This is a genomic window from Deltaproteobacteria bacterium (assembly GCA_017302835.1).
GTDB lineage: Bacteria > Bdellovibrionota > Bdellovibrionia > Bdellovibrionales > Bdellovibrionaceae > UBA2316.
On record JAFLCC010000011.1, the window covers coordinates 1 to 57,671 of the forward strand.

General features: G+C 37.2%; 58 protein-coding genes (1 of these 58 running past the window's edge). 15 read left to right on the plus strand and 43 right to left on the minus strand.

Translation table 11 applies throughout. The features are described from left to right. Positions 1-261 precede the first annotated feature (261 nt). Positions 262-1,713 (plus strand): hypothetical protein, encoded by a 1,452-nt coding sequence (locus J0M15_12310; protein ID MBN8537828.1) that lies wholly within the window; start codon positions 262-264, stop codon positions 1,711-1,713. Between the two features lie 141 nt (positions 1,714-1,854). Here the strand turns inward: J0M15_12310 and J0M15_12315 are convergent, their stop codons facing one another. Genes J0M15_12315 through trxA form a run of 3 tightly spaced genes read right to left on the minus strand, consistent with a single transcriptional unit; the run spans position 1,855 to position 3,134 of the window. Continuing rightward, complete coding sequence (locus tag J0M15_12315) at positions 1,855-2,361, minus strand: TlpA family protein disulfide reductase (GenBank protein MBN8537829.1); 507 nt, start codon at positions 2,359-2,361, stop codon at positions 1,855-1,857. Next, entirely contained in the window at positions 2,358-2,747 is a 390-nt protein-coding gene (locus tag J0M15_12320) for a DUF302 domain-containing protein (protein MBN8537830.1), read from the minus strand. The genes J0M15_12315 and J0M15_12320 overlap by 4 nt, the downstream gene beginning before the upstream one ends. 33 nt (positions 2,748-2,780) lie before the next feature. Next, complete coding sequence (gene trxA, locus J0M15_12325) at positions 2,781-3,134, minus strand: thioredoxin (GenBank protein MBN8537831.1); 354 nt, start codon at positions 3,132-3,134, stop codon at positions 2,781-2,783. Positions 3,135-3,218: 84 nt separating this feature from the next. Between trxA and J0M15_12330 the strand changes: the two genes are divergently transcribed. After that, positions 3,219-3,533, plus strand: coding sequence for a winged helix-turn-helix transcriptional regulator (locus J0M15_12330; protein ID MBN8537832.1), 315 nt, complete (start codon positions 3,219-3,221; stop codon positions 3,531-3,533). 133 nt (positions 3,534-3,666) lie between these two features. Next, a complete protein-coding gene (locus tag J0M15_12335; protein MBN8537833.1) occupies positions 3,667-4,104 on the plus strand; it encodes a hypothetical protein in 438 nt (145 codons plus the stop codon). Between the two features lie 347 nt (positions 4,105-4,451). Here the strand turns inward: J0M15_12335 and J0M15_12340 are convergent, their stop codons facing one another. From J0M15_12340 to J0M15_12355, 4 genes are all read right to left on the minus strand, one after another. Continuing rightward, on the minus strand, positions 4,452-5,399 hold the full coding sequence (locus J0M15_12340; protein ID MBN8537834.1) for a hypothetical protein: 948 nt from the start codon (positions 5,397-5,399) through the stop codon (positions 4,452-4,454). Further along, entirely contained in the window at positions 5,386-6,384 is a 999-nt protein-coding gene (locus J0M15_12345; protein MBN8537835.1) for a ribonucleotide-diphosphate reductase subunit beta, read from the minus strand. Before J0M15_12345 ends, J0M15_12340 begins: the two co-directional genes overlap by 14 nt. A 64-nt stretch (positions 6,385-6,448) precedes the next feature. Next, entirely contained in the window at positions 6,449-8,872 is a 2,424-nt protein-coding gene (locus tag J0M15_12350) for a ribonucleoside-diphosphate reductase subunit alpha (protein MBN8537836.1), read from the minus strand. A gap of 359 nt (positions 8,873-9,231) precedes the next feature. Further along, positions 9,232-10,233: a TIGR01212 family radical SAM protein gene (locus J0M15_12355; GenBank protein ID MBN8537837.1), complete on the minus strand. Its 1,002-nt coding sequence runs from the start codon at positions 10,231-10,233 to the stop codon at positions 9,232-9,234. 58 nt (positions 10,234-10,291) lie between these two features. Between J0M15_12355 and J0M15_12360 the strand changes: the two genes are divergently transcribed. After that, the gene (locus J0M15_12360) at positions 10,292-11,146 is read left to right on the plus strand and encodes a hypothetical protein (protein MBN8537838.1); all 855 of its coding nucleotides are present in this window, start codon (positions 10,292-10,294) and stop codon (positions 11,144-11,146) included. A 39-nt stretch (positions 11,147-11,185) separates the two neighbouring features. On the opposite strand, the gene J0M15_12365 is transcribed toward J0M15_12360, so the two are convergent. The 4 genes from J0M15_12365 to J0M15_12380 form a co-directional block, all read right to left on the minus strand. Next, positions 11,186-11,872, minus strand: coding sequence for a PilZ domain-containing protein (locus tag J0M15_12365; protein ID MBN8537839.1), 687 nt, complete (start codon positions 11,870-11,872; stop codon positions 11,186-11,188). A 24-nt stretch (positions 11,873-11,896) separates the two neighbouring features. After that, positions 11,897-12,586: a hypothetical protein gene (locus J0M15_12370; protein MBN8537840.1), complete on the minus strand. Its 690-nt coding sequence runs from the start codon at positions 12,584-12,586 to the stop codon at positions 11,897-11,899. Positions 12,587-12,600: 14 nt separating this feature from the next. Further along, positions 12,601-14,028 (minus strand): hypothetical protein, encoded by a 1,428-nt coding sequence (locus J0M15_12375; protein MBN8537841.1) that lies wholly within the window; start codon positions 14,026-14,028, stop codon positions 12,601-12,603. A 129-nt stretch (positions 14,029-14,157) separates the two neighbouring features. Continuing rightward, positions 14,158-15,288, minus strand: coding sequence for a patatin-like phospholipase family protein (locus tag J0M15_12380; GenBank protein MBN8537842.1), 1,131 nt, complete (start codon positions 15,286-15,288; stop codon positions 14,158-14,160). A gap of 117 nt (positions 15,289-15,405) precedes the next feature. Between J0M15_12380 and J0M15_12385 the strand changes: the two genes are divergently transcribed. Together J0M15_12385 and J0M15_12390 are read left to right on the plus strand one after the other, a co-directional pair. Further along, complete coding sequence (locus J0M15_12385) at positions 15,406-16,053, plus strand: VTT domain-containing protein (GenBank protein MBN8537843.1); 648 nt, start codon at positions 15,406-15,408, stop codon at positions 16,051-16,053. Positions 16,054-16,186: 133 nt separating this feature from the next. Continuing rightward, the gene (locus tag J0M15_12390) at positions 16,187-17,122 is read left to right on the plus strand and encodes a hypothetical protein (protein MBN8537844.1); all 936 of its coding nucleotides are present in this window, start codon (positions 16,187-16,189) and stop codon (positions 17,120-17,122) included. A 26-nt stretch (positions 17,123-17,148) separates the two neighbouring features. Here J0M15_12390 and J0M15_12395 read toward each other — a convergent pair whose 3' ends face one another. From J0M15_12395 to J0M15_12405, 3 genes are all read right to left on the minus strand, one after another. Then, complete coding sequence (locus J0M15_12395; GenBank protein MBN8537845.1) at positions 17,149-17,796, minus strand: M23 family metallopeptidase; 648 nt, start codon at positions 17,794-17,796, stop codon at positions 17,149-17,151. Between the two features lie 103 nt (positions 17,797-17,899). Continuing rightward, positions 17,900-19,147 (minus strand): serine hydroxymethyltransferase, encoded by a 1,248-nt coding sequence (locus J0M15_12400; GenBank protein MBN8537846.1) that lies wholly within the window; start codon positions 19,145-19,147, stop codon positions 17,900-17,902. A gap of 81 nt (positions 19,148-19,228) precedes the next feature. Continuing rightward, positions 19,229-19,750 (minus strand): RpiB/LacA/LacB family sugar-phosphate isomerase, encoded by a 522-nt coding sequence (locus J0M15_12405; protein ID MBN8537847.1) that lies wholly within the window; start codon positions 19,748-19,750, stop codon positions 19,229-19,231. Positions 19,751-19,861: 111 nt separating this feature from the next. Here J0M15_12405 and J0M15_12410 point away from each other — a divergent pair, with 111 nt between their 5' ends. Beyond that, a complete protein-coding gene (locus J0M15_12410) occupies positions 19,862-20,314 on the plus strand; it encodes a hypothetical protein (GenBank protein MBN8537848.1) in 453 nt (150 codons plus the stop codon). Here the strand turns inward: J0M15_12410 and fabF are convergent. From fabF to J0M15_12460, 10 genes are all read right to left on the minus strand, one after another. After that, on the minus strand, positions 20,311-21,576 hold the full coding sequence (gene fabF / locus J0M15_12415; protein MBN8537849.1) for a beta-ketoacyl-ACP synthase II: 1,266 nt from the start codon (positions 21,574-21,576) through the stop codon (positions 20,311-20,313). The two genes, J0M15_12410 and fabF, sit on opposite strands and share 4 nt — an antisense overlap. Before the next feature lie 5 nt (positions 21,577-21,581). After that, on the minus strand, positions 21,582-21,818 hold the full coding sequence (locus J0M15_12420; protein MBN8537850.1) for an acyl carrier protein: 237 nt from the start codon (positions 21,816-21,818) through the stop codon (positions 21,582-21,584). A 128-nt stretch (positions 21,819-21,946) separates the two neighbouring features. Beyond that, entirely contained in the window at positions 21,947-22,687 is a 741-nt protein-coding gene (fabG, locus tag J0M15_12425) for a 3-oxoacyl-[acyl-carrier-protein] reductase (GenBank protein MBN8537851.1), read from the minus strand. A 33-nt stretch (positions 22,688-22,720) separates the two neighbouring features. Further along, positions 22,721-23,680 (minus strand): ACP S-malonyltransferase, encoded by a 960-nt coding sequence (gene fabD / locus J0M15_12430; GenBank protein MBN8537852.1) that lies wholly within the window; start codon positions 23,678-23,680, stop codon positions 22,721-22,723. A gap of 13 nt (positions 23,681-23,693) precedes the next feature. Further along, complete coding sequence (locus tag J0M15_12435) at positions 23,694-24,695, minus strand: ketoacyl-ACP synthase III (protein MBN8537853.1); 1,002 nt, start codon at positions 24,693-24,695, stop codon at positions 23,694-23,696. Between the two features lie 12 nt (positions 24,696-24,707). Beyond that, entirely contained in the window at positions 24,708-24,932 is a 225-nt protein-coding gene (gene rpmF, locus J0M15_12440; GenBank protein MBN8537854.1) for a 50S ribosomal protein L32, read from the minus strand. A 139-nt stretch (positions 24,933-25,071) separates the two neighbouring features. After that, the gene (locus tag J0M15_12445; protein ID MBN8537855.1) at positions 25,072-25,635 is read right to left on the minus strand and encodes a DUF177 domain-containing protein; all 564 of its coding nucleotides are present in this window, start codon (positions 25,633-25,635) and stop codon (positions 25,072-25,074) included. Between the two features lie 131 nt (positions 25,636-25,766). Next, the gene (locus J0M15_12450) at positions 25,767-26,780 is read right to left on the minus strand and encodes an ABC transporter substrate-binding protein (protein ID MBN8537856.1); all 1,014 of its coding nucleotides are present in this window, start codon (positions 26,778-26,780) and stop codon (positions 25,767-25,769) included. A 73-nt stretch (positions 26,781-26,853) separates the two neighbouring features. Next, positions 26,854-27,612 carry an ABC transporter permease subunit gene (locus J0M15_12455; GenBank protein MBN8537857.1) on the minus strand — a complete coding sequence of 253 codons (759 nt, stop codon included), beginning with the start codon at positions 27,610-27,612 and terminating at the stop codon, positions 26,854-26,856. Beyond that, complete coding sequence (locus tag J0M15_12460; protein ID MBN8537858.1) at positions 27,605-28,315, minus strand: ABC transporter ATP-binding protein; 711 nt, start codon at positions 28,313-28,315, stop codon at positions 27,605-27,607. The genes J0M15_12455 and J0M15_12460 overlap by 8 nt, the downstream gene beginning before the upstream one ends. A 210-nt stretch (positions 28,316-28,525) precedes the next feature. On the opposite strand from J0M15_12460, the gene J0M15_12465 reads away from it, so the two are divergent. After that, the gene (locus J0M15_12465; protein ID MBN8537859.1) at positions 28,526-28,879 is read left to right on the plus strand and encodes a hypothetical protein; all 354 of its coding nucleotides are present in this window, start codon (positions 28,526-28,528) and stop codon (positions 28,877-28,879) included. Between the two features lie 6 nt (positions 28,880-28,885). Here the strand turns inward: J0M15_12465 and J0M15_12470 are convergent, their stop codons facing one another. Then, a complete protein-coding gene (locus tag J0M15_12470) occupies positions 28,886-29,407 on the minus strand; it encodes a site-specific integrase (GenBank protein MBN8537860.1) in 522 nt (173 codons plus the stop codon). A gap of 460 nt (positions 29,408-29,867) precedes the next feature. On the opposite strand from J0M15_12470, the gene J0M15_12475 reads away from it, so the two are divergent. The 5 genes from J0M15_12475 (at position 29,868) to J0M15_12495 (ending at position 34,335) form a co-directional block, all read left to right on the plus strand. After that, positions 29,868-30,485 (plus strand): hypothetical protein, encoded by a 618-nt coding sequence (locus J0M15_12475; GenBank protein MBN8537861.1) that lies wholly within the window; start codon positions 29,868-29,870, stop codon positions 30,483-30,485. 109 nt (positions 30,486-30,594) lie between these two features. Next, a complete protein-coding gene (locus J0M15_12480) occupies positions 30,595-31,713 on the plus strand; it encodes a Glu/Leu/Phe/Val dehydrogenase (protein ID MBN8537862.1) in 1,119 nt (372 codons plus the stop codon). 73 nt (positions 31,714-31,786) lie between these two features. Next, complete coding sequence (locus tag J0M15_12485) at positions 31,787-32,755, plus strand: hypothetical protein (GenBank protein ID MBN8537863.1); 969 nt, start codon at positions 31,787-31,789, stop codon at positions 32,753-32,755. Then, the gene (locus tag J0M15_12490) at positions 32,756-33,931 is read left to right on the plus strand and encodes a PQQ-binding-like beta-propeller repeat protein (protein ID MBN8537864.1); all 1,176 of its coding nucleotides are present in this window, start codon (positions 32,756-32,758) and stop codon (positions 33,929-33,931) included. After that, positions 33,895-34,335: a hypothetical protein gene (locus J0M15_12495; GenBank protein ID MBN8537865.1), complete on the plus strand. Its 441-nt coding sequence runs from the start codon at positions 33,895-33,897 to the stop codon at positions 34,333-34,335. Before J0M15_12490 ends, J0M15_12495 begins: the two co-directional genes overlap by 37 nt. Positions 34,336-34,342: 7 nt before the next feature. Here J0M15_12495 and J0M15_12500 read toward each other — a convergent pair whose 3' ends face one another. Continuing rightward, positions 34,343-35,572 carry a hypothetical protein gene (locus J0M15_12500; protein MBN8537866.1) on the minus strand — a complete coding sequence of 410 codons (1,230 nt, stop codon included), beginning with the start codon at positions 35,570-35,572 and terminating at the stop codon, positions 34,343-34,345. A gap of 141 nt (positions 35,573-35,713) precedes the next feature. On the opposite strand from J0M15_12500, the gene J0M15_12505 reads away from it, so the two are divergent. After that, entirely contained in the window at positions 35,714-36,967 is a 1,254-nt protein-coding gene (locus J0M15_12505) for a GHKL domain-containing protein (GenBank protein ID MBN8537867.1), read from the plus strand. Positions 36,968-36,969: 2 nt separating this feature from the next. Beyond that, positions 36,970-38,058 carry a hypothetical protein gene (locus tag J0M15_12510; protein ID MBN8537868.1) on the plus strand — a complete coding sequence of 363 codons (1,089 nt, stop codon included), beginning with the start codon at positions 36,970-36,972 and terminating at the stop codon, positions 38,056-38,058. A 294-nt stretch (positions 38,059-38,352) separates the two neighbouring features. Here J0M15_12510 and J0M15_12515 read toward each other — a convergent pair whose 3' ends face one another. The 17 genes from J0M15_12515 to J0M15_12595 form a co-directional block, all read right to left on the minus strand. Further along, positions 38,353-39,528, minus strand: coding sequence for an ATP-binding protein (locus tag J0M15_12515; protein ID MBN8537869.1), 1,176 nt, complete (start codon positions 39,526-39,528; stop codon positions 38,353-38,355). A 69-nt stretch (positions 39,529-39,597) separates the two neighbouring features. Further along, entirely contained in the window at positions 39,598-40,125 is a 528-nt protein-coding gene (locus J0M15_12520) for an RDD family protein (GenBank protein ID MBN8537870.1), read from the minus strand. 22 nt (positions 40,126-40,147) lie between these two features. Continuing rightward, the gene (locus J0M15_12525) at positions 40,148-42,229 is read right to left on the minus strand and encodes a hypothetical protein (GenBank protein MBN8537871.1); all 2,082 of its coding nucleotides are present in this window, start codon (positions 42,227-42,229) and stop codon (positions 40,148-40,150) included. Positions 42,230-42,316: 87 nt separating this feature from the next. Further along, complete coding sequence (hemH, locus tag J0M15_12530; GenBank protein MBN8537872.1) at positions 42,317-43,384, minus strand: ferrochelatase; 1,068 nt, start codon at positions 43,382-43,384, stop codon at positions 42,317-42,319. Then, positions 43,356-44,618 (minus strand): NAD(P)-binding protein, encoded by a 1,263-nt coding sequence (locus tag J0M15_12535; protein ID MBN8537873.1) that lies wholly within the window; start codon positions 44,616-44,618, stop codon positions 43,356-43,358. Before J0M15_12535 ends, hemH begins: the two co-directional genes overlap by 29 nt. 5 nt (positions 44,619-44,623) lie before the next feature. Continuing rightward, a complete protein-coding gene (gene hemN, locus J0M15_12540) occupies positions 44,624-45,970 on the minus strand; it encodes an oxygen-independent coproporphyrinogen III oxidase (GenBank protein ID MBN8537874.1) in 1,347 nt (448 codons plus the stop codon). Beyond that, positions 45,967-47,004: a uroporphyrinogen decarboxylase gene (locus J0M15_12545; GenBank protein ID MBN8537875.1), complete on the minus strand. Its 1,038-nt coding sequence runs from the start codon at positions 47,002-47,004 to the stop codon at positions 45,967-45,969. The genes hemN and J0M15_12545 overlap by 4 nt, the downstream gene beginning before the upstream one ends. After that, positions 47,001-47,681, minus strand: coding sequence for a response regulator transcription factor (locus J0M15_12550; protein MBN8537876.1), 681 nt, complete (start codon positions 47,679-47,681; stop codon positions 47,001-47,003). The genes J0M15_12545 and J0M15_12550 overlap by 4 nt, the downstream gene beginning before the upstream one ends. 30 nt (positions 47,682-47,711) lie before the next feature. Next, positions 47,712-48,548 (minus strand): HAMP domain-containing histidine kinase, encoded by an 837-nt coding sequence (locus J0M15_12555; GenBank protein MBN8537877.1) that lies wholly within the window; start codon positions 48,546-48,548, stop codon positions 47,712-47,714. Then, positions 48,545-49,846 carry a glutamate-1-semialdehyde 2,1-aminomutase gene (locus J0M15_12560; protein ID MBN8537878.1) on the minus strand — a complete coding sequence of 434 codons (1,302 nt, stop codon included), beginning with the start codon at positions 49,844-49,846 and terminating at the stop codon, positions 48,545-48,547. Before J0M15_12560 ends, J0M15_12555 begins: the two co-directional genes overlap by 4 nt. Then, positions 49,846-51,462: a hydroxymethylbilane synthase gene (hemC, locus tag J0M15_12565; protein ID MBN8537879.1), complete on the minus strand. Its 1,617-nt coding sequence runs from the start codon at positions 51,460-51,462 to the stop codon at positions 49,846-49,848. Before hemC ends, J0M15_12560 begins: the two co-directional genes overlap by 1 nt. Continuing rightward, positions 51,446-52,426, minus strand: a complete 981-nt coding sequence (locus J0M15_12570; protein MBN8537880.1) for a hypothetical protein — start codon at positions 52,424-52,426, stop codon at positions 51,446-51,448. Before J0M15_12570 ends, hemC begins: the two co-directional genes overlap by 17 nt. A 126-nt stretch (positions 52,427-52,552) precedes the next feature. After that, positions 52,553-52,990 (minus strand): SufE family protein, encoded by a 438-nt coding sequence (locus tag J0M15_12575; GenBank protein MBN8537881.1) that lies wholly within the window; start codon positions 52,988-52,990, stop codon positions 52,553-52,555. Between the two features lie 14 nt (positions 52,991-53,004). Then, the gene (locus J0M15_12580) at positions 53,005-53,811 is read right to left on the minus strand and encodes a hypothetical protein (GenBank protein MBN8537882.1); all 807 of its coding nucleotides are present in this window, start codon (positions 53,809-53,811) and stop codon (positions 53,005-53,007) included. Then, a complete protein-coding gene (locus J0M15_12585; GenBank protein MBN8537883.1) occupies positions 53,811-55,274 on the minus strand; it encodes a chemotaxis response regulator protein-glutamate methylesterase in 1,464 nt (487 codons plus the stop codon). Before J0M15_12585 ends, J0M15_12580 begins: the two co-directional genes overlap by 1 nt. A gap of 38 nt (positions 55,275-55,312) precedes the next feature. Next, the gene (locus J0M15_12590; GenBank protein MBN8537884.1) at positions 55,313-57,232 is read right to left on the minus strand and encodes a response regulator; all 1,920 of its coding nucleotides are present in this window, start codon (positions 57,230-57,232) and stop codon (positions 55,313-55,315) included. 2 nt (positions 57,233-57,234) lie between these two features. Continuing rightward, positions 57,235-57,671 carry the 3' portion of a hypothetical protein gene (locus J0M15_12595; protein ID MBN8537885.1) on the minus strand. 2,110 nt of this gene lie beyond the right edge of the window, so only the last 437 of its 2,547 coding nucleotides appear in the window; its start codon lies beyond the right edge, outside the window; it ends in the stop codon at positions 57,235-57,237.

The window sequence follows — 57,671 nt, forward strand, 5'->3', positions numbered from 1 at the left end:
TTGTTTATACTTTGGAATTAAATTGAAATCTGGACCTGTTAAAACTTAAAGTCTTACTTTAAGTAAAAGTTGAAATTATCTAAACCTAGTTTTCCACATATTTCCCACTAATTTTAGAAAGTTCCCGAAGATCATCAAGGCTGCCATTTTTTAATGGGTGTCTTATTTAAATTCAATTAAATTGTACAAGGTGCTTTGTATTCGTTTATATATGGTACGAGAAATGCTGACGTTTTAATGGACCCATTCCATTGAGGTATTATGACATCTTATCAGCTGCATACCATTTGTATCTCCCTTATTTTGGGTTTGCAGTTTTCAGCTGTGGCTAACGAATGTGTATCGATCTATGCCGTCAATGAAATTGCCGCGATGATCCTTGCCGAGGCCAATGGATCTAACGCTGCGGCGACTCGGTTGATTGTGTCTCCTCGTTTTTCTAGGATCATTGCCGAACAAAAACGCCGTGATCCTGATTTCATAAGAAAATTAAAACGCGCTCTAGGCACAAAGCCAGTGATAACCGTAACTGAGTCAAACCCGCCTTCTCAAAGAAAAAATAAACCGACGCCGGTTACACCAATTGTTTCAATTAGCCCATTGAATCTGGGTGAGTTTGAATACGTATCGATTCCCAAAAGTTCTGGATTGGGAGATTCTCAAATTGAACTACCTAACGGCGAAATCCTAGCTCTCTCGGCTTATCATCGTGGTGGTGGCCCCGAGATCGTAAAATTTAAACCCGTTGTAGGCAGCGATGGAAAAATAACCTACGAAGATACTCGAACTACACACGGCTACATTGATGCTAGAAATAACGATCCCAAACTTGTATCCTCGGACACAGTGGTCGTTCTGAACTACTATAAAGAATCTAAACATAGAATGACCTTTATTGATCTTAATAATCTGGATTCAAAAGCATTTCAGCATGTGCCATTAGAAAAATACCGTGGCGGGATTGATTTGCTGCCGTTACCTGATCAGCGCATTTTAATTACGCAGAAAGATTTTGGTACGTTTTCTATCCATGACAGATCCAACGGCATCAGCGCTGCTGCATTTAGCGACGTTTATAAATACGCACCTAATAATCCGAAACCGAACACATCATTTCCACGCACGTCACAAACTGAATTATTACCTAATGGTGATCTATTAATCGGCTATGAAATAGACCATGATCACACATACAAAGCAGGATCCCTAAGATCATTTACAATGATCCAACATTGGATCCGCCAATCTGACGGCACATATAAACCTGCGAAAGACTTTGATGTGGCCGAATATCCGGATGATACGCAAAATAATTTCCTCCGAGGTGGTCCTAAGGTAAGGCTTGTTGGAATGAAAATTCTTAAAAATGGAATAGTAGTGACAGCAGAAGAGCCCGGTATTTTGAAAACATGGAAATGGAACCAAAGCTGGACTGAGTTATCTCTTATGGCGACAGAAAAAATCTTCCCAGAAAATGTGGAAGGTAATATCCAAACGTTAGAAGTTTTAGCCGACGGACAAGTCCTTGTAAATACAATACACAAAGAAAACCCAAGATTTCCGGTAATAAGAATTGATCAAAATGGACAGATGACAGTAACAGCAAATCTTCCTGCACTACCAGATAGAAATCATATTTTACCGCTCAGTCACGGTGGATTCTACACTCGATCAATTATGAACGATGCTTGGCTATGGACGCGAAAGCCATAAATCCTGTCCCAGTCAAAAACGATTGATTTACGAGCCGCTGGGCAGGACGTGGCCGCTTTTATTAAAGACCCTGCAGAGCTTGAAGGTTGCAATCAAGAAATATAAGATCCTTAGACATAGGGTGAGGTTATAAAAGAAATATTATTTTGTAAGGAAGTTTTTAAGTCGTAGATCTAGAGTTGGACTTAAGCCTGCACCTTTCCAATGGATTTTATTTTCTTTTGATATAAATAAAATTGTGGGTGTTCCAGATATATTAAACTTACTTGTAAGATCACCTTTTGGGTCTAAACCAGCAGGGATGATATAATTTCTTTCTGCAATGGTTTTTGTGACTAAATTATCATCTTCCAAGCTAGATATCGCCAAGAAATGTTCTTTCAAGTTGGGATTAGACTTAATAAAAGAATTAATGCGTGCCAATTCAACTCGACAGGGGCCACACCAAGTAGCCCAGAATATCAAAACTAGAGGTTTATTGTTAGTTAATTTTTGAGCCTTACCATCAAGGCTCAAAAAGTCTAAGGCAGGAGCTTCTGATCCTTCAATTTTATAATTTTGATAAATATCTGGTACTTTTTTAAGTAATAGAAAAAACAGTAGTAAAATGGATAATGTATTTATAAGGTTATTAAAATTAATTTTCATAGTTTTTTTAACATGGCTAATATATCAACTTCTACTTTCGTAAGAATATCATTTATATTTACATTAGGCAGAAAATTGATCATCTGACTTGGTTTGGTGAACTCAACTATGCATTCATTAGCATTTTTTTGTGTAAAGACTATATTACAGGGTATTAAAAGTGCTACGTCGCTATTTTGTTTGTAGGCTTCATAGGCTAGTTCTGGATGGCAAACTCCAAGAATAACTGTTTTATTTAAATTTTGGTTCAGTTTTTCTTTGATTTTTTGATCAAAATCAATTCTTGTCAAAATTCCAAAACCAATTTCCTTGAGTAAGCCACTAAGTTTATTAATAGTCACTTCGACTTCAGTGGTAACTGTTTTTTTGTAAGCTAATTCATTCATAGTCATCCTTTTAGGTAAATTTTTTCTGAAAGATTATTTAATTCCAAATAATTCAAAGATTGCTTTTTGTAGATTTTCTTTTGGCGTGAAGCCGGAGGACATGGCAGGTTCCCCCGTTTTAGGAATAAAAAGTAAGGCAGGAATTCCACGAACCCCAAAGAGGGCCGCAAGTTCCGGAGTTTCTTCAGTGTTGACCTTGAAAACATTAACTTTTCCTTTGTAATCCTCAGAAATTTCTTCAAGTACAGGACTGAGGGCGCGGCAGGGGCCACACCAATCGGCATAAAAATCGACAATGGCAGGAAGTTCCCCAGAATAGTTCCATTCCTTGTGCTTTTCAAAATCGTAAACTTTAGATTTAAATGTTTCAATGTTTAATACTTCCATATTGACCTTCCTTTTATATTAATATATTATAATATCGTAATATGTCAAGAGGGCATTAAATTTTTGGCAAAATTGAGGATCAAATTGAATCAAAAGGTATCTATTGATAAAATTAAGAGCTCTTGTTCAGAGGTTTGCTCAATATTGAAAGTTTTGTCGCACCCTCAAAGACTTCTTATTTTAGGGCATTTATTAAATGGACCAAAAACGGTAAGTGATCTGATTTTATGCACTGAACTTTCACAATCACAGATGTCCCAATTTTTAATAAGGATGAAATATGATAGATTGCTTAAATCAGAAAGAAATGGAAAGTTTCAAGTTTACTCCATTGGCGATAAAAGGATAGCCAACTTGATGAAGGCAATACAAAACGAGTATGGATCTTCAGGCTGTTAGCAATATTAAATAAGTACACATTTTCTCAGATGCATACTAACTGTGCCGGCGCCTTATTTGCGACCATTTTTACTTGGCATAATTATCGCATTTTGAGAATCTCTGGTATCAAAATGCATCCAAGGGGGATTTTATGAAGCTTATTTCACTCGTATTTACATTATTAACTGTTTCATTTATTGCAAATGCAAGAGCCGGTTACGTTTGTGTTAATGGTTATTTATATAAACCAGACACTAGCAAAGAATATGTCGGAACTTCAGACTGTAAGCGAGCTACGATCAAGGGAAATTTCGCTTGTGTCAGCGGATATCTTTATATGCCTGATGGTAGTAAATCTTATGTCGGAACTAGTGACTGCGAGTCGAGCAATTTGGGTGGAGATTATGCCTGTGTCAGTGGTTACCTTCATAAACCAGACGGCAACAAAGATTATGTTGGAAACTCAGACTGTAACAAAGCAAAATTAGGCAATGGTTATGCCTGTGTTAGCGGATATCTTTATTTACCCAATAGCAATAAAGATTATGTAGGCACAAGCGAATGCGAAAATGCTAATTTTGGTGTATAGAGTAGAGAAGATTTGAACTTCTGGGAATAATGAATCTTATAAAGAGGTTTTCTTGAACCTATGAAAGATAAAAAGAAAAAACCTCGTTTGGGGGAAAACGAGGTTTTTTGGGGGTAGATCCTGCCGTCTTGGGGGAAAGACTTATTTGCAGCATCTGCTTTTATAAGAATGCAATGGCGGGGCCAGGTGTTTATAGATATATTAGTTTTAAGATCGAGTAGAATTCATCACAGAATTTAAGTTCAAAAAATGGCAAGAGCAAGTGGAAGAATCGACGTTCTATATTGAGATGTTTAAATTATAAATGCAAATCTGGTGACGTCATCCGTAATTCCTGCGACTTGACACTAGTTCTTCCAAAGTTTTTCGTTAAAAGACGTGTAACTTGGATTAAAATTATTTAAATTAATATTTCTTAAGGACTCTGGTGAGTTAAATATATTAAAGTCAATTCCATTTAGGCTTTTCCATGTAAACCCATAGTTTGGATTGTAGAAAAGCCTTTTAGCTTTTGGGTCATTTAGTATCATTTGTAAAAACCTAAAAGATAATTCCTTATCTGGCGTATTGTTTGGAATGACAAAAGAATAAACTTTAAGGGTGCTCCAATCAGGGTCTAGTTGATAGTTTATCTGATTGATTTCAGCTTGTTGCAGGGTCATTTCAGCGAAGTCACTTGAGCTTGTATTTTGGTCACTCAATTCTGAAATCTGGCGGAAAATTATTTTAGCTTTTTCATTAAAGTTCCACTTGGGGTGGAACTTTTTTATATTAATCAGTTGAACATCACCAATTATTTCGAAGGTCTTTGGTTTGGTATTTTTGGGATTAAGATTTTTAAAGACATTGATAAACCACAAAATAGGAAGAGAATATATTTTTCCGTCAAGGACTTGTGGCATAAAATCGAAGTGATTTTGTTTTTCAATTTCAGTTTTTAAAAGTTCTAAATTTTTAATTCTATTGTCTTTTTGAAAAGGTTGGACAAAATTTTCAGGAACTAAAGCAATGGCAATATTTTTGTTTATAATCAATTCCGTTCGATAAAGTTCGTAATTGTTTTTCTGGACAATATTTATTTTCGAGTGGGTTTCCTTTTCGATATAGTCAATAAACCCCCTAGAAAGAGACTGCGCATCAAAGGTCAAGAGATCTATAGTTTTAACTGGAATGTAATGATAACTAAGTTGAGTTTCCGGAGAGCTACCATGATAGTAGCCCACAAAAAAGGTAGCTAGAAAAAAAAGACACCAAAGGATGCCTTCTTTGAATTTATTTTGATTAAAAGTGCTCATCGAAAGCGACTTGACCAGAAACTCCAATTTGGTAAGCAGAAACTCTTCTTTCAAAAAAATTGGCTAGCTCCTGCATGTCTTGCAATTCCATGAAGGGGAATGGGTTTTTGGTATGAAATCGCGGTGGGATATGCAAGGCTTCAAGCCTTTGGTCTGCAACAAATTCTAAGTATTGCCTCATGTCCTTTAAAGATAGACCTGCGATTCCATTCGCTAAGATATCTTCGGCGAAAGTCATTTCGCACTCAATAGCCTCCTCAATCATTTGAATGATCATTTCGTTCATTTGTTCATTGAAAAGGCTAGGGTCTTCTTTGCGAGCCGTAGCAATAACTTCATTTGCAAATTGGATGTGCATGCTTTCGTCTCTGAAAACCCAGTTAGTTCCAGAAGCAAGTCCTGCGAGTAGCCCCTTGGATCGTAAGAAATAAACGTAAGCAAAGGCGGCAAAGAAAAATAAACCTTCGATACAAGAAGAAAAACAAGCTAAATTCATAATAAATTTACGCCGGTCTTCTTTGGTTTTAATCGTATCTAATTGATTGATGGAATCCATCCATTTAAAACAAAATTGAGCTTTTTTATGAATCGAGGGGATGTTATGAACAGCGGCAAAAGCTTTTTCTCTTTCAGCATGGTCGGGGATATAATTATCAAGAAGAGTGAGATAAAACTGCACGTGCAGGGCTTCTTCGTAAAGTTGTCTTGATAAGTACAGCCTAGCTTCGGGAGAGTTAATGTGCTTGTAAAGATTTAAAACTAAATTATTACCAACAATGGAATCTCCTGTTGCAAAAAAAGCCACCAATCGATTGATCAAGTGCTTTTCGCTGGGGGTGAGTTTTGAATTTAAATCCACTAGGTCAGTGGAAAAATCAATTTCATCGACGGTCCACGTGTTCTTGATAGCATTTTTATACATATCATAGAACAAGGGGTATTTCATCGGTCTTAGGGTTAAATCAAATCCAGGATCTAAAATCATAAATTCTCCTTATTGTTCTTTTACTGAGAGCGTTTCTGAAAAGTCTTTTTTTCTTAAAAACTTTTTACTGACAAGCTTCACAGGATTCAGGGTTATCTAAACTGCAGGCAATGACTTCACTGTCTGTAGCTGGTGATCGTTCGCGTTCTTCTGTTATCATTGCCGATTTCTTAACTGTGGTTTTTGAAATTGAAGTTGCTGGACGAGATCGTAAATAGTAAGTGGTTTTGATTCCCTGTTTCCAAGTGTACATGTACATGCTTGAAAGCTTTCCAATGGTGGGGCTTTCAATGAACAGATTTAAACTCTGACTTTGATCAATGTAAGCCCCTCTCGCTGCGGCCATATCAATAAGCGATTTCATCGGCAGTTCCCAAACAGTTCTGTAAATTTGTTTAATGCCGGGAGGGATGGCAACAATATCTTGAATAGATCCTTCGGCGAGCTTGATTTCGCTTCTCAAATCTTCATCCCAAAGCCCTAGGTCTTTGAGCTCACTCACAAGGTATTTATTTATTTGTAAAAACTCACCACTAAGGGTTTCGCGCTTAAATAAATTAGAAATTTGCGGCTCAATAGCTTCGTAACAGCCTACAATGGAAGCGATTGTCGCGGTGGGCGCAATGGCAATGACCAAGGAGTTTCTGAGTCCGGTTTTTTTAATTTTTTCCTTTAGCTGATCCCATTTGGTTCCAAGGCTGGGCTTAACTCCCCAAAGATCAAATTGTAAAACTCCTTGGGCCGCTCGGGTCTCAGAAAAATTTTGGTGAGGTCCAAATTTTTCTGCTAAATCTGAGCTGGTGACAAGGGCGTTGTAATAGATAACTTCCTGAATCTGGGTAGATAAGTTTTTGGCTTCTTCCGAATCATAAGCAAGTCGTAGTTGGAAGAATACATCTTGCAGACCCATGACTCCGAGGCCTACAGGTCTCCATTTATGGTTTGAAGCCTCAGCAGAATCAATAGGATAAAAATTAATATCGATGACCCTATCGAGGTACTTAACAGCCGTTCTTACGGTGCGTGCTAGTTTTTCGAAGTCAAAAGATCCGTTAACCACATGTCGCCCTAAATTAACGGAACCTAAATTACAAACGGCTGTTTCATTATTTGAAGTGACTTCTAAAATTTCGGTGCAAAGATTTGATAAATGGATCACGTTTTGTGGAAGCCCCGTTTGATTGGATTTTAAATTACAGGCATCTTTAAAAGTCATCCACCCATTGCCAGTTTGCGCGAGGGTTTTCATCATGCGTGAATACAATTCTCTGGCTTTGATTTGCTTTGAAAATAATTTCTTCTCTTCCGCCTCAAGATAGATTTTTTCAAAGTCGGCTCCATAAAGATCTACGAGTTGAGGGACCTTGTTGGGATCAAATAAAGACCATAATTGATCAGACTCAACTCGGTTCATAAAAAGATCTGGAACCCAGTTTGCCAAGTTGATATTATGGGCTCGTTTAGCCTCATCGCCCGTGTTATCTCGTAGTTCAAGGAACTCTTCGATATCCGCATGCCATGATTCTAAATAAACACAGGCAGCACCTTTTCGTTTACCTCCCTGATTGACGGCCGCCACCGAGCTATCCATGGTTTTAATCCAAGGTATGATTCCATTGGAATGACCGTTGGTGCCTTTAATCAAACTTCCACGAGAACGAACGCGGTGATAAGCGACGCCAATACCGCCAGCAAACTTAGAAAGGAGCGCAATATCCATATACTTTTGATAGATGGATTTTAAGTCGTCCTCTGGAGAATCTAAAAGGTAACAAGAGCTCATTTGCGGTCTGAGAGTTCCGCTATTAAAAAGGGTAGGGGTCGATGCCATGTATTCAAGTGAAGAGATAAGACGGTAAAACTCAATGGCCTCCTCTATTCCTTGAGCTAAACCGCAGGCCACTCTCATAAAAAAGTATTGAGGAGTTTCAAAAACTTGGCGTGTTTGAGGGTTTTTTAATAAGTAACGATCATAAACAGTTCTTAAACCAAAATATTCAAAACGATCCGTTCTAAATGGTTCAATAGCTGCGGAAAGGGAGGCTTTGTGTGTATTAACAAATTGATAAAGAGGCTCATTTAAAATCCCATTTTGATACCCAAAGGTAACACAGTCTGCAAAAGTTTTTATTTTTTGCGAACGGACTTCTTCATCAATGTAAGTCGCTAACAATCGCGAGGCCAGTCGTGAATACTCCGGTTCTTCTCCAATAAGCAAGGAGGCCGTTGAAATACATAGATTATCTAACTCTTTGGTGCTGGCTCCATCATAAAGACCACTGATAGCCTTGGTGGCAACTCTTAAAGGATCTACAGAAGCAAGTCCCTGGCACAAACGAGTGACTCGCTCTACGATTTTAGTAACGTCCACGGGCTCCAATGAGCCATCTCTTTTTTTGACTCGCATGACGTGTGGCTTGAGCGAGTCTTCATTGGTTAAATTAAAACGTAAGCTATCATGACTTAGGTTTTGTTGATTTAGGTTCATATATTTCCTTTTCAATCCTTTTTGGGAAAGTATTTAAATTTTGAGTTTTTCAGTATGTAACTTTCTTACATCTAAAGTCTAGTTTGGACTTTAGATGTTATTTTTTTATTGTTTTTTATTTTAAAAACTCTAAAAACGATAAAACATCTACCCACTAGATACAGTCTAAAAGTTTAAACCTCGCACTAGATTTACTACGCCTAGTGATATGTTTTAATTTTAATGTCTACCAGTTGCTTATAAATAAGGGTTGCAAGCTCCCTTCGTAATGTCAAAACTATTTCATTTAATTTTTTATTTTTTTGCTAATGCTGAATATCAATTATGCAGAAAGATAATTTCTTTTGACAAAGGTCTAGCTAAAATACGACGGAAGGGCAGGATTTTTGTTTTAAAATCGCTTGAAGTTTTTTTTCTTCAATATTTTTAGGTTCATAGTTCTTACTTTGATAATAAGAATTATTTCTTAGAAAATCGATGATAGCTTGATGTGTTCCCATTTTATCAGCGGTCCAAGAAGGCGCGACAAGCTCCTCCCAGCGAGAGGCAAAAGCGCTGAGGCGATGTAGGGAAATCCCGGGTCGCAGATTTGTTAAAAACCGAGCCACTTTTTCTGAGTAAGCCTCTAAAGAAATGGGAGAAAACTCACCTAAGTTGTAAATTTTTTCTAAGGTCGTATTTTTTAAAACATGTAAGTGGTGAAGTTTCACATTGCTCACAGGTAGAGAATTGACAATCAAAGCTGTTTCGTCGATTTGTTCCAATGTTTCATTCGGATTTCCAAAAATTAAATGGATGCCTAAATCTACAGAGGTATTATCAGAAATTTTTTTGATGGCCTCTAAAGAGGATTCCGCCGAATGACCCCGTTTCATAAAGAGTAAGTCTTCGTTAAAAAAACTTTGAACTCCCAACTCAACAAAAACAGAAGAGGATTGATTGTATTTTTCCCAGAGCTTTAATACAGCTGGGGAAATACAATCAGGCCTCGTTCCTATAACAAAGCCAACAACATCTTCCGTCTCAAGGGCTAGGTTAAAATTTTTTTCAAGATCAGAAATTTTTGCGAAAGTATTGGTGTAGGCTTGAAAGTAGACTAAGAATTTCTTAGCTTTAAATTTTTTTTGGATATGAAGTTTATATTTTTCAATCTGAGTTTTTAGACTTAAACTAAAGGCTTCGGACCTTGCGGCAGAACCCCAGACATCACAAAATGCACAAGTTTCCATTCCCTTAAGACCCATACGGTTGGGGCAATCATCCACGATCGCTACAGGGATTTTGTAAACTTTAGTATTAAATTTTTCTTGGTAATGTTCGGATATTGATTTGTAGGGTAATCCGTTCCAACCTTTTTCCATAGAGTCAACTTATGATGGGACTTGCCTTTAGAGTCAACATCAACAAATATATTTTCCGATGGATGTTGAAAAAATACAAACCTACTTAGAGCTAAATGGTTACACCTTTGAATTGACTGAGGATGGATCTCCCACTTTAAGGCTTGGACAAGGAGAAAGCATGCATCACTTTGGCGGAGCCGCCGGAGAATCTCTCTACATCTATCAGACGGCTCTCGATTTTCTATACAGTAACGAAAGGCCCCTTTTTGAAATATCCGAGTTAAAGAGCCACTCAGAAGATTTTTTGAAGAAAAAAACCCTCATGAATTCAAAAGACCAGATAAATTCAGAAAAACTAAATATCATGTCCCTTGGATTTGGATTAGGTTACAACGAGCTGTTAGTCGCGCTCTGGGCAATTAAGAACAAGTTTGAAGATCGTCAAACGAGTTTAGTCAGTTTTGAGATAGATTCATTTTTTTATAATGAGTTTAATAAATGGCTCACCAGGAGCGAGGAAACCCCTATGACCCCTATTTATGATTTAATTCTAAATAAGATCCTCGAATTAAATCATAAGACATACCCCGAAAATGAGAGCGGCCTTTTGGATCAAATTAAATCAAAGTTATTGAATTGGAAACTGCAAGGCATTTGGCGTCAGCAAGGCGAATTGATGAATGTAAAACAACTTGCTCAAAAATTTAATTTATTTATTTTTGACGCCTTTTCGGTGAAAACAACTCCCCATTTGTGGTCAAATGATTTTCTCGAGCCACTGTTAAGCAGCCATAGGGGTGCTCCATGTGTTTTTTCAACTTACGCTTGCAGAGGAGAGCTCAAAAGATTTTTGCAAAGGGAAAATTTTATTTTTTTGAAAAGACCCGGATTTAAAGGGAAAAGAAACTCAACCTTAGCCTTTAGGGAGTGACCAGCGGTTCAGGCCTTGGGGTAACTTCTGGTCAGGAGTTTAGGATTCTTTAAATTTATTGATATACTCAATAATTTGACTTTTGAATTCAGGTGAAATTGAAGAAAATTTAAGCCCTGTGTATCCATCTGGACCCACATAAACCACATCAGCTTGGATGTGGATATCTGTTGATAAATTAGGACTTTGTAGAACTCCTTTAAGAGAAACTCCTGGTCTTAAAGAAGAGTCGTCCGCAACACCGCAGCCCCCCTCGGAAATAGTGACGACTTTAGAATGAACCGGAGAATGGTCGTCAACCCTTTCTCCTATAAGAAAACCGAGGATAGGGACCCGTGGAGTGTTTCTTCTGGTGACACCTAATGCATCAGCTATCGCAGTGACCGAAAAAACACTTTCCCATTTTGACAGGGATTCATTTTTAACGGCAGCATTTTCAAATGTATCTAAAGCTTTGAGGGCTTTAATTAACTCATTAAAAGAAAGAGGTTCAGACTCTTTGCCGTCATTTTTGAATTTCCAAACGGGGTCTTTTGGCGCTGTTTCTATTTTGTTTTTATTCGAAGTCAGGTAATGATTCCATTCCGTTGGACTGAGCCATTCCGTCATCCCTTTCCCCCAAATAAGAAGAGTTTTTTCCAAATTTTTTAAAAGGTATTGCTCAATTTGAGTTTGATCAAAAGGACCAGAAATTATATTGTCTTTTTGGACAAACCATTTGTTCATGTTATCAAAATCGCTTAAAAATATCTAATTGCCTAGTGTTTTTTCCAAATGTTTTTTATCCTGGACCTCTAGAGAGTTTCCTTCATTTTTTAAATAAGCTTTGGCAGTCTTAAGTCGTTCAAGCAAAAAAATATTATCTGTTTTTTCGAGTATTTTATTTATTAGTTTCTGCGAGGCGATTTTATCTGGTGAATTTTGAATTCCCTCTATGGCCTGGGCTCTAAGAACATTTTCAAAATCGAGGAGTCTTTCTTTTAAAGAGTTAGGAATAGGGGTTAGAAGAACCTGTTCTAACTCTTTAGTTGCAGTTGGCGATTTTGATAATAAGAAAATGGATTCAAATCTTAAATCTTGAGGGAGGGCCGTATCTAAAGCATTTTCCTTAAGCTTTTTTTTCTCTGATAATTTTAAACCATGTGCTCTTAGGGAAAGCTTTTCATCTTCTTGATCTGGTTCTGAATTTAGATAAGCTACTGGTTCTTCATTCTTAATTGGATCTGTTTTAGTCATCACTGAGACGGGCGTAGGAGGAAGGTTGGAAGTCGTCGGGGCGCTAACGTGAGAGGGGCCCCGATTTGAATCACCTGAATCATCAGGGGTCTTTTTATGAGATCCTTTTTTGATTAAGCCATCTGCCATAAAAATAAGTACAGCCATCAGTGCTAACCAAAAAAATTTACTTTTAAATAAGACAAATCCTTTTTTATAAGTCATTCCAAGCGGGCTCTTTATTCTTTCACTGCAAAAATATTGTATAAAGGAACAGAAGCTATTTGAACCGCTTTTTGGTTCTGCGGAACTTGAACTTCAGACCAGGTGCTATTTTTTAAATAAAATAACTTATTTCCCCTAGAAACAGAAAAAACTTGCGAATTTACTTTAACATAATTTAAAGCTTGGGGATCCCATTTGTGATTGCTTAAATTCATTTCATCTTTATTTGTATTGTAGGAATAAATATTTCCCTGGTTGTCTACTAAGAAATATCCTGTTTCCCCAGAAGGTAAGGTCGTCGAGGACAGGCTTGGTTGAAAAGAAAGAGCTTTCGGCGCATTCCATTTTCCTTGGCCAAAATTAAAAGAAGAGGTTTGATTTTGTAAAGAAACTTGAACCAAATGTCTTTTGATTCCTAAATCAAATTCTTCATAGTCTCTTAAATTAGTTTTCAAATCTAAAAGAATTTTAAAATAAGAATAGGTATCAGTGAGGGCGTTTGAAGGCTCATACCTTTCGTAAAGATCAATTGCGAAGGCATTTAAACCATTAAATAAAGTGGCGCCAAAAGAAGTTCTCTTTAAAAGGCCAGGTATCGAAGCGTTATCTCGAAACAGGTTTCGACCTAGAGCTTGAGGGGTGATGGGTGATCTCAAGATCCATTTGTTCCCATCGAGCAGCCAAAAATTGCCAGCATCTGTTTGAACCAGTAAGCCTTCTCGTTTTTGTAATGGTGACGAGTTAAAAACAAAGTTACTTCTAGCCATGGCCATGAGTCGAGCCATTGTTCTGTACACAGGGTGAAAATTTTTGCCATAGATGCTGACCCGAGCATAATATTCCATTTCGACAGCGTGACTTCCTCCATAGCTCAGATCTTTATCGCAACCATCCATTCGGACTCCAGCATAGGGACCGTAGGTACATGGCACGTGCCGGTAGCCTTCCGTGTGTCGGGCTTCATGAATAACGGTGCCAACCCTGCCCAAGGTAGAAAGGCGAGTCCAGCCATCTTGCATGGTAAAATAACCTCCGCGGTTGTAGGCGGTGGCTGTAGGGATATCATTGCCTCGTTCCATTCCCCTGGTTTGAGCCCTCATCCAAAGATAGTATTTTGATGAATCAACAAATTGGCCAATTAAACCCTGAGAGGGCCCAGGTATAAATTGACCGTATTCAATAATGCCTAAATCATTTGTTAATTTTTTGAAATCAACTTGGGGATTGCATAGCTCCGGTCCTCCAAAGGTTTTTAAATCAACATTGAAGTCTTGTTTATATTTGTTTGCTTGGTCTTGATTGAGACAAGGAAACTGCTTGTCTAAATAAGGGAGAACTTGAGCCTGAGAGGTCGATGATAAAAATAACAAAAACATTATTGATGGTAGACTCGATGATAAAATCCATTTAACAAAAGCCTGAGAAACTTTCGAAACTTTCACAGAAATCCCTTCGCCGTCATCCATTGACTGCATTGTAATGACTAAAACGATAGATCAGTTCAGTTTAAAAATTCAAGATTAAAATTTGAAAAAAATTTCTTCGCGCGTTAGTTGGGGCCATCGCTTATGTTAAGTAGAAAAAAGTTTTATAAGTGAGTCTTTGTTATCAAAGGCATCTTGAAACCCCAGCTCAATCAATTCGGAACAAAAGGTGGATTCAAACAACAAATAACTGAGTAACTCATTGGCTTCATCCAAACTGCCAAGGCCCTTAATAAGATAGCGAATAAGTCGTGAAACTTTTTTTGAATGTCTTGAGGCAATAACGCCAATATCTTTAGAAGGAGAAATAAAAACATAATCCATTTTTTTATAAGGAATGGGTTTATCAAAACTAACTTGAGATACGATTTGATTCATTCTTTCCATCCTCTCAACATCATGTTCAACGTTGTCTAACAATACGGCATTGAGTAAGACATTGATCACTCTGGCTACGGAAGGAGGAGTTTTTAAAGAATGCAATTCTTGATTATAGCTGCTATAAGATTTACTCTTAACTCCAATAACGACAATTTTTTCAGCTCCTAAATAAATACTTGGACCGCAGGGGTGAGAATTTCTCACGCAGCCATCGCCAAAATAGCGTCGTCCTACGGGTCGTGGAGGAAACAGCAAGGGAATTGCGCTCGAACAAAGCACATGGTCATGGGTGATTTCTGCAGATTCAGAAACCCGTCGTTGCTTTTGCCAACTCTTGTAAGGTTTTGAGGATTGAATAAAAGAAACGGCTGTTGAATCCGAGTAGTCAACAGCCGTAATAATCAATGAAGAAAAAAGGGCTGCATCTAGATTTTTTTTGATGTTCGCAACGTTTAATTTTTTATGCAGAAACTCTTTTAAGGGATCTGTGTCGAGCAAGGCCCTTCCTGGAGTGCTGGATCCAGTAAGTCCACCAAAAGAAAGTTCACCCATCCATTGTAAACCAATTTTTCCTAAAGAAACGGCGCCGGTATTATAAACATCTTCGCTTCTAATTTGCGACCAAAGGTCCACTAGTTTTTTAACAGCATTTTCGGGATCTTGCCATTCAGCCGCAAGAAAGCTAGCATTGATGGCTCCGGCGCTGACTCCAGAAAATTGATCGATTTTCATCGGTATTTTCTCTGCCTTAAGGACCTCATGAATGCCTTGGACGACGCCAGCTTGATAAGATCCCCTGGCTCCGCCTCCGGATAGAATTAGAGCAATTTGACTCATAGTTAATATTGTTAAACAGAGTTTTTTTGAAAGCAAATAATTAAATCAATAGTCCTGAAGTCCATCGTCTAAAAAACCTGGTTGCTTCCAGATCAAAATATGTTAGGAGTGTTTCCCATGGAACAACTTATAGATCTATTTTTACACCTCGATGTTCACTTGGTCACTTTATCTCAGCTTTATGGAGCGTGGATGTATGGAATATTGTTCCTAATTATTTTTTGTGAAACAGGATTAATTGTCACTCCGTTTTTGCCAGGAGACAGCTTGCTGTTTGCAGCGGGAGCCTTGGCATCGCTCCCTGGATCTGGAATCCAAATTTTACCTCTTTGGCTTTTACTGATATCTGCTGCCTTCCTTGGTGATAATGTTAATTATCAAATAGGTAAATGGGTAGGACCCAAAGTTTTTAATCAAACAAAATCCTTAATATTTAACCCTCAACATCTTACGAGAACACAAGTTTTTTATCAAATCTACGGAGCGAGAACAGTTGTTTTCGCAAGATTTTTGCCCATCCTACGAACCTTTGCCCCCTTTGTGGCAGGCATAGCCAAGATGGATTTCAAAAAATATGTTGTGTTGAGTTTTTTAGGTTCTTTTTTATGGATGTCTCTTTTTTTAGGAGCTGGATTCTATTTTGGAAATATTCCTGCGATTAAATCTAGATTTCATTATGTTATTTTAGCTGTGATTGCCCTATCCTTTTTGCCAATAATTATCGCGACTCTTAAGGTACGATTCAAATCAAAACAGAAAATTTGATTTGAAAAAAAGAGCTGGTCTTTATTTTTCTCTTTATCTTTTGTGAAAGCTCATGGATGATTGTCGAGTAAACCAAAAAATCGAGTAAACCAAAAAAATTGGCTATTTGATTAATCAAACACATGGGGGTAATGTGAGTTCTATAAATAAAATGAATCTACGGATGGGTCTTTTAATGGTTGCAGCAGCGATGTGCCTGCCGGCGCAAGCGCAAGAATCAACAGCTTCTTCATCTTCGCAAAGCACGATAAAATCTAGCGACTTAGGAGTAAAACCTCAAGAAGGAAAGGATATTGATGAAGATATCACCAATGCTAGGCTCCGTGCCTCAACAGGGTCGAAGTCAAAAATTTCGATTCAAACAGAAATGGCCTATACCGGTGGCTCTTTAAATAAACCTTTTGATAAAGTACGACCAGATTTATCCCCAGGAGCTCTGCCTGATACAGTTAAAATTACAGGATCTATTTCTGGAAAATACCGAGTCAACGATTCAGATTCGATAAACATAGGCTCTGGCTTATCCCTTCTGACTCCTGGATATGAAGGCCAAAGGGGTCAAGTGGATAATCCCTATATTACCTATGGGAAGGCTTTTAGACTAAAAGGTTTGCAAAATGTATCCTCAGTGGGATTTACAAGTTATACTTCAGAGTCTTCTAAAAAAGCAGATCGAACTTATAGTCTGAGCGCGGCGCACACCTTGCTGGCCAATCTTTCCGATTCAAAGTGGCAAGCGGGATTAGTAGCTTCCATTGATTATGAGATTTATTCCACATTTAGTGCCATAAATGAGGACGCCCTGCACACCTATTTAGGGTTCTACCCCTTTGCTGAGTATGCCTTCAATGATAAATATTCATTTAGAACGGTTTATCGTGGTATCTCATTCTATACGACCAGAGATGCTAATACGACTTATCGATGGGATGAGGCGACTCAATCCATGGGCTTGGGTGTCGCCGTAACGAGAGATATTTATTTGTATCCAAATGTTCAGTGGGTTTGGAGAGATATTAAAAGTGATTTAACGAATGTGGCCTTATCTGCTAATATCAATTTTTTCTAATTGTGTTAATGATTTAAAACGATCGTTCACTCATTCTTGGCGGAAAGTTGTTCTAAAACCTTTTCGCCATTAGGAAGAAACAGGAGTGGGTCGTAGGCTTCTTTGTGTTGTCTGATTTCAAAATGCAAATGGACACCTGTAACCCGACCTGTTTTTCCCATGAGACCCAGCAAATCTCCCTGTCTTAACTTTTGTCCCTCTTTAACTGTGATTTTATCTAAGTGGGCATAGATAGTTGCCCAACCATTCTCACCCTCAAGAAGAACCATTTTCCCATAACCTTTAAAGTCTTTTCCTGCATAGACGACATGGCCTTGATGGCTAGAGTATATAGGAGTTCCTTTTTGGGCAGCTAAATCGATTCCCCAGTGGGATCGATTCTTTCTTTTCTTTGGGTGGGGGACAGGATCTGAACTGTACCCTCGAGTGAGCCGAGCTTCATCTACTGGCCAGTCAAAATAACGATATTTAACAACGGATTGCGGCTCTCTTTTAAGTTCTTGGTTAATGAGAGAAGTTTGGGGGCTTGGAGGACTCGTCTCCGTCGTCACCAGTCCCAGCTCCCTTGAAATCGGAGTTGGAGCTGTTGAGCACGAAACGACCGTGAGCCATGCAGCACTGCTCAAAAGGGTTCCTAGGCTTAATTTTTTAATAGCATTTAATTTTAAATTCATTCTTAAGTATAATCCTAACTGAATGCTTATCGTGATTAAAATAAAATTCTTTACCCTTCAAGACCATAGGTTAGGAATTTCACAAAAAAAGAAAGATTTTTTGTTAGTAGGGCAAAGGAAATCTGGAACAAAGATTTTTCACTTCGGTTTTGATTTTAAATCGCAGATCTGCATTTTCAATATTGTCTATGATTTCAGCGATCCAATTCCCTATCTGTTTCATCTCATTGGCGCCCATGCCTCTGGTTGTTAATGCGGGTGTGCCGATGCGAACCCCACTTGTTACAAAAGGGGATCGTTTTTCATTCGGGACTGTATTTTTATTCACGGTAATTCCGGCTTCGTCGAGGGCTATTTCAGCCTGTTTGCCAGTGACAGGAGTGCGACTTAAATCCAGAAGTAACAAATGGTTATCAGTTCCGCCTGTTACCAACTCCATCTTTCGTTCAATAAGAATATCAGACAGAATTTTAGCATTGGTTATTACATTTTCAATATAATCCTTAAAATCAGGTTTTAAAACCTCTCCGAAGGAAACGGCTTTGGCGGCGATAACGTGCTCAAGAGGTCCACCTTGGATTCCAGGAAATATTTTTGAATTTATTAATTTAGCGGACTCTTCATTGTTTGTAAGGATGAGACCGCCACGGGGACCTCGTAGGGTTTTGTGAGTAGTGGAGGTAACAAAATCAGCATAGGGAAAGGGGGAAGGATGATGTCCGCTGGCCACGAGACCTGCAAAATGGGCCATGTCTACCAAGAGCTTAGCTCCAACGGCATCAGCAATCTCTTTAAACTTTTTAAAATCTAAAAATCTTGAGTAAGCGCTATAGCCTGCGATAATAAGTTTAGGTTTGTGTTCAAGGGCCGATTTCATTATCTGTTCATAATTTAGCCGCCCTGTTTCAGGGTCTAATTTATAAGAAACAGGGTGAAACAAAATCCCAGAAAAATTGACCGGACTTCCATGGGTTAAGTGGCCTCCATGGGATAGATCCATTCCCATGATGGTTTCTCCGGCTTTTACAGCGGCTAGATAAACGGCCATATTGGCTTGAGAGCCTGAATGAGGCTGAACATTTGCAAATTGGCAGTTGAAAATTCTTTTAGCTCTCTCAATGGCGATAGCTTCGATCTCATCAACATTGTGACAGCCTCCATAATATCGTTTATGGGGGTAACCTTCAGCGTACTTGTTAGTTAAAACTGAGCCCTGGGCCTGCATCACGGCTAAAGAAGTATAATTTTCTGATGCAATCATTTCCAGACCGTTTTGCTGTCTGGACTCTTCGGCCAAAATCCATTTACCTATTTCTGGATCCGCCTCATAAAGTAGAGTTTTTTCAATCATTAATACCCCCGTTGAAATAAAAAAGACATCTTGGTCCTAAACTGAAAATGAATCAATACATGCTACAGCATTTTAGAAAAACTATAGGTTTATTTTTTTGACTCTTTCAGAGTGTCTTCCCTTGGAAAAGGGGGTGGTCAAAAAATGAATTAAACAACTAATGGCTGTTTCAGAAGTCATAAATCTGCCAGGAAGGCACAAAATATTTGCATTATTGTGCTCCCTTGCCAATTTTGAGATTTCCTCATTCCAAACCAGGGCGGCTCGAATGTCTTTGTATTTGTTGGCTTTGAGAGCCATCCCTTGTCCCGTGCCACAGATTAGCAAACCTAAACTGTCAAAACTTAAAGCATCGTTGACACTTAGGGTCTCTTTCAAAGGTAAATTCCCAGATTTTTCGTAGAGGTTCTTTAGTAAACTCTGGCAAACAAGATCGGCAAATTCAGGATAATTGACTGACTCTTGGCTATGACATCCAAAATCTTTAATTTGTAGAGTGCCAAACGGCGCTGTTGAGGATGAGTTTAAAAACGACAGAACTGATTGTTTGAGCTCATAACCACCATGATCGCAGCCAATAAAAAGAGTCATTACCTTCTCCATTTGTCAGGATCCTAAAACTATAAAGTCTTAATCGCAAGTTGAAAAAAATGGAAAAAAATAAATCTCTGTGATAGGATCTTTCCTCAGGGGAGGGTTTTTAGGAGCTTTAAAATGAAAGTTTCAGTGTTTTCAGTAGTTTTAGCGTTTTCAGTTTATTTGTTTTGTCAGGTTTCTTTTTCCTCAGTGCCTTCTCATGTTGAAAGAAACCCTCATCGGAAAAGTTATTCCCGTTTGTGGGAGGATATAAAAGATGAGCTTATCTTTAATGTCTATACCATCAAAGGGCCTAAAGAGTTTGATTATGTTCATGCCGTTATCTTAAAAAAAATAGAATCAGATACAAAGTACAATCTGATGATTATTGGATCTGTCGGACCAAAAAATTATGTTTTATCCACCCATTATGATTTAAATTTAGATATGGAAAGCAAAAACAATAGACCACTTATTTCAGTTAGCTCCAAAGGAGCATTGCTTATCAAGACAAATCGTTCTTCTATTGAGGGTACGAACAATGAGATCCAGATTCTTAGTTATGTAAACGGTGAATTTAAATTTAATTAAAGAGCTGAGAAAATTAAACAACCATTGGTGCCGCCAAAACCAAAACTATTGTTTAAAGTGTGGATGATTTTTCCAGAACGTGCTTCATGAGGTATATAGTCCAAGGTACACTCATCACTCGGGTTTTCTAAGTTAATCGTTGGTGGAGCAATTTGATCTCGAATGGCGAGAACACAAAAGGCACTTTCGAGAGCTCCTGCCGCTCCTAAAAGATGTCCTGTCATTGACTTTGTGCCAGAAACCCAGACTTTTTTAGAATGATCACCGAATAAATTTTTAATGGCTAAGGTTTCGAGGCCATCACCTACGGGCGTTGAAGTCGCGTGGGCATTAATATATGAAATTTGATCTGGTTTTAATTGAGCATCTAGAAGAGCATTGCCCATGGCCCTTCTTCCGCCATCCCCTTCGGGGGCGGGTGTGGTAAAATGACTTGCATCTGAACTAGCTCCATAGCCATTGATTTCGCAAAGAATAGTGGCACCACGTTTCTCTGCGCTTTCAAGGCTCTCTAAAACAAACACAGCTCCACCTTCAGCGAGAACAAATCCATCGCGTGCTTTATCAAAGGGTCTTGAAGCTTTTTCTGGGGTGTCATTTTTGGTTGAAAGAGCTCTCATGGCGCCAAAGCCACCGACAGCAGAGCCACAAACAGTCGCCTCCACGCCACCAGCAAGCATGTAATCACATTTACCGTAACGAATATAATTGAAAGCCTCTCCGATGGAGTGAACACCTGTGGCACAAGCACTAGTAATTGAGTAATTCGGTCCCTTGGCTCCAATAGCAATTGAAACCTGTCCCGATGCTAAGTTAGTAATAACTCCGGGTATAAAAAAGGGCGAAATTCTTCCAGGTCCTCGGGTTCTCAGTTTTTCTAATTGCTCTTCAATCATAGGCAATCCGCCCATGCCAGAACCAATAAAAACACCGGTTCTCTTTAGTTGATCTTCAGTGAGTTTTAACTGGGACATTTCTAAAGCCATTTTCGCACACGCAATAGCATAATGAATAAAGGTGTCCATTTTCTTCTGCTCTTTTTTTTCAATATAAAGATCAGGATTAAACCCTTTTACTTCACCGGCAATTTGCGTATCAAAACCCGTCGTATCAAATTTAGTTATTTTACTAATACCACTTTGACCTTTTAAAACATTGGTCCAAGTGTCTTGAGCATTAAGACCTACTGGGCTCAATGCTCCTAAGCCAGTAATAACAACTCTTTTGACGGATTGAGATGGCTTTTCGAAACGAGAAGTCATAGAGATTATAGTTTACCTTTAGTCTCTAGGTATTTAGTTACATCTTGTACGGTTTTAAGCTTTTCAGCATCTTCATCAGGGATTTCAATATCAAATTCTTCTTCCATAGCCATGACAAGCTCAACAATATCTAAGCTATCTGCACCTAAGTCATCGATAAAAGATGCTTCTGGTTTTACTTTTTCTGGATCAACACTTAATTGCTCAACAATAATATCTTTGATCTTTGGGGTTAATGACATGCTTGCCTCCTTAGTGGTTTCGATTTCCATAATTCTCCTCGTTTTTTGTTAGAATTAATAATTTTTGCATTTATATTTTTAAAATTTTGAATTATCAATAAAATAAATCAAATAGACCAATAAAACAATTATTCCATGAACATGCCACCATTAATGCTTAAAGTGTGGCCAGTGATGTAAGAGCTTTCGTCACTTAATAAAAATTTTACAGCATGAGCGATATCTTTGGTGTCACCCATTCTTTGCATTGGAATTTTTTCCATGATCTTACTTTTAACGTCATCACTCAGAACATGTGTCATTTCCGTAGCAATAAAACCAGGAGCCACGCAATTAACTCGCACATTTCTAGACGCCAATTCCAGGGCGATGGATTTGCTAAAACCAATAGTACCTGCTTTGGAGGCAGCATAATTTGATTGTCCCGCATTTCCTGTTTGTCCAATCACGCTAGTGATATTCACAATGGAACCTTTTCTGGCCTTCATTAAATATTTAGAGATGTGTTTGGTAAGCAAAAAAGTCCCTTTAAGATTCGTTGCAATGACTTGATCAAAATCTTCTGTTCTCATTCTTAAAAGGAGAGAGTCCTTTGTGATACCCGCATTATTTACCAATCCGTCTATATCAGGCCACTTTTCAAATATAGTTTCAATACCTTTCGTAACGGAAGTTTCATTGGCGACATCCATTTGTATATAAAAATGTCCTTCACCTTTGAGAGAGGCTAAAACTTTTTGTGCAGATTCTTCCTTGGAGCTATAGGTGAAGACCACCTGAGCACCATTTTCTGCTAAAACCTGAACGATGGTGGCCCCAATACCGCGGCTACCACCAGTGACAATAATTCTTTTTCCGCTTAATAACATATTTATCCTTCATTTCTTTATAGAGAGAGGGTTTTAACTAAGATTGTTTTTTATAAGGTTCAAATCTTCACTGTTTTGTGTTGAATAAATTCTAAATTGCTCAGCATCCATTTTTTTAAATAGTCCCTTTAATACTTGGCCATGACCACACTCAATCCCCGTAGTAAATCCTTTATTAAGCATCAGTTCCATTGTTTGTGTCCAAAGCACAGGAGCTGAAACCTGCGAAATCAAGTTACTTTTAAGTTCGATGGGATCATCAACCAATTGAGCCCTGAAATTTTGAATAATCGGAAAAGTTGGGTTTCTAAATGGAATTTGATCTAAGACTTGAGCCATTTTTTCTTGGGCTGGTTTCATGAGCTGACAATGAAATGGGGCTGAAACATTCAAGGGAATTAGCTTGGCTCTTTTGGGTGCTCCTGGAATCAGGTCTGGCTTAAAATTTTCTTTCAGCCATTGCAGGCATTTGCTTGATCCGCTAACAACAATTTGCCCAGGTGAATTAAAATTGGCAGGAGAAATAGGGGAATAACCTGATTCTTTTTCAGTCCATTGACAAAGCCATTTGATTTGCTCGGAATCCAGGCCAAGTACAGCGATCATGCCGCCTTCTCCAACAGGAACAGATGATTGCATCGCCTGCCCTCTGGTTCTGACGGCCTTCATAGCTGAGGAAAAAGGCAGGGTACCTGCGGAAACGAGGGCGGCATATTCTCCGATGGAATGTCCTGCTCCCGCCTGAATTGTAAGGTTTGTTTCGTTTTTAAGAACGCGAAAGGTGGCTATAGAAACACATAAAATAGCGGGCTGGGTATTTTCAGTTAAGGACAATTCAGACTCAGAACCTTCAAAACAAAGTTTGGCTAAATCTAAACCAATCGCCTCACTGGCTTCTGTAAAAGTGTCTTTGGCAATTTGAAAATTTTGATACAAAAACTCGCCCATTTTCGGGGCCTGGCTTCCTTGTCCTGGAAATAATAAGACGGGCATAGAATCCTTTTTTTTAAAATCGTAATAAAATGCTTCCAGAGGTTAATCCTGCTCCAAATGCGGCTAACAAAATAAGTTGTCCCCTTTTGATCTTTCCTTGTTGGTAAGCTAAATCAAAGGCTACAGGGATGCTGGCTGCCGAAGTGTTTCCGGTCTCATGAAGACTGACAACGACTTTTTCTTTTGGAAATTTAAAATAATCAGCGACGCTTTCTAAGATTCTTAGATTTGCTTGATGAGGAACTAGCCAATCAACCTGGCTCGCGGAAACTTCGTTAGCGTTAAGTGCTTCATGACAACAGTCGGTGAGAGTCCTCACTGCATTTTTAAAAATTTCTCGACCTTTCATTTTCACGTATTGGGACTCGGCCTTTAAAACAGCTTCCGTAAAAGGAATTTTAGATCCACCTGCGGGTAGCACGAATAAATCTCCAAGACTGCCATCAGCATGAAGATGAGAACTGAAAATGATATTTGCATCCTCTTTGTTGGTTCTTGATAGAATCCAGGCTCCGGCTCCATCTCCAAACAAAATACAGGTTTCGCGGTCTTTATAGTTTACAAAACGATGCAAAACTTCCCCGCCAACCACAAGAACATTTTTATACATACCCGTTCTGATAAACTGATCAGCAACAGACAAGGCATAAACAAATCCTGAACAGGCAGCGGTTAAGTCGAAAGAAAAAATATTTTTACAACCTAACTTATTTTGCAAAACACAAGCAGTAGAAGGCATCATTTGATCTGGACTAACGGTGGCCACGATGATCATGTCCAAATCTTTAGCGTCCATATTTGCCATGGCAAGAGCCTTTATTGCTGCTTGGTAGGCAAGGTCCGAAGTGGCTTCCGACTCGCTAGCTAGGTGTCTTCTTTCGATGCCCGTTCTCTCAACAATCCATTGATTATTGGTATCTACCATTTTTTCTAAATCAAAATTTGTAAGAACTTTTTCTGGTAAATAAGAACCAATCCCTGCTACTTTGGATCTAAACTCTCCAATGGCTGACATGAAATTCCTTTGTTATTCGTTAGTAGCAGCTTCTTCTTGAACTTCTTTTTTAACTTTTGGAGGAATGATTTGCTTTCCTTTGTAATAAAAAGCTCCGTCATCAGCTTTGTAAGCGTGATGGGGTTTATGAAATTCACCCGTTTTTTTATCAAAACCAACAGCTGGTAATTCTAATCCATCATGGGATCTGCGCATATCTCTTTTTGATCGTGAGGTCTTTTTCTTTGGTGTAGGCATTGTAACTCCTTGAATATTAGCTAAAGGAAGAATTAATGTCTTAATTTCAATAAGAAATCAATATTACTTACAAATTAATAACGCAAAAGGTAATTTTTTCCATGACTAATCCATGACCATTCTTCTGAAAGAAGTCTAATTATTTTTGAATTTTCAGATCTTTTAAAACAGAAAAGGGATTAGCTTCCCCAGGGGTCTCCGTTACAGGAACGGAAAAAAGCTGAAGTAGGTGACTTACATTTTGACCACAATCTGTGCATTCACCTTTGGAATTTAACTCGGGAGCAGGATTAAAAGGAATGCTCAAAGCTATCGTTTCATGCAAGTACTCACCGATATCAAACTTCATCTGTTCTTGATACTCGACACAATCGGGTCCCGTGGTTTCAGTTTCAGTAAAATGATTTGGTTTAGAATATTTTCCATCCCTAGGCATTTCTTGAGGGGGTATTAGAATTTCATGGAATTTCACGTGGACTGGAAACTGTATCCCCACTCCACAATAGGAACAAATTTCTTTTGACTTGGTTTTTATCCATCCCTTAAGTTCAAAGTCTTTAGAGTTCAATGGGCGAATGAAAAAATCAGTTTCATAAACATTATTTCCAATAAGATCAGATAAGGCCTCAGTGACCTCCGCTGTCTCATTCGAATATTTGTAATTTTTACCTTCATCTGCTACTTCAAATAAATTTATCTTCATCATTTCCTCTTTAGCCCTAAGTGGAGTCTATAACGGTCTTCAGCTGTTACGCATAAGAGTAACTGCTGAACGGACTCTACAGCTAAAAGAAATCTTCAAAAAAGTCAAAGAGATAGAGGTTTAGGTAAAGATTATAGATTTAAATACTGATCTTCAGCTTTAAGGTTGCCTTTAATTAAGCTAAGCTCTTTCATTTGTAAAATCAATTTCTTCCATCTGTCTGAGTTCATGGCGCCTAAAGTCCCATCTGAATGTATCAAATTTTCCTGGGATTTAGCGCTTCTTTCAAAAGTTTCCCTATCCATGGAAGTGTTCAATTCATTCATTTTATTATTTGCAAGAGTAGGATCTTTTAAATAACTTTCCCAACCTTTACGAACGGACTTAACCATACGTTCGGCAAGGTCTTTATTTTTTAGATAGTAATCTTTTTTTACAGCTAAAACAGTAGTGTAGGGATTAAATCCTTCATCTGAAACCAAAAAAGTATTTATTTTTATTCCCATTTTTTCTGCAGCCAAAGGTTCGCTCGTAATAAATCCCTGTTGAGATAAATTCTTATCCTTCTGAAATTGAGTTAACCCCCCTAAATAAGGAACCATCTTAACTTTGAACTGGGGGTATTTTTTTCTTAAAAACAAAGAATAACTTAAACCTGATTGCCAGGCAAGGTAACCATCGCTTTGCAGAAGATCAGAAATATTTTTAAAATTTCTTTCTTTGTGTGACATAAGGATTTGCGGATTCACTTGAAACGTTGCAAATAAAGCGATGACTTGATTCCTGTGATTTTTATCATTAGACAAAAGGATCTCTTCGGCAGAAACAAGGGCAAAGTCAACAACCCCTTTAGCTAACATTTGTATTGTAGGAGTGCCGGATCCGCCTTTCAAAAGCTCCACATTGAGTTTATTTTTCTCGAACTCTCCTGAAACAAGAGCTTGATAAAAGCCACCAAACTGAGGTTCAGGGAGCCAATTTAATGCTAATTGAATGGATTTTGCCTGTTGGATTGAGGGCTCAGAAAAAGCCTTATTATCAAATGAAGCATAAAAGAAAAAAGGAACCAAAGAAAGGAAAGGAAATAGAGGAAATAAAGGAAATCTAAATGTAAACTTGAATTGCGTAAAATATTTATTTTTCATAATTAAAAGAGTGCTTCAGATTTTTTTAATTTGCAAAGATTCCATTTATAGCCGCGAGTCAAAAGGGAGAGATTCAATCTTTTAAACTTAAATCAAAGGGACGAATTTTCTGGATCAACATATTTAAGAATTTAAGCAGTAAAATAAAAAACAATCCGATGAGTGCCAGCAAAAGAAGACAAGTGTAGACAATATCAATTCGTTGCTGGGTTCGAGCTGAATCGATAAGACTTCCTAATCCACTTCCGGCAACAAATTCTCCAGCAATCACGCCGATGACAGAGAGCCCTGCTGAAATTTTGATACCCGAATAAATGTAAGGATAGGCCGCAGGTAGTTTTAAGAAAAATAAAGTTTTTAAGGGAGAAACTTTATAAATTTTAAAAAGATCTAGCCACTCTTGTTTGGTGCTATTTAGGCCCATAATTGAATTGGCTATAATTGGAAAAATACTTACAAATATGGCTGATGCTAAAATAGTAGGAGTTCCATATCCCAAATAAATAACAAAAAGAGGCGCTATGGCAATAATGGGAACTGTCTGAAAAAAAATAGCATAGGGAAAAATCATTTCCTTGAGGAATCTAAATGACGAAAACAACAAAGCCATGCTGAGACCAATTATAAAACTAAAAGCAAGACTCAAAAAGCTGTGAAAGAAGGTTTCTTTAAAAGCAGAATAAAACTGTGAAAACTCGGCAATGAAGGTTTTGCAAAGATGACTTAGGGGGGGGAATAATTGGGCATCTATTATTTCCAAATAAGAAAAGGCTTCAATAAGAGAAAAATAAAAAATAAAAGCTAAAAAAGGGGGAAATATTTTTTTACACATAACTTCTTAACCTGTTTGAGAACTCAGAAACTTCATTTAAATAATGAGGATTGAGTCTAAAGAAGGGAGTTCTTTGGCTCTGGCATTGGCTATATTCGATGGTTTGACGGTTAAAAATTAAAAGTTTTTGACTCAAAAAGACAGCCTCACTGATGGAATGAGTAACGAAAAAAATATTAATTTTCTTTCTATCCCAGTAATCCCATAGGTCGTCCTGCAGTTCATTTCTTACAATTTCATCAAGGGATGAGAAGGGCTCGTCCATCAATAAAAGCTCTGGATCACTAACCAAAGCCCTGGCGATAGATACTCTCATTTTCATTCCTCCAGAAAGTTCATGGGGAAAATAAGACTCAAAACCAGAGAGCTTAACCAGGGCTAAAATTTCTTCTATTTTATTTTTAGATGAAATTTCTAACTGAGGTGAAGCAAAGGGAATTGCTAAATTTATATTTTCTAAAACAGTTAGCCAAGGAATCAGGGCCGCGTCTTGAAAAACATATGAAATCTTAATATTTTTTGGATAAATAATTTCGCCTTTGGAGGGAGAGTCTAACCCAGCCAAAAGTCTCAACAGACTAGATTTTCCACACCCTGAAGGGCCAATGATAGAAATAAATTCTCCTTTGTTTACCGATAAGGAGAAGTCTTTAAACAAAGTTTTTCCTTTTATGGTTTTAAAAACATGATTAATAGCAATCAAAGGTTATCCCTTTCTATGCGTATAGCCGAGAGCTGATAATGAAAAATACTTAGTCAGATGTCATCATCATATTTTAAAAACAGAGAAAAATAACTATGAATTAAACTAGGTTAGACTTGAAGCCAGGAAACAATGGAATCTGATTTGCAACCTATTAAATTGTATAGGAATAGAACTATAATATTAACGAGACGGAGCGAGGGAGATTTTATGAAGTACTTACTGTGTGTCATTTTGATACAAAGTTTAGCATCTGCAAAAGTAACTGATTTTAACTCTATTATTAATGAAGATCTTAAAGAGCAAAAAGAACTTCACCGGCAATTTAAAAAACAGGTGAATGCAGCAGCCCTGACTGAAAAAGAAAATTTAGTTTCGGCGGAAAGTCGGCAGGAAATTAAAGCTAAAGAATTAATTGTTGTTGAGAATGCACAGAAAAGTTATGCGGCCCCATCAAATGAAAATTTTTTGAAGTTCAACAAAGAAATAGGTGAAGCGAAGACGCAAAATCAGCGCAAAAATCAACATCGGGTAGCTAAAGAACTTAAAGAGCTTGAGCAGTAATAAAATTTAAAGAATTAATTTTTTTAACTCTTCTTGAGAATAAACATAATCTGCATAAATCATCGTGTTTGTAATATTTCTATGCCCTAGGGCTACCTGTACTAAACGGATATCTTTTGTTTTTTTATACAATTGAATTGCAAAAGTGTGTCGTAAACAGTGAAATTTCTTTTCTACCGGCCGGTAATGGTTCCAGATCTGATAAAGCCTATCATAAGTGATATCAAATAGTTTTTTGTTTTCTAGTTTTTCTATAAAAAGCTTCAATTGAAGGAAAATCAAAGAGGGTAGTGGAATTTCCCTATCGTTACTTCCTTTGATGCCTCTAATAAAAACGGTTTCGTCATAAAGGTTCACATCTATTTTTTGAATATTTAATAGCTCCTGGGCGCGGGCCCCCGTTTTTAAACCTAACTGAATCAGAAGGCAGTTTCTTATATCTTGAGCTTCATAGGTTTGAAGGATTTGATTTAATTTTTCAAGTTCAGGAGCGAGGAGGTATTTATTTTTATTTAGTTGATACTTCATTTTTATTTTTCCAGACTTCAAAGCATAAAACTAGATTTAGAAGCAAGTCTACGACTCTCCGCATATAGAGCGCGAGTGGGAAATTTCATTTTTTAAACTGTCAATGACATATTGCATTATGTGCGATACAAGCAAAAACGTCTCCTTATTTAAAAACAGACTGTATAAAATATGTAGTAATATCAGATAGTTAACACTAAAGCTTATAACTATAAGCTTTAGTGCACATCGAAAAAAGGGATATCAGGGTATGGTTTTAATATTTACCAATGATTTCAAATAGTTAAAATGAAACAATAATTTCTAAAATTAAACGATATTGCAAGATGCACCGTAATATATTGTAATATGCAATATAAAAATGTGTTTTACAACATTGACTTGAGGTTTTGAAGATGGGAGCCTGAATTCGAGGGCATGATTTGTTTGGCTTTAATCACGGCTTATTTGGAGTTAAAAAATGACTAATTCTAATGAAATATTACCTATTTTGAACGAAAAAAACTTCGAAAATGATCCAATCGTTGCTCAACATGTTGATTTTACAGAAAATAAGGCAAAAATTAAATCCAAAGATAGGCTCCATTTTGAAGCTCAGGTTGAAGTCATTAAAAAACAAATTGGGAATTTAGAGACGGTTAGGAAGAAGCTGAATCTCTCCCAGAGAAAGATGTCTCAGTTGTTACTTGTGGACCCATCTGCCTGGTCTCGGTGGGTGGCTGAGGAGCAAGAGTCCGCACCACCTCATATTTATAGAGCTTTGCAGTGGTATATGAGTCTTCAGGAGCAAATTCCTGGCTTAAATGCAGCTTATTTTTTACAAAAAGATACGGATGTATTGAAGAAGGAATTTAAAAGTCTGGCTCTTGCGCAAACTCAAGACCTTGAAAAATCACTATCCTTAAAATTGGAGCAAGAAATTGTTGCCTTAAAGGCACTTGTTAGTGAGACGAAGACGGAACTAGCTCTTTCTCAAAAAAACTATCATCACTTTAAAAAAACTATTAATTTATTATTGGTTTGTTTTTTATTTTTAGCTCTGATCACTATTTTTGTGGTTTGGTTTAAAACTAAGTAGTCTGTAAAATTCATCTGAAAAAACTAATCTAGCACAATGCAATAACACTCGTATTTTTGCTCTAGATCCTACATATTTTCACCTCAAGTAAAAACTCTAAGGAGGAAATGTGGGAATTTTTCAAGAAATTATCAAATTTGGTAGCCATGAAGAAGTATTGTTCTGTCACGATGCCGAGGTCGGACTAAAGGCCATTATCGCTCTTCATAATACAGCTCTGGGGCCGGCCCTTGGAGGAACGCGAATGTGGAATTATGCAAGTGAAGAAGAAGCACTCATTGATGTTCTTAGATTGTCAAAGGGAATGACCTACAAAGCGGCGGCAGCTGGTTTAAATCTGGGCGGCGGCAAAGCGGTGATAATCGGTGATTCAAAAAAAAATAAATCAGAAGGTCTATTTCGAGCTTTCGGTCACTTTGTTAATTCTTTAAATGGAAAATACATTACTGCTGAAGATGTGGGAACTTGTGAGCAAGATATGGAATATATTTTTATGGAAACTCCTTGGGTTACAGGAATTCCTAAAGATTATGGTGGATCAGGAGATCCTTCGCCCTATACCGCTCATGGGGTATTGATGGGGATAAAAGCTTCCGTCAAAGAAAAGTTTAATTTGGATTCTTTAAAAAGTTTGCGAGTCGCTGTTCAGGGTCTTGGAAATGTGGGATCAAATCTAGTAAAGTACTTAGTAGCTGAGGGGGCTCAGGTTATTATTGCAGATATAGATCCTGATAAAGTAAAAGCGCTCTTGGCTCAATACCCACAGTTAATTGAGACCAATGTCGATAAAATTCTTTATTCTGATTGTGATGTTTTAGCTCCTTGTGCTTTAGGGGGAGTGGTTAATGATCAGTCGCTGGGGCTTATTAAGGCTAAAATAATCTGTGGGGGTGCTAACAATCAACTTCTTGAATCTAAACACGGGAATGCTTTACAAGAATTAGGAATTCTCTATGCCCCTGATTATGTGGTAAATGCAGGAGGATTGATGAATGTCTTTGTTGAACTTGAGGGCTATTCTCCCGATAGAGCCTTTGAAAAAACAAGAAAAGTTTATGAAAATTTAATGAGGGTGTTTGAAATTTCTAAAAAAGAAAAAATAGGGACTCATCTGGCGGCAGATCGGCTAGCTGAGGATCGAATTCAAACCATAGGAAAATTAAAGCAAAGACATCCTGGAAAATCGAGTCGCTCCTTTACAACACTCAAAGAAGTGTATAACAGGTAGCAAGAAAGAACTTTATTGACTAAAGACGAAGTCCTGAGGATCATCGAATCTTGATCTAAACAGGAGAAAGTCATTGGACAAAGAAAATACTAAAAACCAGAAAACTACCCATTCGGAGCCGATCCATGCACCTCATACGACGGAGGCATTTGGCCTCAGTGAGAAGGAATTGAAATCTAAAGATGAAGTTCAAAGGCAACTGACTCTTTCTTTTGATTGGGTTGTGGCTCACAGGATTTTTGTACTTTTTTTTCTTGGAATTTTGTTTGTTTCAGGGTTGGGTTATGTCGTTTATAACAAAACTAAAATGGACATGGAGCTCAAAATCCAAGATCAGTATTTTGTAATTGAAAAAAAGTATTTGGATCAAAAAGCTCAGTTTGTTGAGGCAGAAAAGGAACATAAAGCTGATTTAGAAAAAGCGAAAGCCCCTCAGGAAAAAAATAAAGATAAGGACAAGGATAAAAATAAAGTCCAAGAGGCTAAAACACCTAAAGTGTTAGCTTCGGGGGATTTAGAAAAAGACTATGGTGGTGTGGTTAAGGATTTTAATGACTTACTAACCGCCCAACCCAAATCCTTAGCTGGAAAAATGGCAAGTCTTATGTTGGCGGATATTTATTCTGAGCACAATAAGCTAGCTGAAACTTCAGAGACATTAAATAAATCTTTCGTTAAAAACCCTCATGAATTGATCGATTTCTTGATCGCCATAAAAAAAGTTAATGCCCTCTTATCATTAAATGAATTTACTGAGGCTAAAAAGATTTTAATGACTTTGGTGAATCAAAAAAAGTACCCTTTCTTAAGCTCCCAATTTAAGCTCCAGTTAGGCTTAGCCTATGCAGGTTCAAAACAATGGGATAAGGCTGAAACGCAATTCCAAGAAATTGTTGCTAAAGGAGCTGAAGCAGAGACTCTTTCTCCTGAAGAGATGTCAAAGCGAAATAGATTCTCATCTGATGTATCCGCTTTTGAGCAAGCTCAGAAATACCTTATTTTATTGAGACTTAAAAAAGATTCTGAAAAAGCAGGTTCCTAGATGATAAGCATAAAGGCCGTTTTTTTACTCATTCTGATTTTTCTACAAATTCAAATCATTTCTTGCTCTTCGAGCTCTGTAGGTATTTCAGGAAGTAATTCAGGAAGCAAAGAATTAATTGTCTCTCCTAAGTTTATAAGAGCGGCCAGTGAACAAAAAATTCAAAAATATAGAAAAATTAATAGAGCCAGGCCCATGGAATATGGAAAACTTTTGATATTGGCAAATGCTCACGACGGACTAACCGCATTCGATTTAGAAACAGGTGAGAAGAAATGGCACTTTTTTGTTTTTAATGGTGTAGAAAAAGAACCAGTTTTGTATAAGGATAATCTCTATTTTGGTGGCAATGATGGAAATTTTTATTCTATAAAAGCTCAAAATGGTGTTGAAAACTGGAAAAGTCAAATTAAGTCAGAAATTGTTGCAAGCCCCTCGTTTGATTCAGAAGAGGGACGAGTTTACTTTTTAACAACAACAAACTCCTTATTCGCATTAGATGCGGAAAATGGAAAGCAAGTTTGGACATACACCCGGCAAGATCCCTCAAATTATTCTATTCGAGGAGGAACAACGCCTTTAATCCATCACCAGTTGATTTATGTCGGCTTCTCTGAAGGTTCTTTTGTGGCCTTTAATAAATCAAATGGAACCATCAATTGGGAAATTCAATTAAATAAAAATAAACGATTCAAAGACATTGATTCAACGGCTGTATTAAGCGAAGGAAAAATATTTGTTTCTGGTTACGATGATAAGTTGTTTTGCTTGGCCTCGGCCAATGGCGAGATCCTTTGGAGATTTGAGGCCGGTGGGTATTTGCCTGTGACCATTAAACAAGATCTTCTATATTACCCTTCAACTAATGGAAAAGTATACGCATTAAATAAAAACACAGCAAAGAAAGTTTGGGAAATTGAAGTATTAGATGGCATCCCAAGTGAAATCAGCCTGATAGGTCAGATGCTTGTCTTCGGTGAATCCCAAGGAAGTATTGTTTTTTTTAATGCTTCAGATGGAAAGAAAATTAAATCTTTTGAACCTGGTCGGGGTATTTTAAGCTCGATTCTAGTGAATGAAAAAAAATCAGAGGTTTATTTTATATCCGGAGAGGCAAATCTTTACGCCCTAGAGGTCAAATGGAAATACAAGAATTTATTTTCGTTCGTCGATTAATTTCAGCGAACAAATTGCGGTTTTTAGCGAGTTTTCTTTTATTATTTAATTTTTCTTGTTCTTTAGGAAATTGTCGTTCTCATAAAATAGAAAAAGAACAAATAGAAGGTCCTATGCCAGTAAAGGAAAATAAATTAATTCCACCAACGAGCCTTTCAGAGAGAGTCAAAGTTTTCAAGTTAGATGGAAGCTTGCAGTGCTCCAAGGGAAAGAAAATGGATATTTCGGAAATGCAGAACGAGCTAAAAGATATCAAAGTTTATAGCTCTTTTTCAGAAAATGATGGAATGATGCGAATTCAAATGTGTGGAGCTCCAACGGGAAATGGAAATGTTTTCGAAATAGATCGAAGTAATTTAAAGAAAGCTCTCTCTTTAGGTTTTAAAGAATGGTTAAAAAATTAATTGCTAATCATTTTTTTAAGTCTTGATAGATTTTCTCAAAATCAAATACCGTTAGAGTCCCATCATGATCAGAAGCTCGAAGAGCAATTTCATCTTCAGTTTTGGGCTGTGGCCTGGGTTTACCATTTGGATCTAAATCCCTTAAAATAAAAGCAGATTTAATGTAATCTTGCCCTTCGTATTTCACCATTATGGAATCCAATTGCTCGTTGGATATTTCTTTCTTAGGTGTAAAAAAATATTGAGTTCCTCTTTGACTTAAAGGAGGGCTTGATCCGTCTTTTGTTACATTCATTGAATCGGTAAATCCAAAATCTTTAAGGGGGGCAAACTCTGGGCTTGTTCGGATATCATTATTAAAATCACCAGAAATGATCATAATGGGAAGTTTCGGGTATTTTTTCTCGTAGGACTTAAGTACCTGGACAGATTTCTTTACTTGCTCGGTTCTTCTTTCTGTAGCCTTTTCGTCCTTTTTGGGATCAGGGTTCTGGGCCTTAAAATGCGTCGCTGCCAACATCATAAGGGGTGTTGTATTTGGAGAAGAACTTCGTTCGCGAATCAACAGTACAGGTAGATCTCTGGAGAAAGCCGGTAACTCAGAAGGTGTAGTTTGGTTGCGATTATCTGATAGTAGGTTTCGATGACTTTGAATTTCAAAATCAAAAGGAAGATCTTTTTTGACAAAATAGCATACGTCGATTCCTCGTTGATCATTTCCTTCAATTAATATGGGTTGGTATAGCCCATTAAGAAATTTTTCAGCAAAATCAGTAGCTGTTTGAATGTCTTTTATTTCAACGCCAATAATAATATCAGCTTGTGATTGTGCCGAAAGTATTCTTAAGGCTAAGCTTTTCTTTTCTTCAAAAGATTTTTCCAAAATTTTTTCATGAGGGCGCCCTTGATGATCCGTAGAGACTTCGACAAATCTTCCCAGATTTTCAAAGTTTTGTTCAACAACAACCAAATCTTTAATATCGCTAATAGAACGGGAATTTGAAGAATTCGTAGCTCTTAAATAGGCCCAAGGACCTAGTTTTGAATCACCCTTCATATTTAAATAAATATCACCGCATTGAGTCCGAAAATTGGTTCCTAAGGTTATGGGGGCCTCAGAACAAAACTCAGCAACTTGCGTCGTTCGCCAATGAAACTGGCTAAAATTAAAGCTGTTGAGGGTGATAATTAATAAGCAGCTAATTGTAAATGCGGTGAGTATTCTTGGATGTTTCATCTGTATGACATCGGTAAGTAAATTATTTTCATTAAGGTAACATAATGTAACTTATCGGAGATAAGTTACCAGTAAGAAAAACTGGACCTCTTGGTTAGAAATTCCTTTAAACTCTACATAGATATCGCCGATAGGTTCCATATGAAAAAAATGTGTTCTGATTTCTTGTTAAATTCACCTTTGCTTTCAAAATTGGGAACTGAAACTCCTGATGAAGGGAATTTTAGTTCTTATTTAGAATCTCTTTTAACGAATCTTAAATTTTGCTATCCTGAGCTTATTTTTCATGTAGAGATTTTTAACCCACGAAAAAAAAATTCAAAGGTGTACGCGATTAATGATCAATACCTCGAATTCAAAGTAAAAGACAGTTTAGAGCACTACGACAATGATATTTCGAATTTATTTCCCTATGAAGAAACTCTTTCTCAAAATAAAAAGGTTTACTACCCCCTTATTAAAGAAAAATCTCATATTGGTTTTTTGGTGTTCACAGGATCAAGTAAATCTAAATCAACACATTTTGATATGATCCTTGCTGCGCAATTTATTGTAAGAGCCATGATTTCTAATGAAAAGAAGTTAGCTATTGATTCTTTAGAAGAGCTAAATCTTCAATTAGAAAAAATCGTTGAAGAAAAAACACAATCCTTACTAAGAGAAAAGGAAGTAGTTTTTCAATCCAGTAAAATGGCTACCCTTGGAGAAATCGCGTCAGGAGTCGCCCATGAGATCAATAATCCTTTAACAATCATTCAAGCCAAAGCCATTATCATGCAAAAGAAAATGGAAAAAAAACAAATACTAGATACGGATATGGCTGAAGGATTTCAAAAAATCATCTCTACCGTCGCAAGAATCACTAAAATTATTAAAGGACTGAGGTTTATTAGTCGTGATGGAAGTTCGGATTCACCCGTTCGAGTGATGCTTTCTCAGGTCTTAGAAATGACACTAGACCTTTGTGTTGAAAGATTGAGAAATAATCAGATTAAGTTTGAAGTGGATACTTTTGTAGATGATTTTGAAATTGAAGTTAAAGAAACTCAGATGGTTCAAGTATTTTTAAATCTTATTAACAACTCCTTTGACGCGATTAAAGAATTAGAAAATAAGTGGGTCAAAATCAGCATTGAAGGAAACGACAACTTGGTAACTATCAGATTTACCGACTCTGGCTTAGGGATATCAGAATCTATCTTAGAAAAGATAATGAATCCCTTTTTTACGACCAAACCCATTGGGCAGGGAACTGGTCTTGGTTTAAGTTCCTCTAAAGGAATTGTCGAAGGTCATTCGGGTAAACTTTATTATAATAAAAAATCACCAAACACTCAGTTTGTTATTGAGATTCCATATATTCGCAAAGTTCAAATTCAACAAAAAGCGGCTTAATCATGGGGTTATCAACCGCATTGAATTTCCATTGTGCCTATCTATCTAATTGTTCTGGTTGCTCAGAAAAAATGCTCGATTTTGAACAGCAATGTATTTTGAAAACTAGAAAATTTAAATCAACCTTGCTGGAAAATTTTAATGTAAAAGAAGAACTGTTGTCCTTTCAGTTTCCAACACAGGGGTATCACCGTCATCGGGGTGATTTTATTTGTTTTAATAACCAGATGGGTCTCAATGATTCGAGTAGAAATTTGATCCCGCTTGAGTCTTGTTCTTTATTAGACCCGCAGCTCAATGAATTTTATCAAGCAATCAAAAAAACTCCTTTTCAAGTTAAAAAAGGAACGATCAGAATAAGAAAGTCTGTGGATGATCAATTCGGAGTATGGCTCGACTTTTCTAATTTAGATATTAAACGCTTGCTGGAGGAAGAAAAGACATTGAATTCTTTACTTCAACAAGGAGTCGTTGTGGAAATGGGACAAAAAGGCAAAAGATTAAATACAATTAATGGGAAATTAAAGCTGAGCGAACCAAAGCCTGAGGTATGGTTTAAAACCTTAATAAACCGGTCACCTACTCCCCTCTTTTCATTGATCTCCTCTTTTACCCAGCCCAGTTTTGAATTAAATTTATTAATTCAGATGGAAATTCAAAAATTTTTATCGCAGAAACGTTTTGATTCTATTTTAGAATTTGGCACCGGTATTGGAAATTTTGGTCTTTTTTTAAGTGCTTATTCTGGAAAGTTGATTTTTTTAGAAACTGATGAGCGCAACTTGATACCTTTAAGAAAAAATATACAGACTTATCTTACTGAAAAAGATCTCAAAGTATCTTCATCTAAGAATGGCGCCGAGGCTGAACTTATATTTGTAAACCCGCCCAAATCTGGAGTGGGGCCTTTATTCGATAGTCACTTTCCAGATATGACAAAAGATATTATTTATGTATCTTGCTATTTAGAATCCATGATTCATGATTTGAAAAAGCTAGCTCACCAGGGATTTCAAATACAAAGGTCCATTTTATTTGACCAATTTCCTCAATCCCACCATTTTGAAACAATAACTTATCTGAGTCGTTAGTCACACTTGTAGTAAGGGGAATAATCAAAGATGATCCAAGGCCGGCAGCGCAAAATTCAGTTGGCTGAATACAAATACAAGGCCTTTGTTTTCCTGGCTTTGTGCCTGCTCTGGGCTCGAGATCAACATTATAAACATTCCACTTTTTAGGAAAAATCATGGTAAGTTTTTAAACCGCTTTGACTTAGCACCAGTCTTTTCTTTTAGAATTTCAATTCGAGAATCATCTTCTGGATAGTATCAATCAAGCGGCAAGAGGCAGGATTAAAATAGGAGTGTAACTATATGTAAAGTCTATGGTATTGATTTCTCTTTCGGGTTGTTTAGTTCATCCAAAATATTGGTTAATATCTTCCATGCATCACAGACTCTAATTCCCTCTGGAGTTGTAAAGTCTTTTTTAGAGTTAAAAGTTAATTGATAAGCCCTTGTATTTGGAAACTTTGATTTTACATACTTCAAATGAGGCGAGACCTGAGTATCAGACAATTTACACTCAATAAAAATTGTTGCTTGTTGATCTTCAACGATCACAAAATCGACTTCTCTAGACTCTCGATCCTTATAAAAACGAAGCTCTATATCTCTTCCTTGTGTGTCCTCAAGAAATTGAACACGTTTTAAAAGATGATTCCCTATTAGGTTTTCAAATTTGAGTCCCGGGTTTTTCACCAATGTCCAATCATAGTGGTAATGTTTTTGCTCTTTTTTAATAGCTTTGATTTTAGGTGATCCCATGGCAGAAATACGATAAAAGGCATAAAACCTTTCTAAAACTTCTAACCATCTTTTTATCGTTTTAAAACTAATTTGCAGATCTTCTGCTAAGGAATTGATAGAAAGAGGACTTCCGACCAACTCTGGTAATCTGATTAACAAATGCTCAGCGGAGCCCAGGTCTGAAATCCTTTCGATACTTGAAATGTCATCTCGAAGAATACGTTGTCGGTATTCTCTAGACCATCGCTGAGCTTCTATTTTATTTCCTTTAAAGAAAGGTTCTGGGAAACCACCTAATTGAAAAAGACTTTCAAAATCTGACCACTTGGTCGAATTAAGTTCATCAAAAGTAAGAGGATGTAGTCGTAAAAAATGGTACCGACCTTGAAGAGAGTCTCCTCCATATCGATAAAAATCTAACCGAGCACTCCCTGTAACTAGAATTCTTTTTTCATTTTTGTTTTTATCGTAAAAACCTTTAAGGTAATTTCGCCATTTTTTATATTTATGAATTTCATCAAATATCAAAATATTATGAGAAGGCAATTCATTTCGTAAAATAAGCTCTCTGTCTTCAGAGTAGTCCCAATTGAGATAGGCCGCATTGGGAAATAAATTTTTTGAAAGGGTCGTTTTACCTACTTGGCGAGGCCCTCCTAAAAAAACCATTTTTGACTTCAAATCATTTTTGATTTGAAGAGATAGATATCGATTTTTCACATTTATTTCCTTGAATCTGATTTTTTTCATGATTCCGCAATTTTGGAGTCTTGTCAAATATTTAATCTGCAATTTTGGATCATGATCCAAAATTGCAGATTAAATTAAAGATATAATCTTTAATCCCGTAATTTTTCCAGAAAGATCTTTTTTTAACAGCCAAGAAAAGAGGGGTAAAATAATAATTCCCGTTAGCAGAATTAGCAAGGTTCTAAAGATCACTCTTAGGGGGTAGAAAAGTTGTAACCTTTCATGGTATTTTCCTAACCGGATATTAAATGTTTTTTCACCCAATGTGTGACCTAAATAGGCTCTCAATAAAACAAGGTAACAAAATTGAAACCAAACAAAAACCAAAATGAAAACGCCAAGAAATTGATTTAAATCACCTTTAAGTTTCATGATGAGTATAGAAAAAGAACTCAAAAATAAAGTCATTCCAAGAACAATTAATCCATCAACAATAGCACTCAATACCTGAAACTCTACCAGCTTCCGTCCCTGACGTTTTCGAGCGCCACCTAAAAAACCCAGCCTCTGAACTGGCCCCAGATCAAAACCATCAAAAGAATCCCGGCTTTGCTCTCTATTTCTTGGCACCCTCTGAGGCTCTCTAACAATCTCCATACAAAATTCCCACAATCAAAAGTTATCTTACGACCGGAGGCACTGAACTTCCATTTCCTTTAGGTACACTAGGATCTATTTGTGTTTCGCTAGCAGGAGGTGGTGGATCATTTCTTGGTGGATTGTTCGGCAGTGTCGGCGGCGTAACCACCGTCGGACTTCCGGGATCCACGGGCGGAACGGGATCCTCATATTTTGGAGCCGGGGTTTGGATCGGTTTTTTCTTATCTTTTTCGCAAATCCATTTTTCTGCCAAACATAATCCGCCAGCACCAAGAGCAAACAGGCTCAACCAGTTTAATCCACTCATTTCACAACCTTTATTGAATGGATTAAATGGAGAGAATAAAGAAGAACATCCAGCCTCTTCAGCAATTGAACCGCCAGCAGTTGCTGTTTCAGATGTTTCTCCAGCCACGGCGGCAGCCGGTCTATCATTCTTTTTGCAGGTATTGAACTTCGATGAATCTTGAATAAATCCTTTATTTGGGTCGCATACACATCTGCTTTCTTCCTCAATCCACTTTGCAGAGGTTAAAGGGTTCCAATCTTTACAACTTTTATCAATGAATTCACCAGTAACGGCTTGATTCTCGGGGTCTAAGAGATTTTGAATATCAAGTGCTCTTTTTAATAAAGCGTTGCAGGCTTCATTTTGTTTTGCGGGATCATCATTATTTGCTGTTGATCTCGTATTGTTTGTCTGTTTTCTTAATTTATGGTTGTACTTATGTTCATCACCAGGTTTTGGATCATCGGTAGTGTAAGGTTTTCCATCTGATTTGACACAAACGTTCATTGCTGACTTAATATAATCGGTTAATGGAATTATTAATTCACTACTAACCTGATTCCAAAGAACCATATTTTTGGTGGTCAATTTTCCACCCTTTTCTTCAATTAAGTTTGGGTCGATATTTGTATTATTCGCTTCATTTATTTTTTTTATCCATCCATTTAAGAAGTTCTTTTTATCATCAAGGGTACTTAGGCTACTCCCCTTATCGCAAACTCCACCAGGGTGGGTTGCTGATTGAAGGTCATGGCTCTTAGTATTAATACAAACAGGTGAACCATCAGACTTAATATAAGTTGTTGCTTGACAAGCAATCCAGGTTTTATTTTTACCAGTATCATGGTTGCTTCCCTGACACTTCTTAGATTCAGGGGTATTAAAAACTTCGATATTACTTGAAAATTTGCAACTTTGACCAACCCATTCAGCAGCGTATCCAGCCACAATACAGCTAGGCCCTTTTCTAGTACCTTCGATTTCATCTTTACCTAAGAATCTCTCCTTTTTTAGGTCCGTGACTGTTTTAATAATTCCTCTTTGATTCTTCTGTTCTTCATCCAATTGAGCACTTGTTCTTGCTTCAGCTTCCCTTCTTAGACTTGTATCTTTAGCCTCCGCAAAAGCATCGGAGCCGAAAAATAATTGCGAATAAAAATCCTGAGGTTCTTTATTAGGGATGGAAACCACTTTAAACTCCGGGATACTATAAACTTTATAGGAAGCTTCCAAAAGCTCACGGTATCTTAAAAAGTAGTGGGCTTTCTGAATATTTGTAAGTTTACTCCATTGTTGTTTCGTAGGCGTAAAACTTTTTGCAAAAATATTTTTCTTAAAGTTGCTGTACCCCTTTTTAATGAAAGAGAAATGTCCGATTTTCTTGTTTAGACTTTCATTGTTCTGAAAATCATTTGCTCTTAATAGAACTCCGTTGATTTTTAGAAGTTCACCTCCATTTAATAAGTATTCAATAACTACTTGCTCCCCTTGAATACGAGTTATTAGCTTTAAGGCATTTCTACCTTTGTAATTAAATTCTTGAATTTTCATTTCTGGAAAAGTTTCACTATTAAAGGCAGAAAAAAGATAACTCAAATCCTTTTTCAACTTCTCCTGGAATCGAGGACTTACATTTTTCCAAACTTCAGTATAAGATTTTGCAGTTTCAATTTTGCTTGATTTAAAAAAAGTTTTCAGTTGTTCGATCTTGGGGTTTACTTCGGAATTGGATTTGGCAAAGATGGAGGGGGTGAAAATGAGGGTGGAAGTGATAATGCCGGATGCTAACGAATTTAGAAAGTTTGTTTTCATAATATCCTCTTTGAATAAACTTTATTCATTTTATATCTAAAGGTTCGGAATATAATGATAAAACTTTAAAAGAATCTTAGAATGAGACTATGGTCCGGCGATGGTTAGGGTATCAAATGAAGAATCCTCTTTTATAATTAAGCTTAAATTTTTAGCCCAATGATCATCGTCATTTAAGGAGGAAAGATAGTCCAGTTGGAGTCCCCCATGTTCTAGAAATAATTTTTTATTTTCAATTTTTATTTCTTCAAGAGTTTCCAAGCAGTCCGTTACAAAGGCAGGACATAAGACCAAGATTCTTTTTATTTGATGATCTTGGGCGGCTGTCTTAAGAAAAATATCTGTATAGGGCTCAATCCATTTGCTGCGTCCTAATCTGGATTGAAAACTTGTTTCCATTTTAAGTTTTGGTGGCAACTTACCTGATTTTTTTAGAGAATTCAGAATTAAATTAGTGGTTTGAAAACACTGGGCCCTGTAACAGTTGTTATCTGCATTGTCTGAATTTAAACAACAACTGGAGTTAAATTGGCAAAAATGATTTTTGGCGAGTTGGGATTCTGGCAAACCATGATAGGAAAACAAAAGTAAATCGTATTGAGCCAAATCAATGGACTGAAATTTCTGAGTCCAGGTTTCTATAAAAAGACGATGCTTCCAAAAAGGTTTTAATACTTTTATTGTTTTTCCTGTAAGAGAAATTGAGTTTTTCTTTGATTGATCTTTAACTTCAGAAATAAACTTTTGGGTCGAGGAAAGTGTACTTGATTCCGCATATTGGGGGTAGAGTGGAGCTAGATAGATAGAGTCATATTGCGATAGGTTTGAAATCGATTTTTGTAAGGATGGATTTTGATATCGCATCCCTAAGGAGATATCAAAATCTTCAAGGTGTTTAAGGAGTTTAGTTTTTAAATCTAAGGTAAGACTTAACAAAGGAGAACCTCGATCGGTCCAAATAGTTTTATATTTTTCAGCAGACTTAGCAGGTCGAAATAAAGATATAATTCCATAGACCAATAAGAATCGGAATATAAAGGGAATTTGTATAACAAAAGGATCCATCAAAAATTCTCTTAAATACCGCCTTACATCCCTTACGGAGGTTGAAGCTGGAGAACCTATATTATTGAGGATGAGAAGTTTTTTTTTCATTTTTGAGATAGCCTTTCACTAACGTATGGTTTCTTTCATGAATTCCAGAAAGACCAATAACTCCAAGATAATTACCTGTTAGATTCTTTAATGACTGAGAATTTACTTCTAATACTTTGGACAACTCAAGGTCATAGAGTGGTAGGACCTCTTGCCATCGGATAATAACATAATTATCAATTTCAAAATCAGCATTGAGAGGACCAAAAAGCCGTTTTCGATCTTGAATGATCATATCAAGGATTTGCTGATCAGAAAAGTGAACATAGTCAGGGTGCTCACTGCCGCCTAGAATCCAGCTTTCATTGTATTTTCCACGAAAGTTAAAAATTTTGGTATTAGCTAAAACCCCAAGGGAGAAAAAACTTTCATTTTCAGGAAATAAAACACCAAAACCATCGAGTTCTGTGGATTTTTTAAAGGAGAGAGTGACTCTTAAGAGACTGATTTTTTGAAGTTTTGATTTTGTAGTTAAATTGAAAAAAGAAGAATTTAATGAAGTTGCTAAAAAAGTATTATGTTCCAATTTATTTAAAGAAATCTGTTCAGTTGAAAACTGAGGTTTAAATTGAACATTCGCTTTAAGTAAATATTCCTTCAATTTAGTTATTACCTCTTTCATCCCTCCTTTGGCACTAACAAGACCGCGATAAGTCCCCTTTTCTTTCTTGAAAAAGAGCGAACCTAGAACAAGTCTTGCTGATAATTTAGAAGTGTTGGCAGCAAAAATTCCGTAGACCATGGGTTGAATGAGGTATTGATTCACTTCAGGAGTGAGGCAACGAAAACACCAATCTCTAAGATTCTCGTTGGGAAAAGGTTTGAACTGCCAAGTAACTAAAGATTTTAAAGCCTTAAGAAGGGCTTTAACTGTTTCACTTAAGGTTAAGGGCCAAGTCTTTAAACCCTGCCGATAGATAAATTTCTTTCTAGATTCTTTGTTGGCTAGCAATAACTCGCAGCCAATATCCATAAAAAGAGCTTCAATTTTTTTAGAGCAAAGAAACCCATTTGCTGCTGTCTCGATAAGCATTTCCTTTGAAAAATAGGAATCAATCACCCCACCCACTTGATTTTCTTTTTCATAAATCACCACGGGGTAGCCTTCTTTAACAAAAAAATAGGCTAGGGATAATCCAGAAAACCCCGCTCCGATAATCTGAATGGGGTCTTTATTCATTAAATACTTGGTTGAAAGTTCTGAGAACTGATGAGGTTTTTTTTCTTCTGCCATATTTATTATATCGATTGTGAAAAAATCCTTGTCTGGGGTTGAGAGCGCATCAGTCTTTTATCAAAAAACAAGGCAGCATTTCTTAGGAAAGGCTTTCCTGCTTCAAGAACTTTTATTTTACTGTCCTTAATTTCAATCAGTCGATCTTGGATCATTTCCTTGAGAAAAACCTCAGCTTCGATAACTTCTTCAGCGGACAAAGGCACCTCAAACTGAGTCATGATTTTTAAGATCTTTTCGCGCTGGAGTGTATCTTCTTCTGTTAGGATATGTCCACGGAGGGATGGAATTTGATGTTTGTTTACCTTTTGCTCGTAGAGGTTAAGAACCTTTTCATTTTGATGAAATGAAAAGGGCGTTTCGGAAATAGAGCTGACACCTAGACCTAATAAGAGATCCGTCTTTTGATCCGTGTAACCCATAAAATTGCGATGGAGTTTTTTATTTTGGGCCTGAATAAACAAAGCATCCGTCGCTAAAGCAAAATGATCCATGCCTATTTCTTTGTAACCATTTGCCAATAAGGTATGCCTGGCAATTTCATATAATTTTCTTTTGTCCTCGCCCTTGGGAAGGTCTTCATCTTTGAATAGTTTTTGTTGGGGCTTTATCCAAGGAACGATAGCTAAACTATATAAAGCGATCCGGTCAGGTTTTAAACCCACAGTTAACTCTGCCGACTTTTGAATACTTTCAGGAGTCTGTTTAGCTAAACCGTATATTAAATCAAAATTTACGGATTCATACCCAAGCTCTCGAGCTGTGTCTGTTACAAACTTGGTTTTTTCGTAGGGCTGAATGCGATTCACTAATCTTTGCACTTCCGGATCAAAATCTTGAACGCCTAAACTGATCCGGTTAAAACCCAAGCCTCGTAATACTTCTAACTGATCTCGATGGGTTCGGCGCGGGTCAACTTCTATGGCTCCTTCAAAATCCTCAGGAGCCTTCTTGATTTTATTAAAAATCCCCTCGGCTAATTGCTTTAAGGAATTGGCACTAAAAAAAGTTGGCGAACCTCCACCCAAATGAATTTGTTTAAGAGGGATTTTTTTTAAATCAGGAGCTTTTTCAAGATAATAATCGAATTCTTTAAGCAAGGTCTGGACATAGGGAAACTCCTTCGAATGATCTTTGGTGATGGAGGTATTGCAACCACAAAAAGTACAAAGGGTTTCACAAAATGGCATATGAATGTACAAAGACCAACTAGCCTTGTTTAAGGCTAAGGTTTTTTGAATATGTTGAATCCATTCCTCCTCTGTGGGCGAGGTGTCCCAGTATGGAACCGTGGGGTAGCTGGTATAACGTGGAGCTGGAATATCATATTTTTGAATTAGATTTTGACTCATACAAAAACTTCTTTCCTGACGATCTCGATAAATTTATGCACATTTTTTTCTGGCGTATGGGGTAAGACTCCATGACCTAGACCACAAACCCAACGAGCTCTGTCTTTTTCGGGTAGATCTTTAAAAGGCTTTAAGTAGTTTTTTAATGATTTTTCAAATTCGGAGGGCTCTTGATGAAGCAAGGCTTGATCAAAATTTCCTTGCACAAAAAAATGATTTTTGTAAGTCGTATTTAAATTTTTAAGCAAGGATGGTAAATTCCATCGATGATCAAAACCCAGTCCAGCCCAGGGGGCATTGAAAAATTCCTTGGTAAAATAACCGCCCATGGTACCTTTTGAGTAATAACCCAACTTATGAGGAAACAGACCAGCTAAAGTGAGTAACTGGGGCATAATTAATTGTTGATAAAGAATGGGATCAATTTCACCAGCAGCCGTATCAAAAACCATCACCACCTCGGCTCCTCCTTCTAGTTGAAGCTCAATATTCTTTTTTAAAAGTGGCATCAGGTGCTCACAAAATTGAGTGTAAAGTGGCAAATACTTTTTTGATAAGGTTAGGTTTCCTTTGTGTGAACCCTCTACGGCATAAACAAATAAAGTCCATGGACCACCGACAAATCCAATCAAAGATTTATTTTCAGGAAGTTTTTTTCGAGTTAGCTCCAGGGCTTTCTTTTGAAACATCAGGCTTGGCCAAGCCTCGTTAAAAGGAATTAATTTTTTGATCGAATCGGGGGTCAAATGTATTCCCAACTTTGGACCCTCATCAGTGTACTCTAGACCTAAGCCTAAAGACTGAAGTGGAAACAACAAGTCACTAAATAAGATAGCGACATCAAAATCAAAATCCATGATGGGTCCCATGGCCACTTCTGCTGCTAAATCAGGGAGTTTGCACAAATCCATAAAGGAATTTTTTTTTCTCAACGCCTGGTAATGGCTATGATACCTGCCTGCTTGCCGCATAAACCATATTGGCGGTGTCGTTTGTGATTGAGCTTTGATCGCATTACTAAATAATGAGTTCATAAATCCTCCCTTATCCACTGGTAACCAACACCACGAATATTTCTGATGATGGTTTCATTTTCAAGTCCTAATACTTTTTTGATTCTCACGATAGCATTATCTACGGTTCTTAAATTGGGATTTTTGTCTTCACCCCAAACAAAATCCATAATCTCGTCCCTGGAAACTGGCTGAGGAGATCGACTCACGAGTAGTTCTAACACCTTCATGTCAGAGGCTGCCGGGTATTCCATTTGGCCATTATCTTTTTTGATGAGCAACTGATTAAAATCGATGGTGATATTTTTTATAATTAACTGATTTACTTTTGGATGAGAATCCAGCACATGCTTAACTCGGATAAGTAACTCTTTTAAGTGAAAGGGTTTGGGTATATACTCCTCGGCCCCAAGTTCATAACCACGTAATCGATTTTGAGCATCACCTTGAGCTGTCAAAAAAATAAAATTTGTCTTTTGATTTAAAAGTTTTTTTTCAGCAATTTGAAAGCCACTCCCGTCGGGAAGATTCACATCTAAGATAACCAAATCGAAAATTTTCTTATTTAAAAAATCCAGGGCTGTTTTCTCTGTTTTAGCCCAATCCACTAAATATTCTTTTTCAAGTCTTTCCTTTAGGGTCTCGCCAAGACTGACATCATCCTCAACTAACAGAATTTCTTTTTGATTGGTTTTCATGTGTTCAGTACTTTCATAAATTTATCTCTTTCATAAACTTAGCTCGATGATAAATTCTATTTGCTTGCCATTAAGGGCAGCGATCAAATCACCTTTGATTTTCTTAAGTATTTGATAGCTTAAACTTAGGCCTAGGCCCGTCGTTTTTTGGAGATTTAATCTGGAAAAAAAAGATTTCTTAAATTGAGGAAGAACCTCGCAACCTATACCGTTATCTACAACTTTAATCCTGATTTTATTCCCTGAGCTTTCTGTTTTTAGGCTAATGGTATCCGCTTGACCGTGAATAATGGCATTTTGTATTAAGTTCCTTAAAATACAGACCAAAGATCTTTTATCTGAAAACACCTCGATATCTTTGTTGAGCTCAAAAGAAACATCAGGAAAATCAGCGCGAATTAAAAATAAAATTTCCGAAAATAAAAATCTTTCATAGATAAATTTTAAATTATCAATTTGTGCTAACCACAAAGAATTTTCTAACTGAAGGTCTAGTTTGTTGATGTCTTTAACAATTCGTTGCAGGATTTTGTTTTTGCTAAAACTTTCATCCTCCCTTAAGACATCGGATTGCAGCCTAAGTCTGGCTATGGAAGTTTTAAGATCATGGGAAAAAATAGAAAAAAAAGATCTGAGGGCTTTGTTTTTTTCATTATCTTGATAAAGGAAATAAATAAGAAAAAATCCACCCAGAATGATAGCACACAAAAAGAAGCTCCCCTCCCAAAATAACATGCGTCTTCTGGATTCAAGCTCCGAAGGGGAATAGGGTTTGGCTAATTCAGCCATCCCATAAAACCACCACCAGCCCACCATTGAGGAAGTAAAAATAAGCCAAAGTGAAGAAAGAATCAGTTTGATCTTCATAGACCTAAACAGTACTCAATTTTTTGGATGCTTTCATCCAAAATTTCGTCATTGTGAGCCATAGATATAAAACCAACTTCATAGGCATTCGGTGCTAAATAAACACCTTCCTGCAGTAAATTTAAAAATAACTTTTTAAAAGAAACTTGTTGGTTCTTTGGAATTTGGGAAATGCTTCGAATGGGTTCATCACTTTTTTCATGTATCCAAAAGAGAGACCCATACTGAGAGATCTCCAAATGATGAGCAGAAAGAAGAGGCGTTAGTTTTTTAGAAAAATAATTTCCTTTTTCCTTTAACACATTCCATCCGTTAAGCTTTTTCATTTTTTTAAGAGTCACCAAGCCCGCCCTCATACCAACAGGGTTTGCCGATAACGTCCCTGCCTGATAAACAGAACCAAGGGGGGCCACAAGGTCCAAAATTTCTTTTCTTCCCCCATAGCAACCAACAGGAAATCCTCCACCAATTATCTTTCCATAGCAAACTAAATCGGGTTTTAGATCTAAGACCCCGCACATTCCTTTGAGATCCACACGAAAACCACTAATCACTTCATCAGCAATAAAAACACTTTTATTTTTCTTGCAAAGGTCTTGGATTTTTTGCAAGAACTCGTTTCTTTGTACCAATAGGCCGTAATTTGCAGGAAGAGGTTCTATAATAACCGCGGCTATTTCAGGACCCCATTTTAAAAATAAGTTTTCTAACTCGACCTCGTCGTCAAGTTTGCAAACTAAGGTTTCATGGGCGACAGCCTCGCTCACTCCTGAAGAAGAAGCTGAAGACTCGCCAGCAAGCCCACTACCCGCCTTGACTAATAAGGAATCCACATGGCCGTGATAACAGCCATCAAATTTAATCACCTTGGATCTTCCTGTATAAGCGCGGGCCAAACGAAGAGCTGACATCACGGCTTCGGTACCACTGGAAACAAATCGTAATTTTTCAACAAAGGGAATATGGGATGTGATAAACTCAGCCAGCTCCAAGGAGTAAGGTTCACAGGCTCCAAAGCTCCATGCGGTATCAACCATTTTATGAACTTCTTCTTTAACTTCTGGATCTAAGTGTCCTAAAATAAGAGGTCCAAAGCTTTGACAAAAATCAATATAGTTTTTCCCTTCAACGCTTGTTAAAATAGCCCCATTGGCCTTCGAAAAAAAAATGGGAGAACGATCTAGACCCTTAAAAGATCTTACTGGAGAGTGAACCCCTCCCGGAGAAACTTTTTTAGCTCGTATAAATAACTCGTCAGATGAATCACCAAATGATTCGTTAGCGGTAATTTTTTCCATTACTGATTTTCCTTTTTTGATAGCCAATCTTCATAGTTAAAGCAGGGAATTATATGATCCTTAGGAAGAAAGTTCCTCAATGTATCCAAAGTGCTCCCGAGACCACAGGAATGAAATTTGTTCTTAATTTCGGGATACATTTGATAATATTTTTTAAAAAGCTCTCCATGACTCCAGTAATAAAATTCAACACTTGGGTCATAATGTAAATCCTTATCTTGATAGGAAATAGCATAGGCTGGACATTTTGTGGCCCAGGAACTTTCTTTTCCCTGGGCGTGAGTTATCTTAATCCATTTTATTTTTTGATCTAAATTTTGATCAAAATATGAAGAACTCAAATAGGAAATTTCTGGAGGCTGCTCTTCCCCGAGGGAATCAAAAGATCCACAGACCCAGTGTCCAGACTTAGCTAATTTTTTCCAAGTTGAAACACCACTGGTCCATAAAATATCAGTGTCCCGCAGCCCCTGAATATTTTCATCTTTAGTGATAAAAATAAAACGGGTCTTATTTTTATCACTAAAGTCTTTATAAAAAGAATCTAAGTCATAGGAAAGTGGCTGAATTTTTTTTTCACTTTGAGCATGGGGTGCTAAAAATTTGCCATTTAACTTGCCATTGAAGGCACTAGTTAAATTGCCAGATAAACCAGTTGATTTTTGAGTTAATTTTTCAGAAGGCATCAACGTCGTTTCATTTAAAACATGCCCCGTGTCTGTCAGGCCTTTTAAGAAAAGAACTTGTTCATTTTGTTTATTAAGGATTGAAATACCTATTTTTTGATGGCAACCACCGCCATATTTTTTTAAGATATTTCTTTCTAAAGAAGTATTATGATACGCTCTTTGGTTGTTTATTTTTTGTAATAATTCATGAACCTCTGGACGATCCTTCGCAATTTCAATGGCCAGCGCCCCTTGTGCTGCTGCCGTGGGATTTTGACTCAAGGGAATCACTTGAAATAGCAATTCAGCCAAACACTGCTTAAGATAATTACGTGTCTCTTGAAATTCCTTTTCCTCTGTCGAAATGAGTCTATCTAGAGCGGCTTTGGCAACAATAAGGCCATCGATTTCAGGATCTGAGGATTCCATTAATTTTCTAACCCTTGTTTGAACATTACCACGAACTGGTAAAAAATGAAGTGGCTCAACCTTCCAAGGGAGTGACCATGAAAAAAAACTTTCTAAATTATAAATTCGCCGCGGAGAAGAGGTAAAAATAGTTATTTTTTTTTTACCATGTGATGTTCTTTTAAAAAGCAAAACATCCCGAGGATCTTCTCGATCAAGGGTTGCCGAAATAAAGGTTTTTTCCTTGTCTTCGATGGGTAGATCCTTCCATGAATGGACTACCATATCTACTTTATGAAGAGCTAAATCCTGATAAAAATCTTCGGTAAAGACTCCTTTTTCAGGCATTTTCCAAAGCGGGTCCTTCAAGTTGATATCCCCTAAAGAATCCCTAAAGTGATACTTGATTTGCAAGGAAGGATAAGCATTCAACAGAGCGGCTCCCACTTTGTAGGCTTGGAGTCTGGCTAAATCACTTTTTCTAGAGGCTATGGTCAGAGGCTTTAAAAAAGGCAGGTCCTTGTTAGGCACAAATATCATCCCATCCCCAGGGATAAAGTTGAACTTTCTTGCCAAATTTTTCAATCATTTTAGAAATTTCAATCTGAACTATCTTGATTTTTTCATTTAGAGTTTCTTCTGATTCAGCAAGGGTATTTTTAATATCACTTAAATGAAAATAATTTTCTTTTTTAATTTCGCTTTCATCGTTAATAGGCAATTCGACGCCACCACGCCAGTCCACAACTTTATGAATAGCAAGACCTCTATCTTTCAGACTTTTCATAAAACTTTCTAGTTCTTTATGAGTCAGAGGTGCGGCAATGACTAAGTTAATCCTACCCGAATAAGAAATGGCACTCATATCATTGATAAGGACCTGAGAAAAATCCTGAAACTCTGGATCTATTTTTTTCTGAAGGTCCCTGACAACCAAGTACTTTGAGGGAATTTGAGTGAGCCACGGGGCCATTTCCCGAGCTAATTGCCCTTTTCCAATCACCAATAAAGGGTTTTGTTTATCTAGTAGTTTTCTGGTTAAAGATCCGTAACTTTGAGATCCCCAGTTTTTAATATGTTTTTCTCTTAAAAACTTACAGTCTTGAATCAATTGGCTGAAGACTTGGTCTAGAAAACTGGAGGACTCTAAATTTTTTAATTTAAATTGTTCATAAAATAATTTAAATTGACCAAAAATTTCCGTTTCTCCCTTGATATTAGACTTGAGACCCGAAATGACTTCTAAAATAAACTGATAGGCTTTCTGGTTTTCAAAGATATCAAAATTATCATTTTTATTAGACTGGCTTGCTTGAAGTTCACAAAGCAGATCACCAACCGTGCTGTCAAATCGAGTCGTATCATAAAAATAGATTTTACGAAGACAGGTCTCAAAAAGAACAAAGGAGGAACCTAGGGCCGATAACTTATTTAGTTCTAAGTTTCTTAGCTCTAAGCTAATATTTGATGTCTTACAATAATGAATAATACCAAATCGTTCCACTCTTTAAAATATAGATGAAAAGACAAATAGAAGTGTCATCGAAATGTCATATGCCACAGTAAGCTAATAGGATTTCATATCATTTTGAGACAGTTATTCATAAACGTCAGACTGCGAGACCTCTGCTTAATTCTTGGACTTCTTAAGATAATCAAAAGCTATCGCGTAATTTAATATTTGTTTCAACATAGCGACAAAACCATTTGCCCGCGAAGGAGAGAGATGGTTTTTTAAACCCATCTTATCAAAAAAATGAAGTGGCGTAGTTAAAACTTCCCCAGGAGCTTCGTCATTAAACAACTCCAAAAGAATGGCCACTAGCCCTTTGACAATAAGGGCATCGCTATCGCCTTGGAGAACCATCTTCCCCGTTTTTTCATCCAGCTTTGCAGCTAACCAAACTTGGGACTGACAACCTTTGATGATATGATTCTCTGTCTTTAAATCCGTTGGCATTTCAGCCAGCAGCTTCCCTTTGTTAATGATTCTTTTATATTTTTCTTCCCAATCCAATTCATTCGGAAATTCTAAGAGCAATTTGTTGATTTTATTTGTTAAACTCATTTTGTTTACTTTATTTAGTTTTTAATTACTTTATTTAGCTTTACTTTAGTTTTTAGAATTCCTGTTAGTTTTTCTTTGAGATTCAGAGCTAGCGAAATCCCTAACTCGCCCTTTATATCTGAAATTTGAGTTTTCGGCAAATCTTTAACAAATTTTGCAGAGTTTATATAAAATTCTTCTTCTTTATTAAGGTGATGTTTCCATATTTTTTCATAGGTGGTAGGGGTTAAAGTTTCTCTATTCCCATCCAAATACTCTAATTGAGAAGAGAGCTCCCTGGGCGAGTAATCACTATAGACCAAGACCTCTTCCGCTAGGGCCATCTCTAAATAACTGAGGTAATTTTCAAAGGCCTTCCAAAAAAGACTTCCTTTTTTTCCGTAGCTGGACTCACAATAAAAGCTCGCACAAACACTCCCTCTAAAAATCCATATTCCACAATGGTTTTTGTCTTTTAAATAATAAGGACAAAGAAAGGAATCTGATTGGCCAAAGATCTTGCTCTTATTTTTTTTAAAATACTTTTGATATTCAGGAGGCGCTACCACCCCTAGTGGCAATACAAAACGATGATTTTGAATGAGGTCCCTTATCACTTTTTGAGCCACTGCGTATTTTTCTTCCCGACTCAATAACAGGCTTCCAATGATGTAATTAGGGATAAAGGGCCAAAAGGTGCAACATTTTAAATCTGCTTTATACTTACGAGGAGCCTGAATGCAGGCTTCACAAGTTGCTTTATTTTCATCAAGGCTGAGGTTCCACAGCGACTCATCAAAAAAAGGCTGGTAGACTTCAGGTAGGAGATATTTTATCTTCATTAAGCGGATTTATGCTTTGAACTCGAGACAGATGCAAGCTCCATTATTTTTTCGCCGATAACTTCCAAAGGAAGAACATACTCGGCAGCGCCTCGTTCAATCGCTTCCCTTGGCATCCCGTAAACAATGCAGCTATCTTTATTCTGCGCAATGGTTCTGGCTCCTGCCTTTCTTAAATTGAGTAATTCCCTGGCCCCATCAGCACCCATACCCGTAAGGATCACACCAATAACCTTAGGAAATCCTTGCTCGACCACCGATTTAAACAAATAGTCCACACTGGGTTTATGGCGATTCATGGGTTCATCATCTTTAATAACCAACTTGCTATATTGCCCGCGTTTCTTCACGGCCATCTGCATTCCACCAGGAGCTATATAAACGCAGTTTTTTTTGAGATCATCTCCATCTCTGGCTTCAACCACTTCAAAGGGAAATAGCTCATTAAGTCTCTTGGCGAAGGCCGTAGAGAAAACGGGAGGGATATGTTGGACCACAAGTATAGGTGGAATCTCCTTTGGTAGATGAGCAAAAAGAATTTTCAAAGCTTCCGTTCCTCCCGTGGAAGAACCAATGACCACTAATGATTGTGGGTCCAACTGTCTGGGAGTGTAACTTGCCATGGGTTTCTTCTTGATCAGATTCGCTCTGAGTTTTTTCTCTACAGAGATATGGGAAGCTGTTTTAATTCTCTCGATTATAATGGGTGCCATGACATCAAGTTCTTGCAAGGTTGGTTTTTGAATGTAATCAACAGCCCCATTTTCAAGAGCGTTGAAAACCTGAGGTCCCTCTTCTTGACTTATAGAGCTAATCATCACTATGGGAACTTTATATAATGGTGCTAGTTTTTTTACCAACTGAATCCCGTCTATGTGGGGCATATTGATATCCATAGTGATCACATCAGGTTTATGTTTTTGGTATAATTCCTCTGCATGAAGAGGGTCTTCACAAGTGGCGACGATTTCTAAATTTTTGTCTTTTTTAAAGATGACCGTTAATAATTGAATGATGGTGGGTGAATCATCCACAATCATCACCTTGATGGGTTTATTTGAAACCAAATCATGCGAAGAATCGACATGATTTGCATTCGGCTGTGTGGAGTCTTCTTTTTTCAGAATGATTTTATGATCGTCAACGGTATAATAAACTTCAAAATCATGTTCTCTAATGACTTGCTTTAGGACTGTCGAATTAAGGGATTGCAAAAAGTGAGCAATCTCATCACTGCATTTTTTGGGCCCAATAATTTTAAAACTTAATTCGGAGTCTGAAGCCTGAAGTCTGACTTTAATTTCTTTCAGCATTTCTTTAAAAGAGGGCAAATTCATTTCGTGAAGTAAGCACACAAGGCTTTTCTTATTTTGTGTGGCCGCATAGATAAAAACGCTTTGATTTACCTTTAAAAGCAGAGTCTCTGATGGGTTTCCTGCAAACACTTCAAATTTAAACTTCATATCCACAACGACCTCACTCGTTCTTTTCTTTTTAAGAATTACTTTTTAACATCCTCATTTTTAACAAAAAAATCTTCACTCACTGACAAATAAGAATTTGCTGGCACCAAGGCCTGAGCCACCTCTTTGAGCTGAGTGTAGTAACTATTATTTACATTTCCAGCCATCTCTTCAAGAGTTAAATGCTTTGGCTGAATTTCTAAAATGTTCTGAAGAACCTTTTTACTTGGCATTCCTAATACTAATACAGACACGGTTTTACCCTTAATTGTTTTGGCCCAGCTGTTTAGATTTTTTTCTAAATCTGTAATATAAATTTGTTTGTCCAACAGACTTACTAATTGGTCAACCTGGTTTGTTTTGATGGCGGTTTTTTGATTGAACTTTAAAACTAATGGGGCCAAGGCCTCATAGACTCCTTCGTAAACAAACACTGTTGAGGGGTCGTTGGCGTGAATATTTTTGACCATATCCAAAGCCACCTTTGTATTTGCTGATGACAAACTGGAAAAAACAATCCGAAGTTTACTTTCCGTGTTTTTAATTTCATATTTCTTTTTAAAGGAGCTATCAATATCTGAAAGTTTTTTATTCTTAAATTTAAAAGCAAAAGCTAATTTCAACTTCGATCTTATTTCATCTGATCGCTCTTCTAGGTTAGCCATGGTTGGCTTTTCCACATAGTCGCTGGCTCCCAGCTCGATGGATTTCATAGCGGTATCGCTGTTTTCGCGATTGATACTTGAAATCATAACAACCGGAGGGTGTCGATCATTCATTTGTGATTTTAAATAGTCGATTCCATCCATTTCTGGCATATGGATATCTAAAGTTACTAGATCTGGTTTCAGCTCACTGACTTTTTTGATGGCTTCTTTACCGTTTAAGGCCGTTCCAACCACTTCAAAACCAGAATCTTTTCCTAAAATCTTTTTCAAGAGAGCAAGAATCGTGGGAGAATCATCCACACAAAGAACCTTTAAAGTTGATGGCATCTGAAAAACAGCGGGTGCCACAACTGGAGTCTTTGGAAGCAAGGATGGTTTTGCCGACTGAGCTAGTTTTGATTTGGGATCCATAACTTTGACCTCTGTCGCTTTTTTCGCATTGGCATAAATGCTAGGCCCCCGGTAATCGACATTGTCAACGACTCCATTTAAAGACTCTGAGATTCCAATAAAAAACAAACCTTCTGGCTTGAGATAACTCATTAAATTTTTTGAAATGGATTTAATTTGAGCCATGTTAAAATAAATAAAAACATTCCGGCAGAAAATAAAATCAAACTTTTTAGAAGGCAATTTGATATCGTTCAAATTGACGATATCAAATTGACAATTCTTTTTAAACTCATCTTTAATTTTGGCAAAATGAGAAATATCTCCCGTTCCCCTCGTCCAATTTGTTCCAAGATATTGCATCGGAATTTTTTTAACTTCATCCCAGGCATAAACGCCGTTTCTGGCGATATTTACGCTTTCAGAATCTACATCTGTCCCCAGAATTTCATAAGAAATATCTGGAGCTATCATTTTCAAGTGGGTTTGAAAGAATAAGGCTAAAGAATAGACTTCTTGACCGCGGGAACAAGCGGCAGACCAAATCGAAATTTTTTTATCACCGCTGGCTCTGGCTTTTAGAACCAGCTCTGGCAAATAAGCTATTAAAAACTCAAAATGATTAAATTCTCGAAAAAAATAAGTGTGATGCGTTGTCATCAAGGAAACCAACTTTTCTGTTTCCGCAATTTTATGAGCATTGAAATACGCAAAGTAATCTGTAAATAGAGGAATCCCCAACTTGATCATGTAGGACTTGAGTCTATTTTTAACCATGGAGAATTGTTTTTCGCCTAACTGAATCCCCGTTGATTGATGAACCACCCTAGAGATTTCGCCAAGAACATGCTTTATTTCTTCTTCTGATTCATAAGGACCATCTATCTTATATTCACCCATGATTAAACCTCTTCAAATCTTGGATCATTTGAATTGGGCACACTGTCTCCAGAAACAGCCTTTTGACTTGGACCCACATTCTCTTTACCCAGAACTTTAAAATTTTCTTTAATGGTAGTTTTCGTATCTACTTTAGGGGCAACCTTAGGGGCTACTTTGGAAGCTATTTTGATCGGCTCTTTAGCAATGGCTTTAGTGGGAACTCTCACTGTCGTGTTCATAACGGTTTCTTTCTTCTTAAAGGCTAAAACCTTTTCATTTTTTGTCGGCAAAATCTTGTTCGCTTGAATTTTTTTGGCTTCAAGAGGAACCTTTTCAATCCGCGTCTTGTTATTAAAAATGGAAGCTTTTACTATCAACTCAGGCTTGAGCGTTGGTTCTTTTGATTTGGTAGCAACAGCCGTGATCTTGGGCGCTCCCGTAGTCGACGCTGTTGTGG

Bases quoted from the DNA above. Each gene is read 5' to 3' on its own strand.
- J0M15_12310 (MBN8537828.1), top strand. From the start codon at position 262: ATGACATCTTATCAGCTGCATACCATTTGTATCTCCCTTATTTTGGGT.
- J0M15_12315 (MBN8537829.1), bottom strand. From the start codon at position 2,361: ATGAAAATTAATTTTAATAACCTTATAAATACATTATCCATTTTACTA.
- J0M15_12320 (MBN8537830.1), bottom strand. From the start codon at position 2,747: ATGAATGAATTAGCTTACAAAAAAACAGTTACCACTGAAGTCGAAGTG.
- trxA (MBN8537831.1), bottom strand. From the start codon at position 3,134: ATGGAAGTATTAAACATTGAAACATTTAAATCTAAAGTTTACGATTTT.
- J0M15_12335 (MBN8537833.1), top strand. From the start codon at position 3,667: ATGAAGCTTATTTCACTCGTATTTACATTATTAACTGTTTCATTTATT.
- J0M15_12340 (MBN8537834.1), bottom strand. From the start codon at position 5,399: ATGAGCACTTTTAATCAAAATAAATTCAAAGAAGGCATCCTTTGGTGT.
- J0M15_12345 (MBN8537835.1), bottom strand. From the start codon at position 6,384: ATGATTTTAGATCCTGGATTTGATTTAACCCTAAGACCGATGAAATAC.
- J0M15_12350 (MBN8537836.1), bottom strand. From the start codon at position 8,872: ATGAACCTAAATCAACAAAACCTAAGTCATGATAGCTTACGTTTTAAT.
- J0M15_12355 (MBN8537837.1), bottom strand. From the start codon at position 10,233: ATGGAAAAAGGTTGGAACGGATTACCCTACAAATCAATATCCGAACAT.
- J0M15_12360 (MBN8537838.1), top strand. From the start codon at position 10,292: ATGGATGTTGAAAAAATACAAACCTACTTAGAGCTAAATGGTTACACC.
- J0M15_12365 (MBN8537839.1), bottom strand. From the start codon at position 11,872: ATGAACAAATGGTTTGTCCAAAAAGACAATATAATTTCTGGTCCTTTT.
- J0M15_12370 (MBN8537840.1), bottom strand. From the start codon at position 12,586: ATGACTTATAAAAAAGGATTTGTCTTATTTAAAAGTAAATTTTTTTGG.
- J0M15_12380 (MBN8537842.1), bottom strand. From the start codon at position 15,288: ATGAGTCAAATTGCTCTAATTCTATCCGGAGGCGGAGCCAGGGGATCT.
- J0M15_12385 (MBN8537843.1), top strand. From the start codon at position 15,406: ATGGAACAACTTATAGATCTATTTTTACACCTCGATGTTCACTTGGTC.
- J0M15_12395 (MBN8537845.1), bottom strand. From the start codon at position 17,796: ATGAATTTAAAATTAAATGCTATTAAAAAATTAAGCCTAGGAACCCTT.
- J0M15_12400 (MBN8537846.1), bottom strand. From the start codon at position 19,147: ATGATTGAAAAAACTCTACTTTATGAGGCGGATCCAGAAATAGGTAAA.
- J0M15_12405 (MBN8537847.1), bottom strand. From the start codon at position 19,750: ATGGAGAAGGTAATGACTCTTTTTATTGGCTGCGATCATGGTGGTTAT.
- J0M15_12410 (MBN8537848.1), top strand. From the start codon at position 19,862: ATGAAAGTTTCAGTGTTTTCAGTAGTTTTAGCGTTTTCAGTTTATTTG.
- fabF (MBN8537849.1), bottom strand. From the start codon at position 21,576: ATGACTTCTCGTTTCGAAAAGCCATCTCAATCCGTCAAAAGAGTTGTT.
- J0M15_12420 (MBN8537850.1), bottom strand. From the start codon at position 21,818: ATGTCATTAACCCCAAAGATCAAAGATATTATTGTTGAGCAATTAAGT.
- fabG (MBN8537851.1), bottom strand. From the start codon at position 22,687: ATGTTATTAAGCGGAAAAAGAATTATTGTCACTGGTGGTAGCCGCGGT.
- fabD (MBN8537852.1), bottom strand. From the start codon at position 23,680: ATGCCCGTCTTATTATTTCCAGGACAAGGAAGCCAGGCCCCGAAAATG.
- J0M15_12435 (MBN8537853.1), bottom strand. From the start codon at position 24,695: ATGTCAGCCATTGGAGAGTTTAGATCCAAAGTAGCAGGGATTGGTTCT.
- rpmF (MBN8537854.1), bottom strand. From the start codon at position 24,932: ATGCCTACACCAAAGAAAAAGACCTCACGATCAAAAAGAGATATGCGC.
- J0M15_12445 (MBN8537855.1), bottom strand. From the start codon at position 25,635: ATGAAGATAAATTTATTTGAAGTAGCAGATGAAGGTAAAAATTACAAA.
- J0M15_12450 (MBN8537856.1), bottom strand. From the start codon at position 26,780: ATGAAAAATAAATATTTTACGCAATTCAAGTTTACATTTAGATTTCCT.
- J0M15_12455 (MBN8537857.1), bottom strand. From the start codon at position 27,612: ATGTGTAAAAAAATATTTCCCCCTTTTTTAGCTTTTATTTTTTATTTT.
- J0M15_12465 (MBN8537859.1), top strand. From the start codon at position 28,526: ATGAAGTACTTACTGTGTGTCATTTTGATACAAAGTTTAGCATCTGCA.
- J0M15_12470 (MBN8537860.1), bottom strand. From the start codon at position 29,407: ATGAAGTATCAACTAAATAAAAATAAATACCTCCTCGCTCCTGAACTT.
- J0M15_12475 (MBN8537861.1), top strand. From the start codon at position 29,868: ATGACTAATTCTAATGAAATATTACCTATTTTGAACGAAAAAAACTTC.
- J0M15_12490 (MBN8537864.1), top strand. From the start codon at position 32,756: ATGATAAGCATAAAGGCCGTTTTTTTACTCATTCTGATTTTTCTACAA.
- J0M15_12495 (MBN8537865.1), top strand. From the start codon at position 33,895: ATGGAAATACAAGAATTTATTTTCGTTCGTCGATTAATTTCAGCGAAC.
- J0M15_12500 (MBN8537866.1), bottom strand. From the start codon at position 35,572: ATGAAACATCCAAGAATACTCACCGCATTTACAATTAGCTGCTTATTA.
- J0M15_12505 (MBN8537867.1), top strand. From the start codon at position 35,714: ATGAAAAAAATGTGTTCTGATTTCTTGTTAAATTCACCTTTGCTTTCA.
- J0M15_12510 (MBN8537868.1), top strand. From the start codon at position 36,970: ATGGGGTTATCAACCGCATTGAATTTCCATTGTGCCTATCTATCTAAT.
- J0M15_12515 (MBN8537869.1), bottom strand. From the start codon at position 39,528: ATGAAAAAAATCAGATTCAAGGAAATAAATGTGAAAAATCGATATCTA.
- J0M15_12520 (MBN8537870.1), bottom strand. From the start codon at position 40,125: ATGGAGATTGTTAGAGAGCCTCAGAGGGTGCCAAGAAATAGAGAGCAA.
- J0M15_12525 (MBN8537871.1), bottom strand. From the start codon at position 42,229: ATGAAAACAAACTTTCTAAATTCGTTAGCATCCGGCATTATCACTTCC.
- hemH (MBN8537872.1), bottom strand. From the start codon at position 43,384: ATGAAAAAAAAACTTCTCATCCTCAATAATATAGGTTCTCCAGCTTCA.
- J0M15_12535 (MBN8537873.1), bottom strand. From the start codon at position 44,618: ATGGCAGAAGAAAAAAAACCTCATCAGTTCTCAGAACTTTCAACCAAG.
- hemN (MBN8537874.1), bottom strand. From the start codon at position 45,970: ATGAGTCAAAATCTAATTCAAAAATATGATATTCCAGCTCCACGTTAT.
- J0M15_12545 (MBN8537875.1), bottom strand. From the start codon at position 47,004: ATGAACTCATTATTTAGTAATGCGATCAAAGCTCAATCACAAACGACA.
- J0M15_12550 (MBN8537876.1), bottom strand. From the start codon at position 47,681: ATGAAAACCAATCAAAAAGAAATTCTGTTAGTTGAGGATGATGTCAGT.
- J0M15_12555 (MBN8537877.1), bottom strand. From the start codon at position 48,548: ATGAAGATCAAACTGATTCTTTCTTCACTTTGGCTTATTTTTACTTCC.
- J0M15_12560 (MBN8537878.1), bottom strand. From the start codon at position 49,846: ATGGAAAAAATTACCGCTAACGAATCATTTGGTGATTCATCTGACGAG.
- hemC (MBN8537879.1), bottom strand. From the start codon at position 51,462: ATGATATTTGTGCCTAACAAGGACCTGCCTTTTTTAAAGCCTCTGACC.
- J0M15_12575 (MBN8537881.1), bottom strand. From the start codon at position 52,990: ATGAGTTTAACAAATAAAATCAACAAATTGCTCTTAGAATTTCCGAAT.
- J0M15_12580 (MBN8537882.1), bottom strand. From the start codon at position 53,811: ATGAAGATAAAATATCTCCTACCTGAAGTCTACCAGCCTTTTTTTGAT.
- J0M15_12585 (MBN8537883.1), bottom strand. From the start codon at position 55,274: ATGAAGTTTAAATTTGAAGTGTTTGCAGGAAACCCATCAGAGACTCTG.
- J0M15_12590 (MBN8537884.1), bottom strand. From the start codon at position 57,232: ATGGGTGAATATAAGATAGATGGTCCTTATGAATCAGAAGAAGAAATA.